48 protein-coding genes (2 of these 48 cut by a window edge) are annotated in these 57,671 nt (G+C 33.5%); 1 reads left to right on the forward strand and 47 read right to left on the reverse strand.

The genetic code is table 11. The features are described from left to right. From QRE67_RS24605 to fabZ, 41 genes are all read right to left on the reverse strand, one after another. Window positions 1-1,616, reverse strand: partial view of an asparagine synthase-related protein gene (locus QRE67_RS24605; RefSeq protein ID WP_286122768.1) — the 5' portion only. The gene continues 319 nt to the left of window position 1, outside the view; the window shows 1,616 of its 1,935 coding nt (coding positions 1-1,616); its start codon is at window positions 1,614-1,616; its stop codon lies off the left edge, out of view. Between the two features lie 505 nt (window positions 1,617-2,121). After that, window positions 2,122-3,291, reverse strand: a complete 1,170-nt coding sequence (locus tag QRE67_RS24610) for an aminotransferase class I/II-fold pyridoxal phosphate-dependent enzyme (protein ID WP_286122769.1) — start codon at window positions 3,289-3,291, stop codon at window positions 2,122-2,124. 13 nt (window positions 3,292-3,304) lie between these two features. After that, window positions 3,305-3,937, reverse strand: coding sequence for an acetyltransferase (locus QRE67_RS24615; RefSeq protein WP_286122770.1), 633 nt, complete (start codon window positions 3,935-3,937; stop codon window positions 3,305-3,307). 13 nt (window positions 3,938-3,950) lie between these two features. Next, window positions 3,951-4,547, reverse strand: a complete 597-nt coding sequence (locus tag QRE67_RS24620) for a sugar transferase (RefSeq protein ID WP_286122771.1) — start codon at window positions 4,545-4,547, stop codon at window positions 3,951-3,953. Between the two features lie 613 nt (window positions 4,548-5,160). Continuing rightward, window positions 5,161-6,708, reverse strand: coding sequence for a lipopolysaccharide biosynthesis protein (locus QRE67_RS24625; RefSeq protein ID WP_286122772.1), 1,548 nt, complete (start codon window positions 6,706-6,708; stop codon window positions 5,161-5,163). 1 nt (window position 6,709) lies between these two features. Continuing rightward, window positions 6,710-7,591: a glycosyltransferase family 2 protein gene (locus QRE67_RS24630; RefSeq protein WP_286122773.1), complete on the reverse strand. Its 882-nt coding sequence runs from the start codon at window positions 7,589-7,591 to the stop codon at window positions 6,710-6,712. A gap of 309 nt (window positions 7,592-7,900) precedes the next feature. Further along, window positions 7,901-8,989 carry an acyltransferase family protein gene (locus QRE67_RS24635; protein ID WP_286122774.1) on the reverse strand — a complete coding sequence of 363 codons (1,089 nt, stop codon included), beginning with the start codon at window positions 8,987-8,989 and terminating at the stop codon, window positions 7,901-7,903. 106 nt (window positions 8,990-9,095) lie between these two features. Continuing rightward, window positions 9,096-10,277, reverse strand: a complete 1,182-nt coding sequence (locus QRE67_RS24640; RefSeq protein ID WP_286122775.1) for a glycoside hydrolase family 88 protein — start codon at window positions 10,275-10,277, stop codon at window positions 9,096-9,098. Between the two features lie 281 nt (window positions 10,278-10,558). Continuing rightward, window positions 10,559-11,773, reverse strand: coding sequence for a glycosyltransferase (locus tag QRE67_RS24645; RefSeq protein WP_286122776.1), 1,215 nt, complete (start codon window positions 11,771-11,773; stop codon window positions 10,559-10,561). 12 nt (window positions 11,774-11,785) lie between these two features. Next, window positions 11,786-12,976, reverse strand: a complete 1,191-nt coding sequence (locus tag QRE67_RS24650) for a glycosyltransferase (protein WP_286122777.1) — start codon at window positions 12,974-12,976, stop codon at window positions 11,786-11,788. A 13-nt stretch (window positions 12,977-12,989) separates the two neighbouring features. Next, complete coding sequence (locus QRE67_RS24655; RefSeq protein ID WP_286122778.1) at window positions 12,990-14,150, reverse strand: polysaccharide pyruvyl transferase family protein; 1,161 nt, start codon at window positions 14,148-14,150, stop codon at window positions 12,990-12,992. 21 nt (window positions 14,151-14,171) lie between these two features. Next, window positions 14,172-15,203 carry a glycosyltransferase gene (locus QRE67_RS24660; RefSeq protein WP_286122779.1) on the reverse strand — a complete coding sequence of 344 codons (1,032 nt, stop codon included), beginning with the start codon at window positions 15,201-15,203 and terminating at the stop codon, window positions 14,172-14,174. 138 nt (window positions 15,204-15,341) lie between these two features. Then, window positions 15,342-16,544 carry a glycosyltransferase gene (locus QRE67_RS24665; protein WP_286122780.1) on the reverse strand — a complete coding sequence of 401 codons (1,203 nt, stop codon included), beginning with the start codon at window positions 16,542-16,544 and terminating at the stop codon, window positions 15,342-15,344. A gap of 85 nt (window positions 16,545-16,629) precedes the next feature. Next, window positions 16,630-17,247: an acyltransferase gene (locus QRE67_RS24670; RefSeq protein WP_286122781.1), complete on the reverse strand. Its 618-nt coding sequence runs from the start codon at window positions 17,245-17,247 to the stop codon at window positions 16,630-16,632. Further along, window positions 17,240-18,028, reverse strand: a complete 789-nt coding sequence (locus QRE67_RS24675) for a glycosyltransferase family 32 protein (protein WP_286125372.1) — start codon at window positions 18,026-18,028, stop codon at window positions 17,240-17,242. The genes QRE67_RS24670 and QRE67_RS24675 overlap by 8 nt, the downstream gene beginning before the upstream one ends. Window positions 18,029-18,067: 39 nt before the next feature. Beyond that, the gene (locus QRE67_RS24680; protein WP_286122782.1) at window positions 18,068-19,135 is read right to left on the reverse strand and encodes an EpsG family protein; all 1,068 of its coding nucleotides are present in this window, start codon (window positions 19,133-19,135) and stop codon (window positions 18,068-18,070) included. Between the two features lie 345 nt (window positions 19,136-19,480). Further along, on the reverse strand, window positions 19,481-20,383 hold the full coding sequence (locus tag QRE67_RS24685) for a glycosyltransferase family 2 protein (protein WP_286122783.1): 903 nt from the start codon (window positions 20,381-20,383) through the stop codon (window positions 19,481-19,483). 27 nt (window positions 20,384-20,410) lie between these two features. After that, window positions 20,411-21,523, reverse strand: coding sequence for a glycosyltransferase family 1 protein (locus tag QRE67_RS24690; protein ID WP_286122784.1), 1,113 nt, complete (start codon window positions 21,521-21,523; stop codon window positions 20,411-20,413). A gap of 11 nt (window positions 21,524-21,534) precedes the next feature. Beyond that, window positions 21,535-22,602, reverse strand: a complete 1,068-nt coding sequence (locus tag QRE67_RS24695; RefSeq protein ID WP_286122785.1) for a glycosyltransferase — start codon at window positions 22,600-22,602, stop codon at window positions 21,535-21,537. Continuing rightward, a complete protein-coding gene (locus QRE67_RS24700; protein WP_286122786.1) occupies window positions 22,565-23,731 on the reverse strand; it encodes a glycosyltransferase family 4 protein in 1,167 nt (388 codons plus the stop codon). The genes QRE67_RS24695 and QRE67_RS24700 overlap by 38 nt, the downstream gene beginning before the upstream one ends. A 111-nt stretch (window positions 23,732-23,842) precedes the next feature. Then, a complete protein-coding gene (locus tag QRE67_RS24705) occupies window positions 23,843-25,657 on the reverse strand; it encodes a polysaccharide biosynthesis protein (protein ID WP_286122787.1) in 1,815 nt (604 codons plus the stop codon). Between the two features lie 635 nt (window positions 25,658-26,292). Continuing rightward, window positions 26,293-26,952, reverse strand: a complete 660-nt coding sequence (locus QRE67_RS24710; protein ID WP_286122788.1) for a CpsD/CapB family tyrosine-protein kinase — start codon at window positions 26,950-26,952, stop codon at window positions 26,293-26,295. Next, window positions 26,942-27,640 carry a YveK family protein gene (locus tag QRE67_RS24715; protein WP_286122789.1) on the reverse strand — a complete coding sequence of 233 codons (699 nt, stop codon included), beginning with the start codon at window positions 27,638-27,640 and terminating at the stop codon, window positions 26,942-26,944. The genes QRE67_RS24710 and QRE67_RS24715 overlap by 11 nt, the downstream gene beginning before the upstream one ends. Before the next feature lie 1,190 nt (window positions 27,641-28,830). Continuing rightward, entirely contained in the window at window positions 28,831-29,412 is a 582-nt protein-coding gene (gene srtD, locus QRE67_RS24720) for a class D sortase, LPxTATN-specific (RefSeq protein ID WP_286122790.1), read from the reverse strand. A 127-nt stretch (window positions 29,413-29,539) separates the two neighbouring features. Then, on the reverse strand, window positions 29,540-29,890 hold the full coding sequence (locus tag QRE67_RS24725) for an LbetaH domain-containing protein (RefSeq protein WP_286122791.1): 351 nt from the start codon (window positions 29,888-29,890) through the stop codon (window positions 29,540-29,542). A gap of 157 nt (window positions 29,891-30,047) precedes the next feature. Beyond that, window positions 30,048-30,803, reverse strand: a complete 756-nt coding sequence (locus QRE67_RS24730; protein WP_286122792.1) for a WecB/TagA/CpsF family glycosyltransferase — start codon at window positions 30,801-30,803, stop codon at window positions 30,048-30,050. Further along, window positions 30,800-32,728 carry an alginate lyase family protein gene (locus QRE67_RS24735; protein WP_286122793.1) on the reverse strand — a complete coding sequence of 643 codons (1,929 nt, stop codon included), beginning with the start codon at window positions 32,726-32,728 and terminating at the stop codon, window positions 30,800-30,802. The genes QRE67_RS24730 and QRE67_RS24735 overlap by 4 nt, the downstream gene beginning before the upstream one ends. After that, window positions 32,725-34,062 (reverse strand): phenylacetate--CoA ligase family protein, encoded by a 1,338-nt coding sequence (locus QRE67_RS24740; RefSeq protein ID WP_286122794.1) that lies wholly within the window; start codon window positions 34,060-34,062, stop codon window positions 32,725-32,727. The genes QRE67_RS24735 and QRE67_RS24740 overlap by 4 nt, the downstream gene beginning before the upstream one ends. 67 nt (window positions 34,063-34,129) lie before the next feature. Then, window positions 34,130-35,677 carry a murein biosynthesis integral membrane protein MurJ gene (gene murJ, locus QRE67_RS24745; protein ID WP_286122795.1) on the reverse strand — a complete coding sequence of 516 codons (1,548 nt, stop codon included), beginning with the start codon at window positions 35,675-35,677 and terminating at the stop codon, window positions 34,130-34,132. 13 nt (window positions 35,678-35,690) lie between these two features. After that, window positions 35,691-36,758, reverse strand: a complete 1,068-nt coding sequence (locus tag QRE67_RS24750) for a glycosyltransferase family 4 protein (protein WP_286122796.1) — start codon at window positions 36,756-36,758, stop codon at window positions 35,691-35,693. A 36-nt stretch (window positions 36,759-36,794) separates the two neighbouring features. After that, entirely contained in the window at window positions 36,795-37,256 is a 462-nt protein-coding gene (locus QRE67_RS24755; RefSeq protein ID WP_286122797.1) for a serine O-acetyltransferase, read from the reverse strand. Window positions 37,257-37,368: 112 nt separating this feature from the next. Next, entirely contained in the window at window positions 37,369-38,844 is a 1,476-nt protein-coding gene (locus QRE67_RS24760; protein ID WP_286122798.1) for an O-antigen ligase family protein, read from the reverse strand. A gap of 161 nt (window positions 38,845-39,005) precedes the next feature. Further along, window positions 39,006-39,686 carry a sugar transferase gene (locus QRE67_RS24765; protein ID WP_286122799.1) on the reverse strand — a complete coding sequence of 227 codons (681 nt, stop codon included), beginning with the start codon at window positions 39,684-39,686 and terminating at the stop codon, window positions 39,006-39,008. Between the two features lie 19 nt (window positions 39,687-39,705). Beyond that, the gene (gene galU, locus QRE67_RS24770; RefSeq protein WP_286122800.1) at window positions 39,706-40,587 is read right to left on the reverse strand and encodes a UTP--glucose-1-phosphate uridylyltransferase GalU; all 882 of its coding nucleotides are present in this window, start codon (window positions 40,585-40,587) and stop codon (window positions 39,706-39,708) included. Between the two features lie 230 nt (window positions 40,588-40,817). Next, entirely contained in the window at window positions 40,818-41,585 is a 768-nt protein-coding gene (locus QRE67_RS24775) for a tyrosine-protein phosphatase (RefSeq protein ID WP_286122801.1), read from the reverse strand. Window positions 41,586-42,034: 449 nt separating this feature from the next. Continuing rightward, entirely contained in the window at window positions 42,035-42,724 is a 690-nt protein-coding gene (locus QRE67_RS24780; protein ID WP_286122802.1) for a CpsD/CapB family tyrosine-protein kinase, read from the reverse strand. Beyond that, the gene (locus QRE67_RS24785; protein WP_286122803.1) at window positions 42,714-43,451 is read right to left on the reverse strand and encodes a YveK family protein; all 738 of its coding nucleotides are present in this window, start codon (window positions 43,449-43,451) and stop codon (window positions 42,714-42,716) included. The genes QRE67_RS24780 and QRE67_RS24785 overlap by 11 nt, the downstream gene beginning before the upstream one ends. 609 nt (window positions 43,452-44,060) lie before the next feature. Beyond that, window positions 44,061-45,053 carry a UDP-glucose 4-epimerase GalE gene (gene galE / locus QRE67_RS24790; RefSeq protein ID WP_286122804.1) on the reverse strand — a complete coding sequence of 331 codons (993 nt, stop codon included), beginning with the start codon at window positions 45,051-45,053 and terminating at the stop codon, window positions 44,061-44,063. 371 nt (window positions 45,054-45,424) lie between these two features. Then, on the reverse strand, window positions 45,425-46,309 hold the full coding sequence (gene galU / locus QRE67_RS24795; protein ID WP_286122805.1) for a UTP--glucose-1-phosphate uridylyltransferase GalU: 885 nt from the start codon (window positions 46,307-46,309) through the stop codon (window positions 45,425-45,427). Window positions 46,310-46,512: 203 nt separating this feature from the next. Continuing rightward, on the reverse strand, window positions 46,513-47,430 hold the full coding sequence (gene tagU, locus QRE67_RS24800; protein ID WP_286122806.1) for a polyisoprenyl-teichoic acid--peptidoglycan teichoic acid transferase TagU: 918 nt from the start codon (window positions 47,428-47,430) through the stop codon (window positions 46,513-46,515). A 227-nt stretch (window positions 47,431-47,657) separates the two neighbouring features. Further along, window positions 47,658-48,092 (reverse strand): 3-hydroxyacyl-ACP dehydratase FabZ, encoded by a 435-nt coding sequence (gene fabZ, locus QRE67_RS24805; RefSeq protein ID WP_286122807.1) that lies wholly within the window; start codon window positions 48,090-48,092, stop codon window positions 47,658-47,660. A 741-nt stretch (window positions 48,093-48,833) separates the two neighbouring features. Between fabZ and QRE67_RS24810 the strand changes: the two genes are divergently transcribed. Continuing rightward, window positions 48,834-49,277 carry an SRPBCC family protein gene (locus QRE67_RS24810; protein WP_286122808.1) on the forward strand — a complete coding sequence of 148 codons (444 nt, stop codon included), beginning with the start codon at window positions 48,834-48,836 and terminating at the stop codon, window positions 49,275-49,277. Between the two features lie 129 nt (window positions 49,278-49,406). Here the strand turns inward: QRE67_RS24810 and tagH are convergent, their stop codons facing one another. From tagH to QRE67_RS24840, 6 genes are all read right to left on the reverse strand, one after another. Continuing rightward, entirely contained in the window at window positions 49,407-51,062 is a 1,656-nt protein-coding gene (tagH, locus tag QRE67_RS24815; protein ID WP_286122809.1) for a teichoic acids export ABC transporter ATP-binding subunit TagH, read from the reverse strand. 15 nt (window positions 51,063-51,077) lie between these two features. After that, on the reverse strand, window positions 51,078-51,884 hold the full coding sequence (locus tag QRE67_RS24820; RefSeq protein ID WP_286122810.1) for an ABC transporter permease: 807 nt from the start codon (window positions 51,882-51,884) through the stop codon (window positions 51,078-51,080). Next, entirely contained in the window at window positions 51,881-53,164 is a 1,284-nt protein-coding gene (locus QRE67_RS24825; protein ID WP_286122812.1) for a nucleotide sugar dehydrogenase, read from the reverse strand. Before QRE67_RS24825 ends, QRE67_RS24820 begins: the two co-directional genes overlap by 4 nt. Window positions 53,165-53,249: 85 nt before the next feature. Then, window positions 53,250-55,946 (reverse strand): heparinase II/III domain-containing protein, encoded by a 2,697-nt coding sequence (locus QRE67_RS24830; RefSeq protein ID WP_286122813.1) that lies wholly within the window; start codon window positions 55,944-55,946, stop codon window positions 53,250-53,252. A gap of 71 nt (window positions 55,947-56,017) precedes the next feature. Then, the gene (locus tag QRE67_RS24835; RefSeq protein WP_286122814.1) at window positions 56,018-57,013 is read right to left on the reverse strand and encodes a glycosyltransferase; all 996 of its coding nucleotides are present in this window, start codon (window positions 57,011-57,013) and stop codon (window positions 56,018-56,020) included. A gap of 12 nt (window positions 57,014-57,025) precedes the next feature. After that, window positions 57,026-57,671 carry the end of a CgeB family protein gene (locus tag QRE67_RS24840; RefSeq protein WP_286122815.1) on the reverse strand. Its footprint extends 2,885 nt past the window's final position, so the window shows 646 of its 3,531 coding nt (coding positions 2,886-3,531); the start codon falls outside the window, past its right edge; its stop codon occupies window positions 57,026-57,028.

Consider the following 57,671-nt stretch of genomic DNA (forward strand, 5'->3'; position numbering starts at 1 on the left):
ACGAATTGATCGAGCGGGACAGATAAACAAAATCGAATTACTCGTAAGTCGTTCGTCGGATCATGCCCCTGCAAACCATAGCGCAAGGACAGTTTTGTTCCACTTGTACCGGTCGTATTCCATAAATTTAACTGTTCAAAATGTTTCTGCCTAATTTCATATATACTAGGTACAGAAGCCCCCGTTTTTTTGATGCCATGTTCTTCAAGTTTGTTAAATACATCTGTACGCTTCGCAAGTTCTGGATTGATCAACATTGGCAGTTCATATTGCTGTTGTGAAGAAATCATACGGTTTATGAACGGAAATGCTTTCTTCCCTACAACTTTCAAAATTCTTGATTTTTCCACACCAACATTTTTACCATATAAATTGATTTCACGATAAAGACGAAGCCAGTCGAGCTTTTTTAATAGAACCGCATAGTAATCTAAAGCTGGTCCCCAAGAAATCGTGAAATTTCCTCTTGCCCCATTTAGGAGTACTCCAATCCCTTGTTGCTGGGCTTTTTCATAAATCCCCTTCACCCAAATAGAGTTTTCAAAAAATTTATACGGCATTTCCATAATATCAAGCCAATCATCAATTTCTGAAAATGAATTTTTCCCTGGGAAATTCAAGTAATGATCTGTAATATTTCCTACATGTTGTACTGTAGATTGGATAAACGGCTTCTCATCAGCAACTGTATGGCTACGAGTCCAATCAACAAAGCCTTCTGCAGGTACAGAGCTGTATGTATATAATTTTTTATTCTCTTTTTGCAGAGCTCTGGCAGCAAAACTAGCAACTGCACCCGAATCTAATCCTCCACTTAAATGGGAACCGACATTGCGATGAGTACGTAGTCTTGATGTGACTGCACTTTCAAATACATCTCGAAACGCCTCTTCATATTCTTGATTAGATTTAAGCTGTAATCGTTTCCCTACAAACAATGTATCATATTTCGAAAGAATTACCCTTCCATTGATTACAGAGATCGTATGAGAAGGCGGCACTTGCTCTATATTTTTATGGACTGTTGAAAATGCATCTATTGTATCAAGCATATTAGGTATCGCTAAATATTCAGCTAACCATTGCTCATTTAAATCCTTCCCGACGTACGGTAAAGAAAACAATGGTTGTATGCTGGTGCAAAAAGCAAATTGATTTTGATTACGATAAAAGTACAAAGTCCGACTTCCTGAAAAATCACGTGCACCAAAGAGTAATTGTTTTTTCTCATCCCAAATCATAAAGGCAAAATCACCAATGAGATACTTTGGTACATCTTCTCCCCACTTTTGATACGCTAGTAAAATCAACTTACTGTCAGGCATCTCTCTTCTGTATGCCTGTTCTACTTGTAATCTATCGAATAATTCATTGCGATTATCAATAATAGCATCAGCAGTTATAGCCAACTGTGTTTCATAATCATAGTAAGGTAATTGTTCATTAATAGATTCGGATGTTATCCATTGTGCATGGGAGCCCAAAAAAATATTTCCCTTGTGCCATATATCGGTATTGTCAGCTGGATAACGAGATAAAGCTTTCATGATTCCCACGCTATGTTCAAACGGTATAGGTTCCCCATTTAAATGATATATTCCGGTTATTGCACTCATTTCTTTCCTCCCACTACGAGACAAGTAAGGGAAAACCCGATGGATAAGACGATTACCAGATATATCAAAAAATGTTATTAATATACCAATAAAACCTTTTCTCAAACTACCGTGTTTCCGCATAACAGATTTTAAAACCCGATTTTACAACCTTACATCCATTTATAGTTGAAACATTCAAACGTTCAGGCTATCTATCCTATTGTAAACCCTTGCATTTTGATTTTTATATTCTAAAAAAAGGACAAAGGTGCGATTTTCTTACTTTGAATAAAACATATTGCTATCTAACTTTTTATATGAAAAACTAGTAAATTTAATATATCAATAAAATGTTTATCTTCTTTATACAGAATACAAACTCAGATTATCATTTCACCTTTATGTTGTCAAGTATCTATATACTCAAAAAAACGAATGTTTATGCATCTTTTTAAGTAACTGTAAGAACAAATGATAAAGTGAAACTTTAATCAGTGGAGTTTTCTGCATCCCCCACCTATCTTTACATGCCAACACTTATTTTCAGTACATTTTTGATACATGCAATAACCCTTGTCTGATCTTTCTCTGTCATACTTGATCCAGATGGAAGACATAAGCCTGTTTCAAACAATTTGCTAGCAACATCTTCGCAATCACTATGAGGATAATAAGTTACCCCCTCAAATAGCGGTTGCATATGAAGAGGTTTCCAAACAGGACGCGCCTCAATATTTTCATTTTCCAATTGTTTCAGTAATTCCTGAATCGATACCCCTGCTTTTTCTTCATCTACAGTAAGAGCTGTAAGCCATCGGTTTGAATAAGTATTCTCTAACTCAGGCATGAATTTTATACCTGGAATATGAGATAATTCTTGGGAGTATCTATCAAATATTCGTCTTCTTGCCTGTACTCTGTCTTGTAAGACTTGTAGCTGCGCTCTGCCTACTCCCGCCAAAATATTACTCATACGGTAATTATATCCCAATTCACTGTGTTGGTAGTGCGGAGCCGGGTCTCTTGCCTGAGTAGCTAAAAATCTTGCTTTTCTCAATGCTTCGACTTCATTTGAAACAAGCATGCCTCCACCTGAAGTTGTAATGATTTTATTGCCATTAAACGAATAAACACCAAACTTCCCGAATGTTCCGCTTGCTTTACCTTTGTAGAAAGAACCGAGCGATTCCGCTGCATCCTCTATCACTGGAACATCGTACTTATTGCATAGCGAAAGAATTTCATCCATTTTAGCGCTTTGTCCATATAGATTCACAACAATTACTGCTTTCGGAAGTATTCCCTTCTCGTTTGCATCACGCAATGCACGTTCTAAAGCTTGTGGTGACATATTCCATGTTTCAGGTTCTGAATCAATGAATACTGGTGTAGCCCCTAAATATACAATTGGATTTGCACTCGCTACAAAAGTAAGACTCGAACAAAACACTGTATCCCCATCTTTTACATCCAGCAAGCGAAGTGCCAAATGAATAGCAGCGGTTCCTGAACTAACTGCAGCCGCATCACGAACTCCCACATGGGATGAAAGTTCACTTTCAAACGCATCTACATTCGGACCAAGTGGAGCAATCCAATTCATATCAAATGCTTCCCCTATATATTTTTGTTCATTACCGCTCATATGTGGAGCGGAGAGATAGATTCTTGTTTTTTCCTGTGAATATACCACTTTAAACACTCTCCTATAATTCTTTTTTTGTTACTCTAGCTGGAATGCCCACTGCTGTACAATTCGCTACAATATCGCAGATTACCGTTGCTCCCGCACCGATAACAGCCCAATCCCCAATTGTAATATTTGGAATTACATTAACTCCTGCCCCTACATGTACTCCTGTCCCTAAGGTAACAGATCCAGTAAGAACAGCATTAGGAGAAATATGTACAAAGTCTTTTACCTTATTATCATGTTCAACAATAGCTCCTGTATTGACAATAACGTGATTCCCAATTTCAACATCTGCATTAACGATTGCACCTGGCATAACAACTGTGCCAACTCCAATCTTTGCACTTAAACTAACAATAGCCTGCTTATGTATAAGCGTCACATAACGATGATTAGGAATCTCTAACTGCTCCATAATTAATTTTCTAGTTCTGTTATTTCCTATAGCTATAACGAACTTCGTATCTGCATGTTCATTCATTAACTTTACAGCTGCAGAAATAGGGCCAAAATAAATGCCGTCCTCAACCTTTAATTGTTCATACACATCATCTAGGTGTCCAATGACTTCACAATTTCCATTTGATAGGATAATATCGCGGATGACCTTACTATGACCACCTGTCCCAATCATGATTATTCGCATTCATCTCACCTCCTCAAAAGTTCTTTGTACCAGTAAATTTCTCAATGGTCACATGCCCAGCTTGATTAATTCCTTCCGACTTAAATACTTTCTTTGCCGTTAACAACAAAATTTTCATATCAAGCCAAAAAGTCCGATTTTTGACATACCACACATCAAAATCAAATTTTTCTTCCCATGAAATTGCGTTTCTTCCATTCACTTGAGCCCAGCCTGTAATTCCTGGTCTTACATTATGCCGCTTGGCTTGTTCTTCTGTATATAGCCCCAAATATTCCATTAATAATGGTCTCGGGCCTACCAAACTTAAATCCCCTTTTATAACATTGAACAACTGTGGCAACTCATCCAAACTACATTTTCTAAGTAATTCCCCAAACTTAGTAAGCCTTACATCATCGGACAGCATATTCCCCTCGCTGTCTTTCTCATCAGTCATAGACCTAAACTTGTAAAGAAAAAAAGGCGTACCATGTAATCCCGGACGTTGCTGCTTAAATATGATGGGGGAACCCAACTTAACTCTAACTAAAATAGCTACTATAATAATAGGAAGTAAAAGTAACACTAATAATGATAAAGAAACGAACAAATCAAAAAGCCTTTTCATAAGTAATTATACTCCAATCGAAAATTTTTTGAGGCACTTCCCACAGAATGGAATTATAACCTTCCAACCACCTTTAGGGAATTTTCCCAATTCAACCTTACTCTTGCATAAAGTGAAACTTTAATCAGTGGGGGTTTTCTTCATCCCCCACTGATTATTAGTTGAACCAATCGGGCTTTTACGGGCAGTTTATCCCCCACCTAACTTCTTTGCTTTCTGCAGAAATTTGAGGTGGGGGTATTACTGCCCGTTAATGCGGGATAAAATTTAAGCAATTCGTAGCTTACATTCTTCTATGAATTTCGTTCATTCAGTATGTTATAAATACATTCCCTCGTGTCCTGAAAAGTCCTAGGCGCCTAAATTCAATAATAAAACCGCTATATTTTTATAAAAATATAGCGGTTTTTTCTTTCTATATAAATCCATTTTGATTTTTCGACATATAAGCCCCGGCTATGGATAACAAAAGGTGACCTGCACTCGTTTTCTCTTTTTGTTTTCACTTGGCATTGGGCAGGAAAAGGATCTGACCGCTTCTATGCATGGCCGGATGCTCTCTCCCACCTAAAAAAAGAGTTTTATGTCAGTCTTTTAAATACCTTAATCAAAATTAATAAGAAGTTCTCTTGTTTAACTTGAATTTTTTTAATAACTTTTGTGAAATTCCCTTAATAATCCCAAATAAGTATTTAAATTCAACTGTTTTGTGAAAAATGGATATATAAATTATATTCGGGACTACGATGCAAATGATTCCCTTTAACAATAACTCCAAGAAGTTATTTGATAACGTGAAGTTGCTCGCGAAGTTTGTAATAAAATATGTCCCTATACCTATAGCTGCATAGTAAGAGTATTTTAAGAAATAATCCATTACAGGCTTATTAAATACATTTCTGTATACTAAATAAGGAGTAATCCAGAAAGGAACAGCGAGCACACTTACAAAGGTACCAAGAAAGACACCGACTATCCCCATATATTTAACTAACACAATAGAAACAACTAAATTGACAGCAGCTTGAACTAAAGGCGCATATCTATCCTCATGAAAAACACCCGCTGTAGTTTTTATAGTCGTTATGGAGTTCCTCATACCCCTTTCATAAAAAATAATTATTAATACAAGCAACACACTTTTACTCATAAGATACTCTGGACCAATCCATAAAGTGATAAAAGGTTCTATTATAATACATAAGAGTATGGAGAAGAATGAGTATAACCAAAAATTCAAAAGCATATAGACTTTATACACACTATAAACCTTCTCTATGCTTTCCTCTGCTACTAAATTCCCTACACTATGATATGTATTATTAAAGATTTGATAAGTAAAGTTTCTACAAATATCTATTAACATATTGTAGTTAGAATATAATCCGACTGCCGCCACGCTGATAAATGAAGATATAATAATGTTATCAGTACCCAATACTAAGTAATTTCCTATGTTTTGCAATATAATTGCTTTCACATTCTTAACAATTTTCTCTTTAGTTTCAGCATCTAATACGCCCGAAACTTTCTCTTTTAAAAATGGGTACATCCTGTTGACTATAATTGCCAAAATAATGCTAGTAGTGACTGTTATTACACTATCGATAACTAAGTATAGAATATAATTTTTTGTAAAATGAAGTATTCCAATCTTGAGACAAGTAGATGCAATTGAAGAGATAGAATATATTCCTGTTACAATATAGCCCTTCTGCGAAACACTTAAAAATGAATTCTTATGCATGTACAAATAGGGTGCAACCGTATTGAATAGAAAAATAAGATAAATCCAATGGATATTTTCGACATTCGAATCTTTAATGAAATATCCAAGAAATGGCATAAAGGACAATCCGAGTAACAAGACAATCAAGGCGATTACCATATATGCTTTCCGATACAATCTCATAAGTATGTTGATCTTTTCTTGATCATTTTCTGCGACCGGCTTATAAAGACTGTACATTATACTAGCGCCTATCCCTGCCTCAGCTAAAGTAAGCATGGATAATATATTAGTAAGAAATCCATTTATACCTAGATATTCAATACCTAGAGTATTGATAAATACAGTTCGTGAAATAAAGCTTAAAGCTGTGACAATGATTTGATTTCCGATCCCAGCAGACATATTAATTATGGAATTTTTTACCCTCATATTAAGACCTTCTTGATATAATTTTTTTACATTTAGTCAACAGGATAGCTGACATTAAAGTAACTGGTTGAATGCCCAAGTATTCTGCAGCTTTCTTTACATTTAGATTAGACTTAACAAAATCATAATATAAGTTATAATATGATAATCTACCTTTCGGACCACACTTATAAAATTCAATTTGCTGCTTTATGTAATATGCTGTACCTTTCGGACTTCCGGCGAATATCCTTTTCATATTTTGGGTTAAACCATCCTCTAGATAATTACATATATATGTTGTTTTATTAAACCATCTTATTTTATAACCATCATAGGCCATTTTATTCCATACTGTAGCCTCTGTCATAAATTTTTCCCCTTCAAACTCATGAAACTTGTATTTCCTTAGTATATCGGTATAAAAAGCTTCAGCCTTATCTCCCGTTATATTGTATGTATTACGTTCAAGTGAAGTTGCATCAATATATTCACCTTCAAACGTTGTTCCTAAGAACTCCTTAACACTCCCTCCTCTATTACCAGAAACACCACAAAATAGTTTTTTATCTTCTAAACCATTTTCCCACCTTACTATATTTTCTAAAGCATCTTCCGTAAGATGATCATCAGAATCTACTATAAAGAACATTTCTCCTTCAGCTAAATCAACAGCCTTATTAATTGCTCTATGTTTCCCACCGTTTTCGACTTTATAATACCGTATGGAAAATGAATTCTTTTCTAATTTCCACATCTTGAATAATTCTTCTGTATTATCACTTGATCCATCATCAATGACTAGCCATTCAAAATCCTTATATGTTTGCTCTCGTAATGATCTGTATAGTTTCTCTATAATATAGCCCCTGTTATACGTTGGGGTGAATACTGTTATTTTCATTTAATCCCCTCATTTTTACCCTAACTTTTTCTTTTCATCTATTCACGTTAATCATTTCAGTTAATTGTTTGCCTATTTCAAGACTTAACTTCTACAAATGAAAATATATCTTTTATATAAATCCATTTTGATTTTTCGACATATAGCCGCGGCTATGGATAACAAAAGGTGACCTGCACTCGTTTACTTACTAAATCTATTAAACTTTATTCTATTTGTTATCTTTAGATATCAATTTTTTCAAGCTATGAAGAAGAAAATGTTTGTTTTCTAGGACTACATTTAGCAATAATCCTTTACAAAAATCCCTTATTTAAGGAATTCTTTTGGTGAAGACACTTGTATCTTCTGACGTTTTTTTTGAAAACCAAAACGAATTTTCTTACGTAACGGCTCTTCGTAAAATTGATAAATTACTGAACTTAACAATAAAGAAACTATTAAACAAACCACAAAACTATACGTATTTTCTAACTTCAAAAAATCCAAGTATCGTATCACTATTTGGTGAATCATATAAAATGAGAAACTAATTTCACCTAAGTAAACAAATAGCCTTTGTGATAATAATTTTGAAAATATACCACATTGAAATGCAAAGGTGAAAATTAACAAACACCATAGTGGAACAAAATAAACACCGCGAACAATTCCTACATCTAATTTTATCGAATACGATAATAAGGCAATGGATAAAAGTAAACATAGTAGTTCTAAAACAGTAAATATGTTTTTGTTAAAGTTTGCTTTATCGGATTTTTCAACATAAATCAATCCCAAAAGCATACCTGTTGAAAATTCGAACAATCTAGTAACCGGAAAAATATGTAATATCCAAATAAAAAATGGATTATCTCCATCCAAGTTTTTATTCAATAGAAATAAAACTATCCATACTACCAAAAATATCAATACTGATTTAATGATGTTCTTGTTAACCTTAAGTTTCATAAATACCCATAGCAGGAAAGGAAACATAAAATAAAAGAAAACTTCAACTGATAACGTCCACGAAACGCCGTTAAAATTGAAATAAGTACCCTGACTAGGAACAAAGCTTTGTACCAATAGCAAATTAATGATTGACATAAAAGCAAGTTTTATAAAATATAAACTATTAGGATGAAAGTATAAAATAACTAATGGTGCAGAAAGAAAAAAGGTTAATACATGAACTGGATATACTTTGGAAAATCTTGCTTTATAGAATTTTTTGATACTGTGTTTATTTAGTTCTGTAAATTTAGAATGATAGTTATAAGCTAAAATAAAACCAGATAAAACAAAAAAGAATTGAACACCCGCTGAACCTAATTGATACTGGCTAAACACACCCATATGGAATAAGAAAACCATTAGCGCAGCAATAAACCTAAATGACGTTAAAGAGTTTAACATATGATTCCTGCCTTTCTCATTTCTCCAAATATAAATGATTTGAATTTTCAAATCATTTATATTCTTTATCAATACTCATACAAATATGAGTATTGAGGATGAAGGTTCAGTTCCTACTTAAATATGAATTGATTAATCTAATGCAGAACCCTTGAGTAAACGGCAGGATATTAAATAACACGGAATATACTCCTATATCCTTTGTATCCCCTTGAGAAAAGTCAACTGCTCCGTCTTTTCTTGTAACTTTCATTAAATAATTCATAGCCCTATCTACACTATCTATGCATTCACTTGAAATTCCATTTATCTTTGAAGCATTTAACATAAACCATCCTAGCGTAGCTGTAGCGGAAGAGTCAGATCTACTCTCACTTCTAGTTACAGTCCAATTCCAACTACCATTATCTTGTTGAAAGCTCATTGCAGCTTCCGCAAATCTTTTAACACTTTCTTCGAGCGCAAATTTATATTTACTATCTTGCGGCAATTCATTCCAAGCATCTATAAGGCCTATAGCAAACCAACCAAGCCCTCTCCCCCATCCGTATAATCCAAGGGGAACCTTATTCTCTATCTTGTAAACGTGACATGGTAGCGAATGTTTATCTAACATTCCATATTGCTCATACTCTTTAATTTGTTTCACTGCTAAATCTATACAATCCTCTTTGTTATATCTAGTACCGTAACAAACTAAAAAAGGGCATATAAACCCTATAGTATCTACATATCTGTAGCTTTTCATAAACTTTCTATATTCTGCTGTGCCGTCCTCACCTATATGATCTTTAATCATTTCCCATGTATAATCTAATGCCTTTTTATATTGATTTACATCAATATGATCCAACTTCATGATAGCGTAAGCAAGTATAGCTCCGTCTATATGCTTAGGTTTTTCTAACCATTGGCCACTACTATCAAATTTTGAATTCAAAAATTTTGCAATCTCACATTTTATTTCCTTATCATCATTATGTTTTAAGTGCTCTGATAAACCCAATATTAATGATGCTTCTTGCCAATGCTGTATCGTACTTTTAGTATAATTTCCTTTCAACATGTCTATTACAACTAATCTTGTATTGTCTGTTACTTTTATTTTTGGTGTGTTCAGTAACCACTTAGACCCTTTTTTAGTTATAGTCTTATTCCATAGGGACTTATCCTCATATCTCCCCATGTGAATTCTCAGTACCCAATCTTTCATTACAGGTACTAAATCTATGATAATAGTCATTAAAATAATAAAAATTAAAATGCAGCCCAAAATTTGAAATATCATCTTTATATTTCCCTTTCAACGTAAAAATAATTTAAATACTCATTTAACATATCCAACCGTACTACCTAATTCTTCTAACGTTTTAGTACACATATCTAGTGTAATATTCTCACCTATTGTCCAGCTTCTATCATAACTATGTGCTGTCTTTAGATTTAATTTGTGCTTATTAATATAATCTTTTGTTTTCACTTGGCATGGGGCAGGAAAAGGGTTTGACCGCTTCTATGCATGGCCGGATGCTCTCTCCTACCTAACAAGAAGGGTTTTATATCGGTTTTTTAATTTGTATTTATATATTTTTCACTATTTATTAAATTATACAAATGATCGACTTCATCCTCTGTCCCCAATTCCTCTTTCTTGAGGTTATCAATAAACTTACTTCTTAATTTTTCGTCTTCTATTAATAGCTCAAGATGATCCGCCACTGACTTGGGAGTCATCTCTGCAATTACTCCATTGATATTATGCCTTATATGATTATTAGCTGTTTCAAAATTAGTAATTAATATTGGTTTTGCCAGTATTTTTGCCTCATCTATAGAAATAGATTTACCTTCATATCTGGATGTTTGTATATATATGTCTGCCTGCTTTATGTATGGATATGGATTTTCTTTTATGCCTAATAATTTTACTCTTTTTTCTAGTTTTTCTTCCTTTATACTTCTTTCAAGTTCTTCTCTTACGTTGCCTTCTCCAATCAAATACCATTTCAGATCGTACCCTTTTTTTACAAGTATATTGAATGCTTCTAAGGAAATATCTAATCCCTTTTCTTTAGCCAATCTTCCTACAGAAATTAATGATATACTTCTATCGTTCTCTTCTTTAAAGTCAACTTTCTCTAATGACATTTTCTTTATCATTCTTGAAGAAACTATATTGTGTATACATCCAATTTTCTTTCCATGTTCCGGGAAATTCTCCTTTAAAATATTAACTAACTCTTCTGATACAGTAACTATATGATCTAATTTCCCAAAATAAAATTTTTCTTTACTATAATCAATCCCTAATTTATTGTAATCCGTGTGTATCCATCCAATCTTTTTTTTCGCTTTTACCTTATCTACACAGAAATATATCGGATTTTTTTCTTGAAATCCGATAGCTACGTCATATAACTTATTGATTTCGTTTATCGAATTTGACATGTATTTCCATATTTTTTGTTCAATTATAGCTCCATTCGTTTCTGTTTTAGCCAGATACCCTAATATTCCTCTAGAAAATACCGTTTTAAAATCTCCTTTTTTCATTAATTCCGTTAAAGACCTTTTTATAGGCATATCAAAATATTTGTATTTTATCGGTTCCGGTAATACAGTAACTTCTTTTGGTAACTTATTTATAAATATTCCTTCATGCTTAAATAAAAATAAATCCACTTTGTATTTAGAATAATCTAGAACTTCCAATAAAGAAATTAGGGCTTTTTCAGCCCCACCACAATTTAGATTATTCATTATAAATAATATACTTTTTTTCATGAACTTCACCCATTATAGAATGTCATATAACTTATATATTTCTTCTTCCGTTCCTAATTTCTCTTTCGAAAGGTTACTTACTAATTTCCCCTTTAATTCTGTATCTTTTATAAGTCTCTCAATTCCTTCTGCAATAGCCTCTGGTTTCATATCTACAATTAATCCATTTATTTCATTGTCGATTTGATCTTTCGCAGTACTAAAATCAGTAACAAGTATAGGCTTATTCAATATTTTCGCCTCATCAATTGCTATAGATTTCCCTTCAAATTTAGATGTTTGTGCATAAATATCTGCTTGTTTTATATACGGGTAAGGATTAGATTTTAATCCTAACAATTTGAAATTGTTTTCTAATTTATTTGCTTTTATCAAATTGGTCAGTTGTTCTCTTTCTTCTCCCTCACCTATAATATTCCACTTTATTTTGTACCCTTTATCTATTAGTTTCTTACAGGATTCTATAGCCATTTCAAAGCCTTTTTGATAGTGCAGCCTACCTACTGAAAGTATAATAATTTCATTATCTTTCTTAACATAAACATCCTTATTTTCCTGGTTAGCCATTTTATGTATCATTGTCGGTGATACGATATTATAAATAACACTTACCTCATCTTTTTGATTAGGAAATCTGTTTTTTAGGATATTAGCACACTCTTCCGATACTGTAACTATGTTGTTTAGCTTTCTGAAGTACAAAGCATCAAAGTTCGAATCCATCCCTAATTTATTATAGTCAATGTGTACCCATCCTATTTTTTTATGTGCTTTCACTTTATCTACGCAAAAATATGTAGCGGTTTTTTCTAAGAATCCTATAGTAGCATCATACTGTTTCCCTATTTCATTTAAAGACTTAGCAATATATTTCCAGTTGTATTGTTCCCTTATCGATGTATTTGTCATTTTTCTATTCTTCATAGTGAACATACACCTATTATAGGCTAGCGATATTTCTCCCTTTAATAAAAATTCTTTGACCGATTTAAACAAAGGTAAGGTAAACGTCTTATATGTTTCTGGTATAGGTAGAATTTGTACCTCTTTTGGCACAAATTCCATAAATATACCTTCATGGTTAAACAAAAATAAATCTACGTTATATAACTGATAATCTATTTGAGATAGTAAGTTTACTAGACTCTTTTCTCCACCACCAGCAGACAGACTAGGCATAACAAATAATAAATTTTTTTTCATAATATACCCCGATTTACTTAGCTAATTCCTGTAGATATTCTACCGATTTATATGACATTCTTTTTGTATTAGGTATGGATTGCTCTAGTTTTCTTCTCAACTGATCCTCTTCCCTTACCATCTCATCGAATTTAGCTTTTAATTTATTACTATTAGATATTTCTTCTATATTTAAAACTAATTTCTCTTCTCCAAATAGGTCTTTAGCTATTCCCTTCGACTTTATACTGTATCCCAATACCATAGTTGGAACACAATTTGAATAAGCCGCTATCGTTGCATGTGTTCTAGCCCCTATAAAGAATCGCATCCTAGCTATATACCCCTTATATTGCGTTGCATTTAAATTGTTTGGTAATATAATTACTCTACCTGTATTTTTGAATTCTTCGTAATACTTATACAGAACTTCATAATCGTCATTTCCATCCTGTATAACATGAGGTGTGAGAGCAATTGTTGAATCGGTAGTATCTAATATATGGTGAATTAAATCCTTTACTGCAACTTGGGAATCTTTATTTTTATTCCATACAAGTGGACTAAAGTTAAGACCTACTGTATTCCCTTGTTGCCACCCTTTAGGTAATTCCAATTCTTCTTTTTCCATAGTAAATGCAGGATCCGCGCATAATTTAACATTATTAAGTCCCTTATTTTTCAACATACTATAGGTAAGGGTTTCACGAGCTAATATTAAATCAAATTGTTTTAAGTCCTCTAACTTTCTCTCTGACATGTCCTCTTCACCTATAGAACATCCCCATAACACTAACTTCTTTCCTTGTGCTTTTACTCTTTTATTTATTTCATACAATGCGGGCTGCTCTCCGTAACAATAATTATCTCCACCTATAGATAAGCATACATCCATATTCTTTATGTGTTTAATTATATTATCTTCCATTTTAGCTATTGCATATGATTCATCATTAAACAGTTTTACTTTAAGTAAAGCCATCCACCAATCATATGAGTACTTCGCTATACTACTGTTAGAACCATCATATATTCCATCTAACTGTGTTATAATCTTATCTGTTTCCGGCTTACTTGATGCCAAATATATCTTTGCTTCATCTACCTTTTCTTTTATGATATTAGTAGAAGAACGAACAATGGCCTCACATCCCCTATTAAGACTGCCACCGTGGGCAAACATCATAATTTTCATACTAAATAAACTCCCTCACTATTATTTATTTCTGAATCTACTATAAGCAGTAGCGCAATACAGTCCAACAGTTGATTTTCTCTTTATCGAATCTATTATAAACTGCTCATATCTTCCTAGCTTGCTGTAAATTGCACTATAGTATATAGGCAATGCTTCTCTAACATATTTATTTCGTATCATATTTTTCACATATCTATAACGCCTACTGAAACTTACATCTTTAGATGGTGTAAAATAAATATGGATATAGGACATTACACTATTAATAAACTTTATTGACTTTAATTCACATATTCTTACTCTATCAATCTTATCAGTATATATTTGGGGTAATTCCATAGTATATATTTCTACAGCTCTCTGAAAATAATCTTTTTCCGATATGTTTCTAGTAGCACTACCAGCTACCTCCCGATAATGGTAACCTACATAATCTATATATTTCATACGAGTTGCAATACTAAAGAATTCAACGTTAAACATTCCATCTTCCCCCAATGCAATCCCGCTTGGGAATTTAACGTTATTTTCTTTGATTAAATTATTTGTATAGATCTTATTCACAACAGTATTTAAATTATCTGCCTTAAGGAAATAAGGTAATATCTCTTGCTCTATATAATCTTTTTCAAGAACAATATCTATAGGGAATGGATATTTTGTAATTACCTTATGCCCTTCTGTCTCGCCCTTAAAATTTGATATAACTACATCACAATTACTTTGTTTTACTGAGTTATATAGCGTTTCATACATATCCCTTTCTATACAATCATCAGCATCAACAAATCCGACATATTCTCCAGCAGCTAAATGTAAGCCCATATTTCTTGCAATACTTACACCTTGATTTTCTTGATTTATAAGTGTTATCCTATCATCTACTTGTTTATATCCATCAATGATTTCTCTGCTATTGTCTGTCGAACCATCATTAATAAATATAAACTCACACTCTTGGAGTGTCTGATTTAAAAGCGACTCTATGCACTGAGTGATATATTTTCCTGCATTATAAACTGGTATTATTACACTTACTTTTTGGTTCATGCCTAAATCACACCTTTACGAGCAATCTCTTACGCTATAATCATAAATACACCTTTATTGTTGTCTCCTGTACTTGATGTATTTATTGTTTAGGCGCCTATAAAGTGAAACTTTAATCAGTGGGAGTCTTACTGCCCGTTAATGCGGGATAATTTTATATAGCTTATTCAACTCAGCGTTATTGCTGTAATCTCTATCTCGCAAATTATTGATTAATGTTTTCCTTAGCTCATCGTCTCTATATAAGTTTTCTATACCTTCGACTAACCCCTCTACACTTGAATCACATATAACGCCCTCAATTCCATCATCTAATTGGCTGGCTGCAGTAGGATAATTAGTTATCAATATAGGCTTTTCAAGGATTTTAGCTTCCGTAACCGTAACTGCCTTTCCCTCATATCTGGACGACTGAACGTATAAATCACATAACTTCATATACGGATATGGGTTAGTTTGTTTGCCTAATAGTATAAAACTGTCTTCTAACTGTTGTTCCGTTATCAGTTCCTTAAGGATAGATTCATCTGATCCGTATCCTATCACATACCATTTTATATTATTTAACCCTTTATTATGTAATGCTTTAAGAGCTTTTATAGCAACATCAAACCCTTTAGCATATGACAACCTTCCAACCGATAAAATATTAAAAGTGCCGTTACCTTTTTTATTAAAACTTACATTATCTTCAGCCATCTTCCGAATAAATTTGGGCGAAGTAATGTTTTCTATTTGTAAAATTTTATCTTTTAGCGATGGATATACAGTCAAGAATGCCCTTGTGCATTCATCTGATATAGATGCTATGTAATCAAACTTATTCCACATAGCAAAATCAATTTTATTATCAATTTCTAGTGTGCTATAGTCCGTATGAATCCAAGCTATCTTCTTATCAGCACTTACATTATCAGCTAAAGCATCGTGTGGCCATGCGTAACTAATTGCAAAGTCATACTTCTTTTTCTGTTTGGGCAAAAAATATGCTGCATACTTTGACACAAACTGCATCTGAATATATCCCGAACCTTCTTTTAAACGTCTCTTTTTTGATATTCTCCCTGCCATATACTTACTTATTATTCTTGTGATTACTGCCCCAAAATATCCTTCACGTATGCATTGCATAATTGACTTCCTAAAGACGGTATATCCACCTATCTGTGGCAATACGTTAACTTTATTAGGTACTAGATTTATGAAATCTCCGGTATGATTAAATATCAATAAATCTACGTTGTATGTATCATAGTCGAAACTTTCCAGCATATTAATTAAACTTCTTTCTATTCCACCAATTTCCATATCGTAGATAGAGATTAAAACATTTTTTTTCATACGATTCCTCACGTCCATGTTTTGTTTTAATGTAAGTAAATGAAAACAATCGCAGTATGTGAATTCATATGGAATAAACTTTTCATTAGCTGCTTAAACTAGTGCGATCGATACACATATTCTCTCTTTTATTCACAAACAGCGTATTAGAAGGAATACGCCCTTTTACAACGCTTCCGGCGGCTATTACGGTATTATCGCCTATAACAGTATCCTTCAATATAACTACATTAGAACCAATCCAAACATTCTTCCCTATCTTTACCTCACCTTTTACCAGATGGCTATCTGTAGGGTTTTTATAATTATGGTCGTGGTCATTAATACTCACATTTGGTCCTATCTTTGTACTTCTTCCAATCGCTATTCTATTTACACAGTTGATATTACAGTTATCATTAATAAATACTTTTTCTTCTATATCTAATACTCCGTCAAAGTCCATTCTAATGCTAGCATTCTTTCTTACAAATACAAACTTTCCAATATTGACTTTTGAACGCTTATTGAAGATCTCAATCTTGCTATTTGCTTGAAGAGAAAAGACTGAGCACTTTATATTACGAAAGTATATTAACTTATAGAAAGTGCCTCTTAATACAGCTATTAAGTGTGAGATATTCATTAGTATAGTAAAGTACAGTCCTCTATTACGGCTTTCTGCAACTATCGTTTGAACTATTTTCTTGAATACCTTAATCATGTGTATTCTCCTTAAGACCTTTTTTTCCTATCACATATTTTCTTAGCCTAGCAATGTTATTTCCGCCTATAATTTTCGCTAAGATTAATTTTATATTACCCTTGATTCTTACTTGAGGAGGCAACCAGCTTTTGTAAAAGTGATGCATTGCATACGTATTTTCAGTTATAAACTTTCTACAATTGATATAATCATATGGAGAAAAATAAGTTTGTGGATAAAAGGCTCCCATTCCACTTATCTCTTGATATTCTCCACTTAATTCCAATCCTTCATTTTTTAGTATATTAGTTACAATAGCCACATTGGTTAAATCATCATGGTTTCCGTCCTCTTTGATGAACCCTTTTCCTTCATACGAATCCAAAAATATTTTAATTAACTTATTTCCTTTAATCGATCCTATCGTACTTGTCGCTATGTAATTTTCTTGTTCAAATCCCCAAAATGAATCATGATGGAGCATGTCATCAAAAGATTTGAATACTTCTACATCGGTATCTAAATAAATACCTCCAAACTTATAAAGAACATATACTCTTACATAATCACTTACAAATGCAAATTTTTTCGAATCATAAGCTTCTTTGACATATAAGTTACATTCTATGTCAAAATTATTCTCATTCCACTCAATAATTTCATATTCTGAGAGGTTCTTCTTCCAGCTATCTATGCATTTTTGTACTATCTCGGGTTTCTCTCCACCACCAAACCAACAATAGTGTATGATTGATGGAATTTTCCTCACGTGCTCCAATTGATACACCCTCTCCGATATGTTTGAGTTTATACTTAAAAGTAGGGGTTACTGAAAAATCTATAAAGATATATATTTACTTGTATACATGATTCCTAAGCTTATTACATTCTCGTAAAAATAATAAATAAGATAACATAATAAAAGTCCATAATATACGAACTTCCTATCCTTTTTACAAAATAATACAACAATCCATGAAATTAAAATTAATTGATATAAACTGAAATAAATGCTGAATCTTGCAAATATCCAATTTTGTGTTGAAATAATCATGAACACTAAACCAATTAAAGACATGTTTACAATGTAATCACTTTTCGGAAAAACTTCTCTTAATTTTTCTCTTCCAAAATATGCAATAATTATTGGCACAGCACTAACTGCAACACGTAATACATTTGCTCCTCCCTCTGCAAAGTCCTTGTAGTGTCCATACTGAGTTGATTCTAATGCCGCGAACAAACTTTCTGAGAATTGGTTAAATCCAATTACTATAATGACTGAGAAGAAAAGCAATATATACGTACCCCAAGCCCAAGCCTCTCTCCTAACCAAAAAGTAAATCGGGATTAAGACAAGCGCTGACTTATGAATTGTAGCTGCTAAAAGTACAATTAAAATATATTTTTTCCAATTTCCATTGAAAATAAATTTTGTAGCTGTAAAGATAACAGCTGCTGCTAAAAATTGCCTGATTCCGTTCATGGATACCAAATACATTCCACCTGTAATATAGACAAACAAAGCTACTTCAAACATCCGAGAGTATTTATAAAGAGTTATTACAATTAATACATTTGTCACTAACGCAACAATAAACACCATTATTTGTGGATCTTTTGAGAAGTTTTGAAGAACCATCTGTAAAAGATCGAATCCAAAATCCCCTGTAAAATCGATAGTTTTCCAATCGAATTCATTGTGAGAATAGGAATACATGTAAAAATAAGTATCACCAATATTATTTCTAAGTCCCGATACAATAACAAGAGATGCCATTGCCAAGAAACTAAATATTTTATTTGGTTGAACTGGAACGATCCCATTGTTCATGCTCTTTGCAGAATATCTTGCAAAAAAAGATAAAATATAAACTACAGAAAGATTTATCCATAATACAGTCATTCCATAACTCCTTCCACACGGCACACAAGCAAGTAACTTAGAAAAGCAAAAGCATTGGAAAAACAGATATATTTATATAAATACAAATTAAAAAACCGACATAAAACCCTTCTTTTTAGGTGGGAGAGAGCATCCGGCCATGCATAGAAGCGGTCAGATCCTTTTCCTGCCCAGACATAGTGAAAACAAAGAGAGAAAACGAGTGCAGGTCACCTTTTGTTATTCATAACCGCGGCTTATATGTCGAAAAATCAAAATGAATTTATATACACATAAATATATTAAACGATTAATTGACCAATTATTGCAATCTTAAAAAGCAATTACCGGTATATCGTCACCTTCCTAATGGTGCTTCGAAACAGTTCTATTACTCGTATTATTTATATAAAGATAAAGCAAAATTCCAAAAGGTATTGCCAAGAAAGTAGTACCCTTACATGGTGATTCTTTAAGAAAAACATAATTTCTGATCATTAGATTACTCGATACATAATGTATGGATTCCCGAAATCTCTCCTTAAAAGAAGGAGCATACTTCATAGCAACCTTTCTGAAGAATAAAAAACCACGCGGATTTTTCTTATATTGTTTAATCATGTTCATACTTGAACCATCATCCAAATATTCCACATGGCATAAGACTTCGTTCATAATGAGTAAAGGGCATTGTTGATCAATTAAAATATACTTATAACTGAGCGGGCAGTATTTTTCTCCTGAAAATATAGGATATGGCAAAGAGTTTCTTGTCAATTCCGAACGATAAACAAGTTTCTTGTCTCCTCTAACTCCGTGAAGACCATACAAACCTGATAGTGTGGAAGCTTGAATATTAGATGGCATTTTAGTTCCAATGATCTCTCCATTTGGTTTTGCATCTAATCCGACTATTCCAGCAAACTTCTTACTTCCATGTGTCTTCCAAAATGAAGCAATCTTTTCAACAGCATCTTCTGCCATATAATCATCCGAGTCTATACAAACATTTAACTCTGTATCAATTAATTCATAAGCGGTATTGTGCGCTCCGTGCATACCTTGATTTTCTTGGTAATGATAACGGATGGGAACTACATCTTCTGCAATCCAAGTATCGACAAGTTCCTTTGTGTTATCAGCAGATCCATCATCAATGATTAACCAAATAAAATCTTTACATTTTTGTCTCTTTAAACTTTCGTAACATAAATGAAGAGTATATGCACGATTATATGTAGGCGTAAAAACGGTTAAGAGTGGCGTCATTACAAACCCTCCTGCATCAAGTTTTTATTATTTATAGGCATGTGCATAATAGTAATCTGTCAGCCAGCTTGCCATAGTAGCCGTATCATAGCCAATATTTTGCATTACATTTGTTGTATCCTCATGCTCTACTGATGAGGAAAGAATATGATCTGCCCATAATTCCGTTGAACTCTTTAAGCTCATAAATTTCATTCGGCCAGTCAAGTTAGATTCACTAGTGATTGCATCAGACACCACACAATTTAAACCAGCAGCCTGTGCTTCAACTAGTACAACTGGCAAGCCCTCAAAAAGTGAAGGGAAAAGAAAAATATCAAATCCTTGCATCAATTTCGGGATATCAGTTCTAGTTCCTAGAAATCTGACTTTAGAAGACAATCCTAAATCAGCTACCTTTTTTTCAATGCTTGGGCGTAGGGAACCTTCTCCTATGAGAACCAGTATGGATTCTGGGTTCTTTTTATGTACAGCATGGAAAATATCTATTAAGAATTCATGATTTTTTTGCTTATTGAACCTTCCTACATGCCCTAGAACTAAAGTATCATTATTTGCTCCAATTTCTTCTCTTACTTTATTTCTGTTACTTTCATTATATTTAAATTCTTCAGCATTCACTGCGTTATTTAGAACTTTCACTTCGTTAGAATTCGCCCTGTTCTTTCCAAACAACCATTCCCCTGCTTTTTTTGAACATGCAAAATAGGCAGTCGGATTGTCTTTCATTGCAAATCTTGCATATAGTCGAAAAGGAAGTTTTATATCGATACCTAAATCACTTAAATGGCTGTGCGTAATACGGCATGGAACACCTGCATTTTTTGCTGCTCTTAATACAAAACTACTGTTCTCATTGATATGGGAATGTACTACTTTATATTCAGGATTAGTAGCAAAGAACTCATTGAGTAATTTAAAGTAACGGCGATAATTTCCAGGGCGTATCTGTGGCATTCGATAAATTTTTCCACCAAGCCCCTCAATTTCATCATCATAATGTCCCTTATCTGTTCTATGTACCATAAAATCAAATTGAATCTTGCTACGATCCATTCTTCGGTAGTAATTCATCAACATAGTTTCAAGCCCGCCGCGATTCATGACGGTAACTACTTGAAGTATACGAATAGGTTTCAAGAGTACCACTCCTATCTAATCATCTTTCTGAGTGAATCTATTGCCACTAACATAAAATAATACCCTGCGGTAAACCTATATTTTACGCAAAAGTAAAACGCCTTCCAAACAATAGGGAAGTGATCCATCTCTAATTGTTTAAAAGAACGCCTTATACGATTATCATTCAGTATTCTACTTAATCTATTAAATTTCTTGAATGGAGATATGCGATTACTTTTACTCATCATATTTAGGCCAAGCCCGAGCGTATTAAGACAAATACGATTATTTAATGCTAATCGAAAGTTTCCTGATAGCTGCTTATCTTCTAAAAATTGCTCAATTATATCATAAAGGTTAAACCATTGGTTCATCAATTCCGGTTTGTAATTAGACGTGACCGAAGCTGCATTTGTCTTCCAGTAATGATAAAGGGATTTATTTAAAAAAACAAATTTATCGATATGATAAAATGTATGTATATTAAATAATGAATCCTCATTTGTACCAATAAAACTTAAATCCACAAACTGAACTGCGTTTTCTTTAATAATATCAGAACGATAAAGCTTTGACCAAACAGTCCCCCAAGCATCTAAGAATTCTGGATTTCCTATCTCTTCTTTTATAGGGCCGATTAAACGTCTCATTACATTTACTTTAATTTCTTCGCCTTCATAACAAACCTTTTCAGGAAGATCAAATTTCTTCTCTTTTGAATGACTTCCAAATTCACGAGTATATGTACACATAACAATGTCTGCTTCACCTTGAACTGCTTCCTTATACAAGGTTTCATACATTTCCGTATTTATCCAATCATCCGGATCAACAAACCCAATATATTCCCCGCTTGCGGTTTGTATACCTTTATTTCTTGCTGAAGAAACACCACCGTTTTCTTTTTCAATCACTATAATTCTTTCATCTTTCTTTGCGTACTCATTAAGTATATCTGCACTCTTATCTGTTGAACCATCGTTTACCATGATGATTTCAATATCTTCAAGTGTTTGTGACGTTAGGCTGTTTAAACATCTTTCTAATAAAGTTTCAACATTATAGACAGGAACTATTATACTGACTTTCGGTCTCATCTGTTTCCTCCAGAATGTATTTCCTATAAATAGAACTCAATTCAGATTCAACTTGAATAATCGAATATTTATGCATTTTTCGTTTGCTTTCAATACCCATTTTTACAAGTAAGTCTTTTGATTTGTTCATCTCTACTACTCTTAAACCAAACATTTGAGCATCTTGATTGGAAATGATATAGCCATTTACTTTATCTTCTACAAGCTCCAAATGTCCCCTGTTCTCGCTGGCTATAACAGGCAATCCGCAAGCCATCGCTTCCATAATATTCACTGGTAACCCCTCACGGAGACTCGATGCAACCGCAATGTCGCAGATGGATAAAATCTTTGCGATATCATTCCGATAACCGAGAAAGTCCACCATTTCAAATACACCCATTTGTTTAGCCAATTCTTTGCAATCCTCTAGCAGGGGACCGTTTCCAGCCAATAGAAGCCTCGCATTAGGAACATTATCTTTTATTAAAGCCAATGATCGAATTAAAAGCTGTTGATTTTTATTTTTATTAAACTCAGCCGCATAAAACATCAAGAAATCATCGGGCTTATACCCCATCTCATTCCTTAGACAAAGCTTTTGAATCTCATCAACCGGTTTAAAGTATTCTGTGTCCACTCCCACTCCATGAACTTGTTCAATGTTAGTTGCTTTGAAACGCCGATGAACAGCCAGATCATAGTCCTCTTGATTTATCGTGATAAGGCAGTCTGTGTAATTTGCCATTACTTTTTCAATGGGATAATATAATAGCCAATTTATAAGCGGGGCACCTTTACAAAAGTGGAATCCATGAGCAGTATATAAAACCTTTGTTCCATGCTTTCTAGATTTTCTTGCTGCCAAACGTGCAATGGCTCCTCCCATCGGTGTATGACAATGAATGATTTTATATTCGTTTTTATCAATGATTGCTTTCAACTCTTTATAAGCCTTAATATTCTTAAGTTGCAAAGGCGATCTTTGAATAGAAAGTTCATACTTCTTATCCACATATGGAAGTTCCATGTTGCCAGCAGCAGCAACATGAACTTCCCATCCCTGTTCTTTAAACCATTTCATATATGGCAAGTGAAATGCTTTAAAATGAAAGTCTACCGTTGCACAGAATAATACTTTATTTTTCACATATATCACCCTACACTTGTTATAGTCTGTCTAACCAACCTGTGACCTGTACATACTTCATTTCTCCAAATAGTAAGACACGCGTCTAAGCATATGTATTCAAATCGACATTCACACTATATTTTGCGAAACTATACGGCTATTTGCCAATTCCAATACCTGTTCTCTCAATTTTGATTTCTCAAGATCAGGATATGTTTGAATAATTTCTTCGATTTCTTTCATATAAAGATTGGATGTTTTACCTATGTAAATTTTAGGATGAATTTGTTGCTCATGTAATTCTTCTTTTTTCAACAATTCTTCAAAAAGCTTCTCTCCAGGTCTCATTCCAGTGAACTTTATTTGTATCTCATCTAATGAGTTTCCTGATAATGTGATTAAGTTTTTCGCAAGGTCTACTATTTTCACAGGCTCTCCCATATCTAAAATGAATATCTCTCCACCTTTAGCTAATGCTCCAGCCTGTATTACAAGTTTAGACGCTTCTGGAATTGTCATAAAGTAACGAATCATTTTTGGATCAGTGACCGTCACTGGACCACCTTGCTTAATTTGCTTTTTGAACAGTGGTATAACACTACCACGGCTTCCCAATACATTCCCAAAACGGACGGCCACAAACTTCGTATTACTTGTTTTATCCAAGTTTTGGATTACCATTTCAGCAAGCCTTTTTGTCGCACCCATTACACTTGTCGGATTCACAGCTTTATCTGTAGAAATCATTACAAACGTCTCAACTCCGTGCCAACTTGCTGCTTTTGCCACATTTGTTGTCCCGATCAAATTATTTTTTATAGCTTCTTCAGGGTTGCGTTCCATCAGCGGTACATGCTTATGTGCAGCAGCATGATAAACAACTTGAGGCTGATATTGACTCATGACTGACATCATTTTCAGATCATCCTGTACATCAGCAATTTCTGTAGTAAAAACAATACTTGTGTCACCGTATAGCTCTCTCAATTCCATTTCAATGGAATAAATACTATTTTCACCGTGCCCCAATAAAACCAATTGTTTCGGGTTAAATTTTGCAATTTGACGACAAATTTCAGATCCAATTGAGCCACCAGCGCCAGTTACTAAAATGACTTTATCAGTTATAAAGTCTGAAATACTTTCAATATCCAATTCAACCGGCTCACGCCCTAATAAATCTTCTACCTGGACATCACGAAATTCATTCACTGAAACTTTCCCAGTCACTAAATCCTCCAACATTGGAAGGATCTGAGTTTTTGCTTTTGTCTTAGAGCATTCTTGAAAAATCGTATTTAATGCTTTCTTACTAAGTGAAGGAATTGCTATGATGATGCTATCGATTTCGAATTGCTGAACAACAAATTCAATACGGTCAATTCCTCCGATTACCGGAATTCCAAGAATATCTAATCCGTGTTTTTTTGTATTGTCATCAATGAACGCCACGGGCATTAATTCAGTGTCATTATTATTCAAAAGTTGTCTTACGACCATTGTACCCGCAGAACCTGCACCGATAATCAACGTTCTTTTTTTGTCGTCCCCTTTTTTGATATAAGTATCTCTGAACATTCGCCATATAAAACGTGATCCTCCAATCAGTAAACCATGGATCATCCACGTTACAACAAGAAGACGGAAGTAAATGTCTTGAAGCAATATTTGTTGTACTACTGCTGTTGTGACAATAGAAAGTGTGATTGCTTTCAAAATAATTAGCAATTCTCCTATACTTGCATACTCCCATGCTTTTTTATAAAGCTTATAAATAAAAGAAAAAATATGATGGCTAAGCAGCAGGGTCACTGCACTTACTATGATGGGAAGTGTTATGACATTGAAATCAGCACTTACTAAGAAGCGACTAAAGAAAATCGTGGTTAATACGATTAAGGAATCCATTAAAATTAATAAGGATACTCTTTGACGATACGTCATAATAGGCCCCCTCTCTCTCAATTTTTTTATAACAAAAGAAAATCCTTATAATTATTATCTTAGGATTAACAGATTTATATATTGCATATGTCCAGCTGAATATATACATAAACACAAATTAAAAACCCGACATAAAATCCTTCTCTTTAGGTGGGGGAGAGCATCCGGCCATGCATAGAAGCGGTCAGATCCTTTTCCTGCCCAGACATAGTGAAAACAAAGAGAGAAAACGAGTACAGGTCACCTTTTGTTATCCATAGCCGCGGCTATATGTCGAAAAATCAAAATGGATTTATATAGACAAGGAAAGTAATCCATAACCAACTAATGCAAAGTTCCTATCTACAAAATCCTTTAAAAAGACTTTCTAGACAAGAACTTCAAATAAATTTGGGCATTCAACCCTCCCTCACACCATACTCTTGACGACTAACGTCTAAGGTCTTTTATAACCCACAGCATGGCCGAGTGTCTCCATTGATAGCGGTAAGGAGACATCACCGTACCCTATAAATTTTTTATAGGTGGTCTTTCATTCTCTACCAAGAAATGTATGAAAAGCTTTTCATATTTACGTCTCAGGTTAAGAAAGCGCTGTATCAGCATTTGCTGTATACCTTATTCTAATAAATCTCTTATACCTTTTTATTCAGAATAGCCCCCACAAGCTTTCCTTTTGTTAACTCTAACGCCCTATCTGCTTCGACTGCTGCTTCACTAGCAGTTTGATAGCAACTTAACACCAACAATACTCCATCACACTGACTAGCTAATATATTTGTGTCTGCCACCTCCAGAAGGGGCGGAGAGTCAAATAAAATAATGTCATATTGCTCTATTGCTTTGCTAATTAAATTTTGCATAGATGGTAAGCTAAGCATCTCAGCTGGATTATTAACTTCAGGACCACTTGTCAATATATGTACATTTTTAACTTCTGTCTGACTTACCACTTTTTCTAACGTTGCTTTTCCCTCTAGAATATTTGTTAATCCAGATTTATTTTTCACTCCAAAAATCGCATGTAGTTCCGGGGTTCGCAAATCCGCATCAACGACTAAGACCTTGTCATCTTGCTGAGCCATAGACACCGCCAAATTTGCCACAGTAGTGGTTTTCCCTTCCCCATATCCAGGAGAAGTAACAATTATAGTTCGTTTTTTATCAGTTTCAGATGCAAACTGAAGATTAGTACGAATTGTTCGATATTCCTCAGCGACCTTCGATTTCGGAGCTATATGAGCAATTAAATGACTATTATCAAGAATACGGTTTTGTTTTTTATTACGAATCAAATGTTCTCCCCCCTACTGTTACACTTTCTCTCTTACTTTTTTTATCTACTATATTATTTTTCTTCATTTGAGAAACACTTCCTAAAACGGGAACCCGTAATAGCTTTTCAATGTTACGTTCCGATTTAATCGTTTCATCAAGAGAATCCAATAAGAAGACCACTCCGATACTCAATATAAGACCGGCAGCTATAGCCATCTCTATCGCTTTTGCATGATTTAGATTTATTGGTGAAGGATTCCCTTGTGCATTTGCTTCAGTTAAGATACGCACACTTCCAAAATTCATGATAGCACTTACTTCTTCTTTATAAACATTTGCTGTAGCATTAACAATTTTGGCAGCCTGAGCCGGATTAGCATCCATAGCTGTTATAACGACAACCTGGGACTCCTCCACTTTTCCAACACTTATCTGTCCACTTAATGCACTTGCTGATTTTTGCAACTTTAGTTGCTGAACTACTTTTTCTAAAACAACGGGTTCTTTTATCATTACTTTAAGTGTACTCATAGCTTCAGCATTAGCTGGAATGAGCATTCTTGCGGAGGACGCATATAAAGGCGTTTTCATGAAAAAGCTGTATATACCACCAACAAATGCAGCTAATATCGTGATCACTGCAATAATCCAAAATTTCCTTTTTATAACATTAAACAAGTTTTTTAAGTTTATTTCTTTCTCCATATTTCCCCTCCACTACTGCTCATTTAATTAGTTAACAAGTCTTCAGATACAAATTGAAGATAAATCAAACGGTATTGCCAAAATCAAATTTGATCGCATGTAACATCTATATAAATACAAATTAAAAAAACGACATAAAACCCTTCTTTTTAGGTGGGAAAGAGCATCCGTTCATGCATAGAAGCGGTCAGATCCTTTTCCTGCCCCATGCCAAGCGAGTACACTCACCTTTTGTTACCCATAGCCGCGGCTTATATGTCGAAAAATCAAAATGGATTTATATAAACAGTAATAATTTTATCAGGCATATCTTCTATTCTAAAAATATATAGCTTATTTTATTAAGCACAATATTACTAGCGTTGCATTAATATAATGTGATATAATTATTCCCAATGTTTTTAATGTTACAACTTATTAACAAATCCATAAAAAAAACCCTTATAATGGTAAGTACAGATAATTTCCTGTCCAAACCCAAAACAAAGGACCAACTCATGGACAAGAATACACTATTTTCTTCATTTGGTAAATGGGTATCACCCATTAATTTAATAAAATTTCTTGTATAAAAATACTAAATGAATAGAGAATACCTTTCGAGCACTTGTTCTCTTTTTTTATTTCGCAGCACATAATAACACTTTGAATAATTAAATAAATATATATAAATACAAATTAAAAAAACGACATAAAACCCCTCTTTTTAGGTGGGAGAGAGCATCCGACCATGCATAGAAGCGGTCAGATCCTTTTCCTGCCCCATGCCAAGTGAAAACAAAGAGAGAAAACGAGTGCGGGTCACCTTTTGTTATCCATAGCCGCGGCTTATATGTCGAAAAATCAAAATGGATTTATATAGTTTGTTAGTTGTATGCAACGCTAGTTTATTTCAATATAAAAAATACATTATATATGCATTTTCATATATTTTTTTGGCTCAAAACTATTATACGATATATTTTTTATTTATGATATATAAACACAATGTTTAGTGCAAAATGAAAGTGGGTTTTACTGCCTGTTAATGCGGGGTAAATATGAATGATAAATAAGATTTCTAATAAACACTCTGTATTCCATGCAACACAAAGAAAGCCCAATTGCACAAATAGCAATTGGGCTTCTTACTTCATCTATGATTGTTTCTCTAAATTCGGCTTAGACACAAGCTTCGTATATACAATAAATCAATCCGGAGCATCACCAATATACTCAAACGGATAACATGTCGTTAACGTCAGCGTCTCATAATCAGTCGGAACAATGATCGTATTATCATTCGCACCTGTAATTTTGAGATCTGTTATTTCATACACAAACTCACCATATGGCGTTGAGAATTTGATTGAATCGCCCTTCTTTACACCCTCAAGCTTGTGAAAGCTCGTATTACGGTGCCCGTTTAGCACAACATTTCCACCTTGACCAGGTAATAAGCTTCCGGCAAAATGTCCAACTCCTGACTTGAGCTCCTTCGGCTGCGTCCCTTGCACGACAGGAACGTCATAATCAAGAGACGGAAATTTCAGCTCCCCAATCTTATCTCCTGGATCAGGACGCTTGGACCAAAGTTGCTTGAATTCTTTTTCCGGTTCAGCAGGCTTATACGGCGTAACAACTGTATGAGCTAACAATGCAGTTTGCTTCGTTAATTCCCAACCGAAAAAGGCGACAATCCCCAGTCCAATTAAAATAGTGGAAACGGGAATCCCAATGATTACCCATCTCCATTTTGATTTACGCTTACGTACTTTCTTTCTCTTTTCCATAAGACGCTCTTACGCTTGTTCTACTTTACGAGCTAATCGTACCGCTGGAACTAACGCAGCTGCACCAAGCAGTACAATTAAACCACCAATTAACATATACATTTGTTTACTAATGAATTAATGTTCACTATTTAAAAATTTTAAGTTTACGAGCTGGGATCCCCCCCCAAATCTCGTTATCTCCAGTACTTTTTAATAAGACTGAATTAGCTCCAATAACTGTGTTTTCCCCAACTGTCAAAGTACCTTCTTTACATAAAATTTTACTTCCAGCACATAATATGGCACCTTTTTTTATTAATATCCCATTCATTTTACTCTCTTCAAATGAATTAAATATATCAGCTCTCCCAAGCGTTACTCCTTGATATATTTTAACATTATCCTCAATTTCAGTATTAGGATGTAATACCGTTCCGTAAGCCCAATGTACGAACGTAACATCCTTACCTAATTTGACTGTTTTAGGAATTTCCACCCCTAAAAACTTTAATAATACGTAACTTATATTTTTGAGACCAAATATTCCTCTGGTAAATAATAATATTTTAAATATAACAATGTCCCTCCTACAAGCGAGTAACTATTAATATCTTTTGACTGGTATAAATCCATTATTGTATAAAAATATTTCTTCACCCTACTTTACGCGAATTATTAATTCTTTTTTTCTCTTTAAATACCTCATATATAAATTTGCTATTCCCTACTAAATATCTCTTCCACATTCTTTTTGGTTCTTGTAAAAACCTATAAAACCATTCTAATCCTGCCTTTTGCATCCATACTGGGGCTCTTTTTGTTACTTCTGCGACCACATCAAAGCTCCCACCCACTCCCATGCTAAAAGGTACCCCTAATCCATTTAAATTATCAGCTAGCCAATATTCTTTCTTAGGTGAGCTAAATGCAACCAATAAAATATCTGCTTTAGAATTTCTTATATCTTCTACAATTTTTTCATTTTCATGCTCTTTAAAATAACCATTGCGATAACCAGCTACTTTTAAATTAGGATACATTCCCTGGTAATACTTTACTACCTTTTCGACAACCTCATTTTTAGCACCAAAAAAATATATACTGCGTCCTTTTTCTGAAGCAAGCTTTATTAACTCCTCCATTAAATCAATTCCAGTAACCCTTTCTGGTAAAGAAGTTCCAAGTATATTAGATGCCCAAACAATAGATTGTCCATCAGCATTTATAATTTTACAATCTTGTATTATTTCTTTTAGTTTTCTATCTTGCTCCATTAAAACTACTTTTCCTGCGTTAATCACAACATGTTGTGTAGGTACCTTGGCTTCTATTATTTTATCTATTTCCATTACAGTCTCACCAAGGGTTAATGCCGCTACTTCACAATCAAACATATTTACAGTTTTCAATTTTTAACACTCCGTACATTTTTATAATTTTCATAAATATACCTTTTACCTTTGTGAATAAATTCATTGTTCTTCAATATAATTGGTTCTGATGAAATAATAGTAAATGCAGTAGACTGAATTGAAAAATCATGAATAATTTGTAAACCTAATCCTTTTTCTTTTCTTAAAAACCCTTTAGATATCCACTTATCTACAATTTTATATGGTTGTGAAAAACTCATATATAAATTTTTATTTTCTAAGGTTATAGTAGTATCATTAATTTTATCTATATTAACATCAAGTTCAAACGTAAAATTAACCTCTCCTATACCTTGATACTTATCTGCAATAATAACTATTCCTTGCTCTTTCATATACGTTATAGCTCGTTTATGAGTATTAGGTGAATAACCATCATGTTCACCACTCATATATATAATTTCCTCTGTCTCTCCTGAATCAATTAATTTTGCATGCGTCTTTTTAGACCATAAAAAAGGACCATTCATCACTGATTGGTCATTATTATTATCTGATAAGGTATTATGGGAGGAAGTCTTTCTAAAATAATCCCTCCAATTTGATTCAATATTATATATATATGTTCCAGGATCAACGAGAATTGGTTTTTTGTTAAAATGGTAAACTAATGATAAAGCATCAGCATGTCCATGTGCAGCAATTGCACCAAAACCTAAACTCCCAACATCAAAAATAAGATAGTGATTATTGTGATTTAAAAATTCATATCCACCATGTTTAAACTCATAAAAGGAATCATATTCATGCTGTTTTAAATTATCAAAGTTACCTGTATTAAATAGTGCAACTTCCGGATATAAAGAACTAAACTCTATAAATTGCTCTCCATAATAAATTGATGCTAACTGTAAAATATACAGATAATAATTTTTATCTTCTCCATTAACATCTATTATTTTAGCATCATCACTATCACCTATTTCTGTGACACTTCCTCCTTGTTGTAAATACCCCAAGAATTTTACCATTTCGTATATATGCTTTTCGTATAGAGGCGGTTTACTAATTGCCCGAAGGAATAAATTATATTGTAATATACTATCTAATACAAATGCATGGTAATGTACTGCTTGTTCTTTATTAACCCCATCTTCATATACTTGTAATGGAATTTGCTCTTTTAAGATTTTTTGTCCTATTTCAAACCAGGATTGCTTGTAAATCGGTTTTAAAAAATAGCCAATCATTGAACCGATGGCCACTTCGAGTATAAGATGATTATTTGCAGATGAATGTAAAGAAAGATTTTTAAAAACATATTGAGTTGAATTTGTTATTCCTTTTAATAAATCTTTTAAAAATTTTTCATCTTCAATTTCACTTAAAATACAATAAGTAATCATCCATTGGTATGCACGAATTGCTATTTCCATTGATGATGCCCAATTAACCCCTTTTAAAAACGGATTCTCTCTAACCCATGCATAAAAATGTTCCTTTAAAATATTAAGTGCTTCTGGATTGTTACCTGTTTTATACTGTAAAGCCAAGTTAACAAAGAACAAATGGCGGTTAGTTTCCCAAGTAAATCTTATATCTCCAATTTGATCTTGATCTCTAAAAGGAATTTCAAAACTACTCTTGTCCTTAGGCCAATTGCCAGACATACCTTTATTCCAATGTATAGGACTCTCTATATTATATTTTTGATTAAATACCTTAATATCACTAGAATAATTTACTCCTTCCAACGAATTAAAATTCAAAAACTCCCCTAACCGACTGTTTAAGCTTCTCATATTAGAAAAATCTAAGTTGTTTTCAATTTCAAGAATAGATATATCCTTTGAATATTTATATTTATATTGTTTTTTATTGATTTTTTGCTGAACTCTATAGCCTATTTCTTTAAATGACATAGCACGCAATCGATGATAATACCAATTTATCGTTTTCATTTATTGATTACACCACCACTAACATGTGAGATTACCCATCTATACTTTCCATTTTTTGTGCGTGGAATATCCTCAACAATTTTAATATTAATATTAGATTCATTACCAAATCTTTCTTTCAAACCATTCAATAGTATACCTATTTCTTCAGAATTAAACTCTGCTTCAGGAACAAGTAAAATTTCATATTCATCAAAATCATGCTGTATAACTTGAGATTTTAATAAATGATTTAAAGGCTTAAATGCGTGAGTAATTATGGACGGACTTATCCATCTACCATCCCTAGTAATAATCATGTCTTCTTGCTTCGTTTCAATAGGCTCAATTAACGTATGATTTCTACCACACTTACAACCATCTTTATTAACTTTTCCGTAATCATTTGTTACATATCTAATTAAGGGCATGCCAAAATTATGAAGAGCTGTTCCAGCCATAATTCCTTCATCGGTCGCTAAGCATCCATCACTGATGAATTCCGTAATACCATACTCTTCATTTAAATGTAGCCCATTATGAATTTGACATTCCGAAGCACTAATGACTCTCTCTGCCATACCATAAAAGTCCCAAATTTCACAGCAAAAAACCTCTTCTATTAATTCTCTTTGATAAGAATATATTGGCTCAGAAGAAGTAAATATTGCTTTTAAATGTAATTTTTTATTCATTTTTTGTAATGCTTTAGCAAGGGTATAAGCTGTAGATGGATAGGCCTGCAAGGCATCCGGTTCATATTCTTCCAACTTTTCAATATAATGTACTAAATTTTCTTCAGTCATATGGAAAGATGACAAATATAATTGATTTTGCATTTTATTATGAAGCCAAAATGGTGGTGTATTTCTATCTTCATTAATAATCTGATTACCTCTACATATAGCTAACCTTGAACCCTTTTGAAAGTCAGCCCACATCCATTGTCTCCACACAATTGCATTCTCAAAATTAATTGAATGTAGATCACGATAAAAATGTGCGGGTGTTCCTGTAGTACCACTAGTATGACCAATATTCATCAAAAACTTAGGCTTATTTTTAGCTTTTAATTCTTGAAAGTTTTTCTTTACATCAGTTTTTGTTAGTAAAGGGATTTTCCATAAATCTTCTTTAGTTTTAACATCTACAGGTTTTAACTTTTTTTCATTAAATACTCTATTATAGTACGGAACATTTTCATAAGCATGTTCTACTATTCTTCTTAACTTTTTATTTTGATAATTCTCAAGTTCACCTTTTGAGTAAAATTGACTCTCATTTAAAAAACTAAGTATTTTTCTAAATTGAATACCTTCTCTTAAAATTTTATTTTTAAGACTTGAAACAAGCACTTGATCGCCTCCTATTAACCAACTTATATAATTCTTTTAATAAAACTACGCAAAGTATAATTAAATTCTATTTAGCCTTATTAATATATCCACTAAAATTATTAACTTTTATAACTTTCAATAGAATTGCTAAAATAAAAAATAGAATTCCTCCAATAAAAATAGTAACTCCTAAAGATATCGTTTCTGTTATAAAACCCCATTTTGTAATAAAGCTACTTATCCAAGAATAAACAGGTCCTATTATTACATATATTGGAACGCTAATAGTTAATACTTTTAAGAACTGACTATTAACCCCTGTGAGCTTTATCCCTTTATTTTTTAAATATTTCATTTGTAGTATTGTGACAAGCATTACACTCAAAGATGTAGCTAAGGCTATTCCACCCAATGACAAATAGTTTATTAAAAGAAATTTAAATATAATATTAACGGCGACTCCTAATATCGAAATAAGCATAGGAGTCCTTGTATCTGACAATGAATAAAAAGATCTATTAAAAATTTCTCTAAATGTAATAAATATCATAGCTGGACTATAATATAATAATACTTCAGCTGTTTCTAAGGTTGCTTGATGAGTAAATTTTCCTCTTTCAAATAATAAAGCGATAATAGGTTCCTTCAAAGCCATTATTAATACTGTTATAGGGATGATAATTATACTAGTCATCTTAATAGCATTACGTAATGTATCAGTAAACTCTAATTTAGCTCCTTTTGCCGCTAATTCTGATAAAGTAGGAAAAACAACTGTCGCAATTGCTAGTCCAATAACATGAGTAACCAAAACATTGAGTTTTGATGCATAGTTTAAAATTGATAAAGCACCTGAAGCAATTACACTAGCCAATATACTATCAATTATTAAATTAATTTGTAGTACTGAAGAACCGACAAATACTGGTATTACTCTCTTAAACATATCTTTTATTTTTGAATCTCTAAAAGAGATAAAAGCTGTATATGCATATCCTACTTTCTTTATAAACGGCAATAATGAAACAATAGATATTATATAGCCTATTGTTATTGCGTAAACAATACCGTAGTCTCCTAATTTATCATGCCAGAAAAATAAAAATAAGATTAAAACGAAATTTGTATAAATACTTACACTTGCAGCTGCTCTAAAACTTTTATAACAATTTAACACACCTACTAATACACTTTGAATACCTATTAAAATTAAAGTAAATGCCATTATCTTAACTGAATTAATAGCTATATTCAGCTCAGCACTTGAGTAATTAGTGATAAATCCAGGTGCTAACAATTCAATAATTTGTCTTGCAAATACAAAACATATAAGACTTATACATATTAAAAATAGTAAGCATATATTTAGTGTATTACTTATAAATCTATTTTGTTCCCTACTAGATCCTTTTACTATTAATTCCGATAGTATAGGGCTAAACGTAGTACTTACTGCCCCTCCTACTGAAATGAATATAAGAGTCACTATAGATACAAGAAATACATATAAATCACTATAAAAGGACGGACCATACTTATAAGCAAATAAAGTATCTACTCCAAATCCAGAAATTTTACTTAGTAAGGTAAAAACTACCACAATAAATGTACTTTTAAAAAATGCACTTTTCATAAAATCCTCTTTCTTAGGAATCTGAAATCAATATGGAATACATATTTAATATTTCATCACCTATTACAGGTAAGCTAAATGATTCATTAACTTTATACTTAGCATTTTCTCCAAAATTCTTTCTTGCATTTTTATCTTTTAATAAGAAATTAATATGTTCTAACAATGCTTCTTTATCACCAGGCTTAATAATAAATCCATTATATGCATTGTCTATTTGTTCTGGAATCCCACCAATATTAGTAGAAATAACAGGTAAGCCCGCAGCCATAGCTTCTAAAATAGACACAGGTAAGCCTTCATTATAAGATGGTAAAGTAAAGATTGAAGATTGTTCTAACAATTGAACTTTTTGATTATGATTAATCCAGCCATGAATACAAATAGAGCTGTTTATATTTAACTCTTCTATTCTTCTTTTTAAGGTCTGCAAGTCACCATCACCAGCAATATGAAGTTTTACATTAGGAAAATCTTCTATGATTTGAGGTATTATATCTACTAAATCATATATTCCTTTTCGCGTACCGATTCTACCCATAAACAAAATGTTCTGTTCATCTAAATTTGATAAATTAAACTTCTTGCTATCAATAGCATTGTATATAACTTTAACATTCCTATTATCAGTAATACTTTCTATGTCTACTTTCCATTTTTTAGACAATGTTATTATTACATCTACTTGATCCAATATTTCTCGAATCTGTTTTTTAACAGTATCATTGCTTTCCTGATAAAACATCATAAATTCTGCACCATGTATATGCAAAATAATTTTTTTCCCAAACCATTTACCTAGTTTAACAAATATTCTCTTACGAAAAAAACTCCCTCTAGAAGCGGTATGAATATGAAGGATTTCTACCTGCCTATTAAAAATTAATATGAACAAACATTGAACTATCCCTTTTAAGAACGCTAAAATCTTCTTTAATTTATTCCCATCACTGTAGGAGGATACCAAAAACGTCCTATTATAAATAGGCTCTAATTCTAGTAAAGATTGAATTACAGAAGAAATCCCTCCCCTATTAAATGGGGAAGGACCAATCATAATGATATCTTTTTTATTACTCATTAATATAAAATCTCCTCTACTATTAAAAGGTTTTTTTTATACATCCATTTTTTTAAGATTGCAATATTTAAATATATCTACATCTTTTTTAATAATGGTAGCAGGGTTACCTGCCACGATTGTATTATCTGGAATGGATTTGACTACAACTGAATTAGCTCCGACTATAACATTATTTCCAATCTTAACATCTCCTAAAATTTTAGAACCTGTACCTAAGTAAACATTATTACCAATAACAGGTAGGTTCGGGTTGTTAGATTTTCCACCTATAGTTACTTGTGGTCCGATTAAAACATTTTTTCCAATTATAGCTTTTGGATGAACAACTACCCCTATCCCTCCATATCCTAACTTTGAATACTCTCCTATTTGAGTTTCACTAGGAATTATGGAGTTGTACAGAAGAAAAACTAAACCCTTTATAATTTTAGGTACTAAAGGGACTTTCTTTTTATAACAATAATGACCTATTCTATATAAATTCACAGCATTCATCTTCTATATCTTCACCTCTATACTCAGAAAGATCCTTCCTGTTAACATTTCTAAAATTTCTCAAATAGTGGTCTAAAACTTCGACACACTTTACAAACTAACATATAAATACTCACTTTTTTTTACATATAAGTTCCTTATTATACAAAACTAATAAGAAACCTGTTAGTAACCAAAAGTAAAAAGATTGATATCTATCATTTAAATTAGAACTAAAAAAACTTTCAAATAATATGACCCCAATATTTGCAGCATAACCTAAAGCAAACCATTTTATAAACTTATTAGAAGTTAATTTAAATAATTTAACACTTTTAGTAAAACAAAGAATGTAAATAAGCACCCATAATAGAATCCCCAACATACCTACTTGCCCAAGTATTGAAACCCAGAAGACATCCATTGAATATTGAATAGGTATATTATAATAAATATAAATAGAAGGATCTAAGCTAACAGCTGGTTCTGTTCCATACATCCCCATACCTACACCTAATAATGGAGCTTCATGTAAAAATAATTTCCCAACTACAAATATGAAATATAATCTCCCATAATTGTTGATATCAAATAAAAAGTTCTCGTATGTTAGTGCACCAAAAAATCGATTAGTAAGCCCTTGTGAAATATCATTTGCAACAAAACCCTGTGTGGTTTGTAAAAATGATAAAAAACTTATAGATACTAAAGCAAGGCAAATAATTACCGCCAGTTTGAGTTTTTTGTTAGTATGTAGAATTGCCATAATTACAATCCCTACAATTACCCCTAATACCGCTTGCCTAGCATAAGTCAATACCAACATAAATCCTGTACATAATAACAATAAAATATTTTTCTTAGTTAAGATACAATTTGCAAAAATAAAAACAAAGAATGTACTTAAGAAAAGCGCAAATGCACTATATCGTCCAAATGTAGAGTATACTGCATATTGAGACATACCTTGATCTAGTTCTTGAGTAATTTTATCAGTTATTTCTAGTACCCCCGGTTTTAAAAATTGCGAGACTGTTTCCCCACCCAATAATTGTAAAAAACCTATAGCATTTTCTACCAAGATAATTCCAAAGATAATTAGGAAAAACTTCCTAATCTCTTCAACACGCCAATCTAGTAAAGTAACAATTAACAGTATAGGTATATATCTTAAAAACCATCTTGCTCCTAATAAAAAAACATTAAAACTTACATCATTCAAAATAGACGATACTATACTTACCATTAAAAATAAGACTAAAAGAATACCCACGCTACCTACAATTTTAAAATTTAAATTTTTAGTAATGCATTTTTTACAAATAATAAACAATAAAAGTAATATAGAGATAGGCTCTATAGAATATTTTAAGATTATAGCTACTTGATTTGGGAGATTTTTTACTATGATTGTCTCCAATGGAAAATAGATAATTAAATAATATAGCCATAATTTATTATATTTAAAAATGAAAAAAAGCATTACTGGAGCTAACAAAGAGAACATGTATAGTACGTTGGTATAAATACTAACTATAATACCCGTCAGTAACATTAATGTGCTGACCAGAATTATGATGCCTTCCCTTTGTTTCAATGAATAATCCATAAAAAACTCCTTTAATATGTTTACATTTCTATAAATACAAGATCCATTTTAAAAATAAATTGCTCCTGTAACTGTTATTATATTGCATATTCTTCATCCATGAAAATTACACAAATCTTTTTATCCATCGTTTGTTCAGTCTCTTTTTTGAAATTTGACTACTAAGATGCTCCATTAGACTTAATCATAATTTGAATCGTTTTAAGGATAATTTTCAAATCATAGATTAATCCTCGTTTATTTATATACTCTAAATCTAGCTCAACCATTTCTTGAAAACCAACACTATTTCTCTCCGTCACTTGCCAAAGCCCCGTACATCCTGGTGTCACAAGTAATCTCTGTTTATCATAGGAAGTATATTCTTTCACTTCTCTTGGCAGTGGTGGTCTTGGACCGACTAAACTCATATCACCTTTTAATACATTTAATAATTGCGGTAGTTCATCAATGCTTGTTTTACGAATAAACCTGCCAATCTTCGTCACACGAGGATCTTCTTTCATTTTAAACATGGCACCTGATACTTCATTATGTTGTAATAAGTCCTCTAATTTCTCTTCCGCATCGGTTACCATCGAGCGAAATTTATACATTCCAAATTCCTTTTCATCTTTTCCAACACGAATTTGTTTGAATAAGATTGGACCTTTTGGATCTTCCCGCTTAATGTAAATAGCAACAATGATAAAAATAGGTGATAAAAGAATAAGACCACATAGTGCACCCGCTATATCTATTAAGCGCTTCATGAATAAATACAACCACTTTTGATTTACCTCTTCAGCAGCAAGTAATCCTTGTTTCCTTACAGCTTCACTTGATACTTTCATTAAGGCCAACGCTCTTCCACCTCACCTTTTATACATGTACATTTTCTTTTTTCATCAGTTCACTCATATACTTCATAAGCTCATCTTTCAATTCCTCATGTTGCAACGCCATTTCAATCGTCGTTTGAATAAATCCTAACTTCTCTCCAACGTCATAGCGCTTTCCTTCGAAGTCATATGCAAAGACACGTTGAATTTCATTTAAACGTTGAATCGCATCTGTAAGCTGAATTTCTCCGCCAGCTCCTGTTTGTTGGTCTTCTAAGAACATAAAGATTTCTGGCGTTAAGACGTAGCGTCCCATAATCGCTAAGTTCGATGGCGCTGTTCCTTGCGCTGGTTTTTCCACAAATCTGCTCACCTGATAACTGCGATCCTTCTGTTCCAACGGATCAATAATGCCGTAGCGATGTGTTTCGTTTTCTGGAACTGTTTGCACACCGATTACCGATGATTTTGTTGCTTCATATTGATTCATTAATTGACGTAGACAAGGCGTGTCTGCTTGAACAATATCATCACCAAGTAATACAGCAAACGGTTCGTTGCCAATAAACTTGCGCGCACACCATACTGCATGTCCTAAACCTTTTGGTTCTTTTTGTCGTATGTAGTGAATGTTAATTTTGGAAGACGCTTGTACTTTTTCAAGCATTTCATACTTCCCTTTTTCTAATAAGTTTTGTTCGAGTTCAAAGGAATGATCGAAGTGATCTTCAATGGCACGCTTTCCTTTGCCTGTTACGATAATAATATCTTCAATACCAGAAGCAATTGCTTCTTCGACAATGTACTGAATCGTTGGTTTATCAACGATTGGTAACATTTCTTTCGGCATTGCTTTCGTAGCTGGTAAAAAACGTGTCCCCATTCCAGCAGCTGGAATGATTGCTTTTCTTACTTGTTTCAACTGTAAAGCCCCCCACATTTATATAATAAAAATCCTAGCCATATCTTCTGAAGCTTAAAAAGATATAGCTAGAACTTCTAAAAAATTTATAAAATAACGGGCATCTAACCCGACCTCACACCATGCTTTTGACGACAGGCGTCTAAGGTAAGAGATCATCTCATACCCACAGCATAGCCGAGTACCTCCATTGATAGCGGTTAGGAGGCATCACCCATATATTTGCTTCTTTAAAAGAGACCCAATATTTTTTTGCGTCGTATTCGCTCTGGCTCTTCTCGATAAATTGTTTTTCCGCTTATTAATAAATATGTATTTTCTTTTAAGTTATATAGTGTAGAAATCCCAAATGTCTTTTCTACCGTTTCATACGCGGCTTGTAAGTGAAAAGAGCGCGTTGTTGTGTTATGAGCATCTGATGCAATGACATGCGTCAAATGATGTTCAATGAGCTGTAATGTAAATTTTTTAATTTTCTTTCCGAACCTTCCCGTTACACTTCCTGCGGTAATTTGCGTCAGTGCTCCTTGATTGACGAGCTTGTACAATACATCTGGGCGTTCGATGATTTCTGTATTTCGCTCTGGATGCACAATGATCGGTGTGATTCCTTTCGTGCGCAATTTATATAACATTTGCTCTGCATACCGAGGCACATGATTGGCTGGGAATTCAATGAATACGTATTTATCCATTTGATTTAATGTAACAATATGACCCGATTCGTAGTCTTCTAATAATTCTCCGTATAACCTGACTTCTTGACCAGGTAAAATGGTTAAATTGATTTCTTGTTCTTTCAAAGCTTCATTTAACTGCTTTACCTGATGAAGAATACTTTCTACTGGATTAATATAGACGCCGTTTTGATGATGCGGGGTCGCAACGATTGTATGAATGCCTTCTTTACATGCCGCCTTTGCCATTGCAATACTATCTTCTATTGTTTGTGCCCCATCATCAATACTAGGCAAAATATGACAATGCAAATCAATCATTCTCTTACATCCCTTCTCCATCTATTCTTTATAAATCCATTTTGATTTTTCGACATATAGCCGCGACTATGGATCACAAAAGGTGACCTGCACTCGTTTTCTCTCTTTGTTTTCACTTGGCATGGATCTGACCGCTTCTATGCATGACCGGATGCTCTCTCCCACCTAAAAAGAAGGGCTTTATGTCGGTTTTTAAATTTGTATTTATACAAACGGAAGAAGAAAAGATGAATCCTCACCTTTTCTTCTTATCTATATAAATCCATTTTGATTTTCGACATATAGCCGCGACTATGGATCACAAAAGGTGACCTGCACTTGTTTTCTCTCTTTGTTTTCACTTGGCATGGGGCAGGAAAAGGATCTAACCGCGGCTATGCATGGCCGGATGCTCTCTCCCACCTAAAAAGAAGGGGTTTATGTCGGTTTTTAAATTTGTATTTATATATTTAGTTCGAACCGTAATAGTAATACTCTGATCCGGTTTGTTCTTTATCATTTAGAATGACGCCAAGTAATTTACCCTTTGCACCACCTAATACTTGTTTTGCTTTCAACCCTGTATCTTTTTCTGTTTCACCGCTACGTACAACAAGTACAGAAGCATCGCATTGATTCGCCATAATTTGCGCATCCGTAACCGGTAAGATTGGTGGTGTATCAAAAATAATGAGATCATACATGCCATATGCTTCTGAAAGCAACTCTTTCATTGAGCTTGCGCCAAGTAATTCCGCTGGGTTTGGTGGGATTGGCCCACATGGTAAAAAGTCTAAGCTACCAATTTGTGTCTTTTTCACACATGTTTCAAGTGTTTTGCTACGCGTTAATACATTTGTTAGGCCGAAAAGATTATCCATTTGCAGCATTTGATGTAATGTTGGCTTACGCAAATCCGCATCGACAAGTAATACTTTTTTACCTTGCTGCGCAAAGACAATCGCAATATTAGCAACTGTTGTTGTCTTTCCTTCACTAGGATTTGCGGATGTAATAATAAGAGAACGAATCTTCTTATCAACAGATGCAAATTCAATATTTGTTCGTATATTTCGGTACTGCTCCGAAACAGAAGATTTCGGTTGTTCGTATGCAATAAGCTGACGATGCCCACGAAATGTTTTCTTCTTAAGAACCAATTGTCTGCCCCCCTACTTTCTTTGCTCCTGATAGACTACCACTTTTTGCACCGTCTTCTTCCATATGAGAAACGACACCAAGAACTGGTACACCAAGTAGCTTTTCAATATCTTCTTCTTTTTTGAGTGTGTTATCTAAGTATTCTAGTAAGAATGCAAGTCCGACAGAAGCCATTAATCCAACAACAAATGCAATTGCTACGTTTAACATTTTATTAGGTTTAATTGGAGACTGCCCTTCTGTTACTTCTGCTTTTGATAAAACAGTTACGTTATCTACACTCATAATTTTCGCAATTTCACTTTTAAATACTTTCGCTGTTGTGTTCGCAATATCACGAGCCCGTTTTGCATCTTTATCTTGAACTGTCACGGCAATCACTTGTGAGTCTTTCTCATTTGCTACGTTAATTTTTTTATTTAATTCCTGCGTTGACATATTAAGCTTTAACTTCTCTTTTACTTGATCTAAAATGACAGGGCTTTTCACAATTACTTTATATGTATTTGTTAATTGAAGACTCGTCTGTACTTCACCAGGTTGGAAAACACCTTCTTGCTTCTTCTGATTAACAAGAATCTGCGTCGAAGATTGATAAATCGGTGTCATAAAGTAGAAACTTACAATCGCACTTACAAGGGCTGCACCAATCGAAATCGAGAGGATCATAACTAGTCGTTTTTTCAAAATAGTAAATAGCTCTTTCAAACTTATTGTTTCTTCCATACCTTCCTCCAGCTTTCAATAATTTGTCATAAAAAACACCTATAAATAAATAAAATGTCAGATTTATAACTGACATTACGAATCTACTACTTAGCACGAGTAATGTTTAGCAATCGCTAACTATTTATTATATTACCTAACTTATATTTGTATAGCAACAAAGGTTGAAAAAAATGTTCCTAGAATTGACAAATAGAATACTACTAAATTCGACATCATTTGTCGTAAATAGGTTTTCATTTACCATATAATAGAGACACATTGCTATTATGACTTATATTGGATAATCGAATCATAAATTTCCGACATTTTTATAATATCCTTTTTATAAAAATAATGCTAGAAAGGATTCTTATTTTATACTTTCCTATTTTTTCCATATATTTTTTTCTTTGTTTTGTTGAGAAATAAAAAACTGATTCAAAGAGGATCCTAACTCTCGAATCAGTTTTTATCTATAGTATTCATTTACGGCTTCTATTTTCCTTAACATCATTTCCACTTAGATATTTTTGAATGCCGACAAAAGATAACATGCATTACACGATGTTTTCATAAAGTGAAACTTTGAGGTGGAGATATTACCGCCCGCAAATAGCGGGATAAATCTTACTTCTCATATCCCTCTGGATGATTTTGATGCCAGTTCCATGCATGTTCAATCACTTTTTTAATATCCGTATACTGCGGATTCCATCCTAATCTTTCTTTTGCTTTTTGAGAAGATGCGACTAAACGTGCTGGATCCCCCGCTCTTCTTGGCGCAACTTCTGCTGGAATTGGATGATTCGTCACTTCACGAACCGCTTCGACAATTTCTTTTACACTAAACCCATTCCCATTTCCTAAATTGTAGAAATCGCTATCTCCACCATTTTGTAAATCTTTTAATCCTAGGAAATGTGCCGCAACTAAATCATCAACATGAATATAGTCACGAATACATGTACCATCTGGCGTATTATAATCATCACCAAACATCATGATTTTTTCCCGCTGCCCTAAAGCCACTTGTAGAATCACTGGAATTAAATGCGTCTCTGGACGGTGGTCTTCACCAATAATGCCACTCGGCGCGGCTCCGGCTACATTAAAATATCTAAAAATCTTATATTTCAAATTGGAAGCTTGGCTATACCAATGCAGCATCTTTTCAATTGCTAATTTTGTTTCTCCATATGTATTCGTCGGATTTGTTACTGTTTCTTCCGTAATTAAATCGACATCCACATCACCATATGTTGCAGCTGTAGAGGAGAAGATAAATTTATCAATTTGGAATTCATCCATCACTTCAAGTAAACATAACGCACCGTATACGTTGTTATTATAATATTGAAGCGGCTTTTCCATGCTGACTCCAACTAAGGAATCCGCTGCAAAGTGCATAACAGCATCAATTTCTTCTTGTTTAAAAACATCTCTTAAGAAACCTTTATCACGAAGGTCTCCTTTATAAAACTTCACACCATCTGTAATTGCATCTTCATGACCCGTTTGTAAATTATCAATAACGATTACAGATAGTCCCTCATCTACTAACTTTTTTACAGCGTGGGAGCCAATATAACCAGCCCCGCCGCAGACTAAAATAGAATGCATATCGTATCGCTCACCTTTTCATTGATTATTTTTCAATAGTAGTTTTTGAGTTTATTTCTAAATCCTAAAACAAAGAAGCCCTTACTATAAGTAAAGTTTTTGATATATATCCTACGTTTAAATAAAGTCTACCACAATTACTATTTTCTCAACTTTATCCATATATAGCAAGAACCTTTTGTGTGAATACCTTGTCTTAGAAATGCCATCTTGTATATTTTTTCTGTTTCTATATTCCAATAAATCCCCTCAAAAATAGCTACACGATATCAAGAATCACTTTTCAAACAAACACTTGATAAAAAGAGAATCTATCTTAATTGATAGATTCTCTTTAAATACATGAGTTGTTAAATCTACTTCATGCCCTGCTATTTATTAAGGATAAGCTCGTTTTGTAAAAGATTATTCATATGGTCTAAAAGATCTTGTTTTAACTCTTCATGTTGCATCGCCACTTCAATTGTTGTCTGAATAAATCCTAGCTTTTCTCCAACATCATAACGCTTTCCTTCAAAATCATATGCAAATACACGTTGCATTTGATTTAAACTTTCAATTGCATCTGTTAGCTGAATCTCGCCACCAGCACCTGTTTGTTGTTTTTCTAAGAACATAAAGATTTCTGGAGTTAATACATAACGCCCCATAATAGCTAGATTAGATGGGGCAGTTCCTGCTGCTGGTTTTTCAACAAATGTACGTACTTGGTAAGAACGGTCATTTTGTTCAATTGGATCAATAATACCATAGCGATGCGTTTCCTTCTCTGGCACTGTTTGAACCCCAATAACAGAAGCTTGCTTGTTCTCATATTCATTCATTAATTGACGTAAACAAGGTGTTTCCGCTTGAACAATATCATCACCAAGTAAAACAGCGAACGGTTCATTACCAATAAATTTACGCGCACACCAAACTGCATGACCTAGACCTTTTGGTTCTTTTTGACGAATATAATGTATATTAATTTTTGAAGATTCCTGTACCTTCGCAAGAAGATCGTATTTCCCTTTTGATAATAAGTTTTCTTCTAATTCAAAGGAATGATCGAAGTGATCTTCAATTGCACGCTTCCCTTTTCCTGTAACAATAATAAGATCTTCAATCCCAGATTCGATTGCTTCTTCTATAATATATTGAATTGTTGGCTTATCAACAATCGGTAACATTTCTTTTGGCATGGCCTTTGTTGCAGGTAAAAACCGTGTACCAAGACCTGCTGCTGGAATAATTGCTTTTCTTACTTTTTTCAAAAATAATCACCCTAACTCATAAGATATAAGATTCGCTTCTAATTATACAACCTATCCTAATTTTATTATTATAACAATATAATCGTAAAATTCATATTGATTAATTTATAAATAAGATCCAACCTCTATCCATTTACCACTTTTCATTATTATCCTAAAGAAAACCCAAATGCTTTATAGGCAATTGGGTTCTTGTTAAAAGATTACTTTCCTGTTAATTCAAGATGTGCTCTTAATTTATTCGATAGATCTTGACGATCTGTCTCAGGCACATAGTAGTACCAAATACCATTTTCCGCTTTATGTCCATCACCTTTAATTTGAATTTCTTCTTTGTTCTGTATTGCAACTTTGTAGTTCTTTTGCATATCATACATTTGACCTGGTGTTAAGTTTGTTTTTATGTTTTTCTCAACTGCTTTTAGTACATCACCGTAGTTTGCAAGAGAAGAGACGTTTGCTCCTTTACTAATAACAGCTTGCAGTACTTGACGCTGACGCATTTGACGACCGAAGTCACCGCGTGCATCTTTCTTTCTCATACGTGTGTATTTTAGTGCATCTTCACCTGTTAAATGAATATCACCTTTAGCAAAATGCGTGCCATCTTGTGTGAAGTCTAAATCATTGTTCACGTCTACACCGCCAACCGCATCAACAATATCTTTAAAACCTTCCATGTTCACTTCAATATAATAGTCAATTGGTGTATCCAAGAAGTTTTCCACTGTATTAACAGACATATCAATACCGCCAAATGCGTATGCATGATTGATCTTATCTTTCTTACCTTTACCGACAATCTCTGTATACGTATCACGAGGAATACTTAACAGCTTCATAGATTTTTGTTTTGGATTTAAAGTAATTACCATTAATGAATCTGAACGACCTTGGTCGCCAGCACGTTCATCCGCACCCATCAGTAAAATGGATACTGGTTTTGAATCCTCTACTTTTACTTCTTCCGTACGTTTCTTCGAATGATCACGATCTAATGGTTTATGCACTTTATCTAACGTACTTGAAACGGAGGAATAAACGCTATATGCATAAACCCCTGTACCAATTATAAGTATACCTACAATCCCTAAAATCCAAAGTAAGATTTTCTTCTTCATCACTTCAACCTTCTTTCTATTTATATACGAGCTACTTGTACTTTAAAAATAAATCCTCTATGTATTCCGCTATCTTTTATTGGTCCAAAACTATTATACGATATATTTTGTTTTTTAACAGGTATCCCTCGATGTTTTATTTCATGAAAATAGGAGTTGAATAACAAGGGCTAGAAACAACCCTTGTCATTCAACTCCCAAGGTAAACTATTTTGCTTACATAATACCTATTCTTTCTTATCACCAAGTGCAAATGTAACTTCTGCTTCACATGCAATTTCACCATTTACAGTTGCGACTGCTTTTCCTTTTCCGATCGGTCCGCGCACACGCGTCATTTCCACTTCTAAACGAAGTTGGTCGCCTGGGCGTACTTGGCGTTTGAAACGACAGTTATCAATGCCGGCAAAAAATGCAAGGCGGCCACGGTTTTCTTCTTTCTTTAATACCGCGACAGCACCCACTTGTGCTAACGCCTCGATGATCAGGACACCTGGCATTACAGGATAATCAGGAAAATGTCCGTTAAAGTATTCTTCATTTGCTGTTACATTTTTAATTCCAACTGCACGCTTTCCCTCTTCTACTTCTAGAATTTGATCGACAAGTAGAAATGGATAGCGGTGAGGAATGATTTCTTTAATTTGCTCTATATCTAGCATATCGTTCGCTCCTTACATACCAAATTGGCCATACCACTAAAGGTCATATTTTTATTATCCCATTTTGTTTATCATTTGTCATTATGAAAAAGACGAACCAGGCTCTCCTGCTTCGTAACGCTTAAAAAAATGTATACACTCTTTTCAGTATAATAGAATTTTATTATTGCTGACACGGAGGTCGAAAAGAGTGTATACCCAAGTTAGGGAAAGGCAATTTGCATAAAGCATTATTTGCCTTAAATGTCGTATTCACAATTCATTATAAGGGACAGAAATAAGAAAGAAAAACTTAATATTTTACGTTTTTTCTCGTTATTTATGAAAATTACTACTGATTCCTCTTTTTATCTTATATTATCTTAAATGTTATATTTAGAAATTAAAATTTTCATAAAAACAAGCTATATTCCAGTCATAGATATATAAATCCATTTTGATTTTTCGACATATAAGCCGCGGCTATGGATAACAAAAGGTGACCTGCACTCTTTGTTTTCACTTGGCATGGGGACAGGCGCTTCTATGCATGGCCGGATGCTCTCTCCCACCTAAAAAGAAGGGTTTTATGTCGATTTTTTAATTTGTATTTACATAGTCCGAAAGAATGATTTATTCAAGTTACAAACATTTCGTTGTTGAGTTTATGCATATCATGATAGAATTTGGATAACATTGGATCATTCTTTTAGTAACCTTAAAAATCTAAATAACTACTATCATTTAGAGAGGAAGTAACGGATGGCAAAAGGAACGCACACAATGGATCTATATGTACCACTAGATCATACGTGGAACTTCGTTAGTGATATGAACAATTGGGCACCGCTCATTACTGGTTACGTCGCACATAAAATTATTGATGATCGCCATTCAACTTGGCGTTTACATGGCGATTTAGGCGTAGTGAAACGTCATATTAACTTGAACGTCGAAATTACCGAGTGGCAGGAACATGACAAGGTAAGCTTTACGATCGCTTCTCCGACAAAAAAATTGATTGGTAGCGGCTTCTTTCGTGCTGAGGCAATTACTCCTTCAAAAACACGAATAACGAGTGAGTTGGAAGTGAAAGCAACTGGGAAAGGTGCCTTGATTTTTAATGGAGCAATGAAACCATTCGTACCAAAAATGACAAAAAAACTTTCAAAAGCCATTGCTAGCAAGTTAGTGGAGCAAGAATAATTAACATATTAACACAAGATGATTTCGAATTATCCCACTTACTTAGTAGATATAAAAAGTAGAAAATCAATCAAAAAAGAGATTTACCTTTAATAAAAAAGATAAATCTCAAAAAGTATACACACACTATTATTTCTTCACAATCGATAAAGATTGAACTTCGCTATGTGTCTGTTCTGAACGAGCAGCGATATAATAATTTTTTGTTTCATAGAAGTAGTTCTTTTCTGAATCATTACTTATGCTTTCCTTACCAAGTAATTCTTGCAACTTTGTAATAGACAGTGAAATATCTTGGAACACGACTTCTACTACTTTGTCTTGCGAAATACCAAATTGAATATTTCCATCTTTGACAACTGTTCTACCTGCTACATTTTGTGATGGAATTAATGTATTAGGATATGTCGTTTTTAGTTCATTTAATGTCTTTCCAAAATAAGTAGGAGCATTCATAACTTGTGCCCCATATGCACGACTTAACAAAGAGGTTACGTCATCTAATTTTGTATCCTCCATCACACTATTACTCGGTGTAAATGGTACAATATACTGTGCATTCACCCACCCGGTTTCACCACTTGGTAATGCAACTTGTAGCCATTCGGCACCAGTTGCTGTATCCTTTTTACGATCAGATATAGTAAATAAATCTCCAAAGTTGGTTACCGCTAAACGTTCACTACTTGTACTTGCTTCTTTACGAACACTAATATCATTACTATTTACTATATATTTCTCATCCTTAGCCTGCTTACCTTCAGCAGCACTCTTACTTTGAGCTGATTTTTCTGTATGCTGCTTATCTTTTTTCAACGGAAGTAAATCTTTATAATAGAAGCCTGTTGTAATGATACCAGCCATAAGTGCTAAACAAATTCCCATTATCACACCTTTTTTCTTTTTAAACTTACGACGGTGTGTTTTGAACTTACGGCGGTGTGCTTTGAACTTACGACGGCCTGCCTTAACCTCTGTTGAGTACTCTTGCAATAAGCCATGCTGAAAGGTTTCCAATTGCTCCTCTTGTAGCTTCTTTCGCTCTTCTGGTGTCATTTTATTATATTGTTTTAAGAAAGAGTGATAATTCGTAGCAACCTCATTCACATCTCCATATTCTCTTACTTGTCCATAATATAACCAGATTGCTTTGGTACAAAAACTTTTAACCTGTTCTAAAGAATGACTAATAAAGAAGATTGTTTTTCCTCTTTCTTTAAATTCATTCATCTTTTTTAAACACTTATTCGTAAATGTTTGATCACCAACAGATAAAGCTTCATCAATCACTAAAACATCCGGATCAATATTTACAGAAATTGCAAAACCTAACCGGGCCTTCATACCACTAGAATATGTTTTAACAGGTTGATTTATAAATTTACCTATATCAGCAAATTCAATAACCTTTGGGGTAATCTCCTTAATTTTTTCTTTCGTTAGCCCCATCATTAAACCTTTTAAGTTAATATTTTCAATCCCGGTTAATTGACCATTTAGTCCTGAGGAAATTGCAATTAATGCAGCTGATCCTTTTATATCAATTTTCCCTTTATTAGGAATTGTTACACCGGCAATTAAGTTTGATAAGGTACTTTTCCCTGATCCATTCAAACCTATGATTCCGACGATTTCTCCCTTAGGCACTTCAAAAGAAACGTCGCTTAAAGCATAGTGAAATTCTCCATCTTCCTGCTTTCGAAACAAATCTTTCAGCTTATCAGATGGCTTGTTGTACATTTTATATTTTTTGGTAACGTTTTGAAACTTTACTGTATAATTCATTGAATCATTCACCTTTTATAAGTAGTCAACAAACTGCTTACGGAATTTAATGTGAAGCATAGAACCAATGACAAAGAGAACAATTACCATTCCCCAGAAATATAGCGTATAACCTGAGAAAATAATAGAACTTTGACCATAAGCCACCGCACTTCTATATATTTCTAGTATATAATAAAATGGATTTAGCTTAACAAGAAATACAAACGCTTCTGGCATATTTTCCTTTGGCTCCCAAAATATCGGTGTCAAAAAGAATAGCATACGTGTAACAGATTGAATCAGTAACTGAATATCCCGTAACATTGTCGATAATGTGGATGTAATAAACCCTAATGCAACTAAAAACATTGTAACAGAAAACATTCCATACAATAAGGTGAAGATATTAATTACATGCCATCCTTGACTAATCAGGGAAATAACTAACATTAATATAACGAGCATAAAATGTGTATACAATTGTGATGTTATAACATATGTTGGAATAATACTTAATGGAAAATTCATTTTTGAAACTGTATTTAAACGACTATAAATGGAATTAGATCCTTGTGAAATTGATGCGCTAATAAAAAACCATGGTACCAACCCACAAACAAGAAAGACAAAGTAAGGAACGCCATGTACTGGCGCTCCTCCTCGAATTCCTAATCCAAATACTAACCAATATACACCAATTTGTGTAAATGGATTTAAAAACACCCATAGCATACCTAATAAATTACCTGCATATGCTTGCTTTAATTCATAAAGAGATAATCTACGAATTAAATAAAAACTTTCAAAGTGTTCTTTAATGATAGTTTTTAGGGCATTCATACCGTAACCACTTTTTCACCTAGCGCTTCATATAAAGTTCCAAAGTTAACAATTTTCATTTCATCAGTTGAAACTGCTTGTACACAATTACGTGTATCAAGAACAACAGCATTTGCCATGTGCGGTGCTAAAGCTTCATAATTCATTGTTTTAAATTCATCATGATCTGTTAAAACAAGAATTAAGTTTGCATCTTTTACAGCTTCTTCTGCAGAATGTAATTCAAAGAAATCGGACTCTACATGCGGATCATGTGCCGTAACTGTAATTCCTTCGTTACGAATTAAGTCGATTACATCCATCGCTGGACTCTCACGCATATCATCTACGTTTCCTTTATATGTGACACCAAATGCTGCTACTTTTGGATTTTCAACACCTGCAAGTAATTCTTTTACCTTTTCAGTTACATAATGTGGCATAGAAACATTTGTTTCACGAGAAAGTTTAATAATATTCGCCAACTCAGGTGCTTTCGCAACGATAAAGTATGGATCAACCGCTAAGCAATGTCCGCCTACACCTGGACCTGGATAGTGTAAGTTTACACGTGGATGTTTGTTAGCCATTTCAATTACATCTAATACATTAATTTCTAGAGAGTTACAAACTTTTGTTAACTCATTCGCAAGTGCAATATTCACATCACGGAATGTATTTTCCATCAGCTTAGACATTTCCGCTGTTTTTGCATTTGTTTTAATAATCTCACCTTGTACGAATACACCGTATACGCGAGCTCCAGCTTCTGCACATGCAGGAGTAACGCCACCAACGATACGATTGTTATATACTAACTCATGTAAAATTTGTCCTGGGAGAACACGTTCTGGACAATGAACAAGATAAATATCTTCCCCAACTGTAAATCCTGCTTCTTCTACTAATGGTTTTATATAGTCATCCATACTACGTGGAGCAATTGTAGACTCAACGATAATCACATTTCCCTTCTTCACAAATGGAAGAGCCTGTTTCGTCGCTGTTAATACATATGTTAAATCACAAGATTTATGTTCATCATCATGGTTTGGTGTTGGAACAGAAATAATAAACGTATCCGCTTCTTCTGGTGTTAAAGATGCACGGAATAGTCCTTTCTCAACTACTTCTTTTACAACTTCGCCAAGACCTGGTTCTTCAATATGAATTTCACCACGATTTAGCTTGTCCACCACTTGTGGATGAATATCTACACCAACTACCTCTGTTCCATATTTCGCAAACATTGCTGATGTTGGTAATCCGATATAACCTAAACCCATAGTACAAATTTTCATTTTAAAATTCTCTCCTATCTTATAATTAAAGTAATAATGCCTGTAAAGTTAAATAGATTCTATGAATCTATTTAACTTTACATATCTATAATTTTATAGTGTTTGTGCTTTTAGAGACTATTTGTTTATAGCTATCTCTCACAAATACTTTAAACATATATTGACCTGAAGCTGTTACTTTATAATCTAGCTGAGGGGTTGATTTATACATGATTTTTTCAACTATTTGTTTATCCTTATAAACATAATAAGCATATTGTACACCAATACCAACCGCATTACATGTTACAACAATATTTTCCATCCCTATTTTTTCAACTTTAACCTCTTGGATAACAGGCTCTTTCAAAATAGGGGAAGAAAATATTTTTCCATTTAAAATATTTTCTACTTTCTTTTGCAAATAAATAGGAAAATGCATTTTCAAATCCTCATGTGTCAACCCATTTTCCACATCGAGACTTACATTATACCCTTGATGTAACAGCATATTATGCAAAGGCATTACATGGTTCGCATAATGATGATCTCTCGTCCCTATCATGATATGAATGTTTGGTGATACTTCATTCGGTTGATTTAGCAACTGAAATAGAAGTTGATCAAGATAATAGCAATCTCCCTCTTCAGCACTACCTGCGATATAACCCGCGATATTTTGTCCTGGTGTTTGCTTAATTAGATAACTACCAATTTTACTTTGCGGAGCTCCCGATATAATATTACCAAAATAATATTTAAGACCAAAATAAAGAGCTGCATAGCCTCCTTTAGAAGATCCTATGGTCGTTACATTTTCATGAGAAACCTTATGTTTAGCCATTGTATATTGAATAAGAGACGTTACTGCTGTTTCAATAGAATGGTCTCGCTGATTCCCTATATAATAAGAACCTTGGTCGCCAAAATCATCTAGAATAAATAATTTATTAACCGGGGCCTCTTGTAATGATTTCATATAATTAAAAACAAAATTATATTTTGGTGACATTGCAGAAAAAACAACAAACAATTTATCCTTATATTGCTCTTCTTTCGCTTCCTCAAAATAGTACCTTAGGCTACGCGTGCTTTCAAAAACCTTTTCAAATTGGAATGGAAGTATCCCTTCTTTTCCTACTTTAAAAGAATCTAATCGGAATTCTGTTTTACATTCTACGTTAGAACCACTTAAGTCAACTTCAATCGTAGTAGATGGTTCCTTTTCTTCCATTTTCGGAAATACCCATCCTTGCATTTGCGGTTTTATTTGTTCTTTCACTGTACTTATTCGAACTGGGGCCTCCGTAAAGACCTCTATCTCCATCACCTTTTTGGTATCCCTAAATAACTCGACAATACGATCGCGCACGTGAACAGTAATGTCTGGTGCAACATGCCATAATAGCTTATACTCATGACGCTTGTCTGAAAGGATAGAATCATGTATAACTACTCGTTTTTCTCGTTTTGGATATTTTACATTTCTTGTATGTTTTACACCTTCATAGCGTAAGTTTACTCCGGTAGCCTCTGCTTCATCTTTAGAAATACAATAATCCGATACATACACCTTATCATACTGTTTGTCTGTTCTTGGTAACCCTTTCCCATCAATAATGAGAGTATTATGAGCAAAAGATGAGTACGCGTACTTTGTAAATGAATCTTGATAATTGTACCCGTTCGGCCCTGCTTCTGTAATGATTTCTCCATCTGAATAAATATATACATTTAAGTCATCACTATGTTTATGATAATCTGCATTATATGCAGCCGTAAACAGAACGTACGTTGCTTTTTCTTTTTTTTCCCAATCATCTCGGAAAATTGCATATCCTGACTTTGGGAATACTTTATCATTTTCTTTCGGGGGTTCACCTTGTTCCCCCTTCGTAACAGCGTAAAGATATTCTTTACTATTATACAATTGACCGTAACCGCTATTCCCCACTAATTTTGCTTCCGTATCGCATATAGGGGGGAAATAACCGTCTGGACGAATAATATGAATCGAGTAGTCCTCCATCCTCTGATACATTTCGATAAACACTCGACTTAGCGCTTCATCAGTTACCTCTAACCAATCCACTAACTTTTTCAAATAAGAGACTACCAGCATATGATAAGATGGGGACTGTTCTTTATGAACTCCATCTTCTGTACAAATACCCTCGAAATATTCTTTTAGCCGTAATATCGTTAATTGCTTATATTGTTCGCATATGGTAGCATCTGCACCCTCAAAATAAGAAGCAAATACAAGCAAGGAAATATCTTGAAACATTCCGTGGGTTGTATTAGTTGCATGAAAAGAATCTTGTGCTAATAATGCTGCCGTATCAGACATTGCCTTCTCTAGCAATAGACAATCTGATTCGGATAACTCTTGTTTTGCTAAGATATAAAATCTCAACCAATATTGCATCCGAAGGGCAGTTGTCTCATTATGATACGCCACCTTATCTTGGCTCGTCTCGAATGGATAGCTATAGATCCAATTACGAATTAGGTCTATTCCTTTTACAATATATCTAGGATCTCCCTTTTCGCAATATGCATCTATTAAACACCCTAAAAATGTATGCCCATGTATTAATCGTAAATAACTATGAGATCGATTATCTTCCCATTTAATAAGTGCAGAATACGAAACAATACCAAAAGGAGGCAATGTATAAGTATTTCTTTTAATCATCAGATCTGCTGCTTTTATATAATCTTTATTACGACTCCTTGGTAATGCTTTAAGAATACCCTGTACTTTCTCGCCTGTTAGATGAGAAGGAATATACAGTTTCATTCTAAACTTCCCCTCCATTCTGTATAAAGCAGAGAGACATCTCTATGTTCTTATCTTCTGAATAGGAAGGATTAGTTTTTTATTAACTCTTCCATTATATGATCCCAATGCGCTCCAACCTTCTTAATATCAAAACGAGATTGGACATATTGTTTCGCATCTCGACGAAGTGATTCACTAGAATCCATACTATTAATTTCAATAATGCGACTTACACATGAATCGATGTCGTCCTGTAAATAAGAAGGAGGATAAATCGTGTCACTACCATCCCACTTCAAAATAATAGGATATGAGCCAGAAGCCATTCCTTCACTTGGTGCTAAATGAAAGCTTTCAAAATCACTCGTTGATAAAACAAATCCAATTTTTTGAAACCATTCATCAACCGGTCCAAATCCATCAAAAATAATAGCATCTTTCCAAGGAGCAGCTTCAATACGCTGAAACAGCTCCTCATAATATTCACGTTCTTCTTCCTTTTTCCATAACCATGGATACTCCTGAGGCATTTTTCCTTTTACGAATAATTTGTAACGTGAATCTTGTTGCCACAGTTTTTCTAACATATCTACAGCAAGATCAAGACGTTTCATTTTTGGACACATTCCAATAATACCCAAGTTATATGAAACTTCTTCTTTCGGCCTATCTAACTGTTCTGCATGTAGAGTATTATAGATCATCTTCATTTTTTCACGCGGTAACTTAAATGTTCTATAAAACTCTTCATAAACATAAGGTGAAATCGCAATAATTGTATCAATATTTTCAAGCACAAACTGTTTTGGATAAATTGTATCCAATTCTTGTCGATGCATACGAACTATGAGCTTTTGATGAGGAAGCTTATTTTCAGAATACCAAACTGCATTTCCAAGTCCCCATTCACAAACGATGATATCTGCCCATTGTAAACATTCTTGACTATGTTCCTCATTATGCGTATTATGTCCAGTCCATTGATCTATCTTAATCTCGTATTTTCCCAAACCTTTTAGATAATCCATAATTAACTTTGCAAACTTCAGATCATGTCCAGCAAAAATTACATTTTTCTTTTTCATAGATATCTATCCTTATAATTCGATTTTTTTTACTATATTCTTCAATTGTTTGCGATTCGTATGTTTGTAAGCATCAGATAAATAATTATATTTATCATTACTATACAATGTTTTTCCGTATTTAAAGTACGCATTAAAGTCTACTTCAGCTTCTAAATTGTTCAGCACATCTGTTAATGCTTCTTTCATAAATACATCTGTTTTTGCTACTGCACGTGCTGGAGATAAGGAACCTACAAATTCGTATTCTGATTGATTGTTATGTTCAATAATCTCTCTATTATTTTCCACACCAAAATACGCATGTTTTCCAATAAAATCACTATCAGTAAATGTTGTACTTAACATCAAATCTGATAAGTAATAGCGACCATAATAATCATTCTGTGAAAGGTATGCAATATATGGTGTATCAATCCACTCTAAAATATTTTGATAATTATGCATATAACTTCGAACAAATGTCTTTACAGTTTTTGTATTGTACTCAGCAAACACGTCTAAATATCCCTCAAATGTATCAACAAGAACATTCAATTCTTTATTTGCATACTTTTGTCGCTCGAATTGCTCTAAAACATGAGCGAATTCTTCTTTAGAACGAGCAAATGCAAGAACCGTTACTTTCGGAAGATCTTGCGTAACACGCAATCCGATT

The organism is Bacillus sp. DX3.1 (genome assembly GCF_030292155.1).
GTDB lineage: Bacteria > Bacillota > Bacilli > Bacillales > Bacillaceae_G > Bacillus_A.

Excerpts from the sequence above, each read along its gene's own strand:
- QRE67_RS24615 (WP_286122770.1), bottom strand. The coding sequence starts at position 3,937 with ATGCGAATAATCATGATTGGGACAGGTGGTCATAGTAAGGTCATCCGC.
- QRE67_RS24620 (WP_286122771.1), bottom strand. The coding sequence starts at position 4,547 with ATGAAAAGGCTTTTTGATTTGTTCGTTTCTTTATCATTATTAGTGTTA.
- QRE67_RS24625 (WP_286122772.1), bottom strand. The coding sequence starts at position 6,708 with ATGAGGGTAAAAAATTCCATAATTAATATGTCTGCTGGGATCGGAAAT.
- QRE67_RS24630 (WP_286122773.1), bottom strand. The coding sequence starts at position 7,591 with ATGAAAATAACAGTATTCACCCCAACGTATAACAGGGGCTATATTATA.
- QRE67_RS24635 (WP_286122774.1), bottom strand. The coding sequence starts at position 8,989 with ATGTTAAACTCTTTAACGTCATTTAGGTTTATTGCTGCGCTAATGGTT.
- QRE67_RS24640 (WP_286122775.1), bottom strand. The coding sequence starts at position 10,277 with ATGATATTTCAAATTTTGGGCTGCATTTTAATTTTTATTATTTTAATG.
- QRE67_RS24645 (WP_286122776.1), bottom strand. The coding sequence starts at position 11,773 with ATGAAAAAAAGTATATTATTTATAATGAATAATCTAAATTGTGGTGGG.
- QRE67_RS24650 (WP_286122777.1), bottom strand. The coding sequence starts at position 12,976 with ATGAAAAAAAATTTATTATTTGTTATGCCTAGTCTGTCTGCTGGTGGT.
- QRE67_RS24655 (WP_286122778.1), bottom strand. The coding sequence starts at position 14,150 with ATGAAAATTATGATGTTTGCCCACGGTGGCAGTCTTAATAGGGGATGT.
- QRE67_RS24660 (WP_286122779.1), bottom strand. The coding sequence starts at position 15,203 with ATGAACCAAAAAGTAAGTGTAATAATACCAGTTTATAATGCAGGAAAA.
- QRE67_RS24665 (WP_286122780.1), bottom strand. The coding sequence starts at position 16,544 with ATGAAAAAAAATGTTTTAATCTCTATCTACGATATGGAAATTGGTGGA.
- QRE67_RS24670 (WP_286122781.1), bottom strand. The coding sequence starts at position 17,247 with ATGATTAAGGTATTCAAGAAAATAGTTCAAACGATAGTTGCAGAAAGC.
- QRE67_RS24680 (WP_286122782.1), bottom strand. The coding sequence starts at position 19,135 with ATGACTGTATTATGGATAAATCTTTCTGTAGTTTATATTTTATCTTTT.
- QRE67_RS24685 (WP_286122783.1), bottom strand. The coding sequence starts at position 20,383 with ATGACGCCACTCTTAACCGTTTTTACGCCTACATATAATCGTGCATAT.
- QRE67_RS24695 (WP_286122785.1), bottom strand. The coding sequence starts at position 22,602 with ATGAGACCGAAAGTCAGTATAATAGTTCCTGTCTATAATGTTGAAACT.
- QRE67_RS24705 (WP_286122787.1), bottom strand. The coding sequence starts at position 25,657 with ATGACGTATCGTCAAAGAGTATCCTTATTAATTTTAATGGATTCCTTA.
- QRE67_RS24715 (WP_286122789.1), bottom strand. The coding sequence starts at position 27,640 with ATGGAGAAAGAAATAAACTTAAAAAACTTGTTTAATGTTATAAAAAGG.
- srtD (WP_286122790.1), bottom strand. The coding sequence starts at position 29,412 with ATGGAAAAGAGAAAGAAAGTACGTAAGCGTAAATCAAAATGGAGATGG.
- QRE67_RS24735 (WP_286122793.1), bottom strand. The coding sequence starts at position 32,728 with ATGAAAACGATAAATTGGTATTATCATCGATTGCGTGCTATGTCATTT.
- murJ (WP_286122795.1), bottom strand. The coding sequence starts at position 35,677 with ATGAAAAGTGCATTTTTTAAAAGTACATTTATTGTGGTAGTTTTTACC.
- QRE67_RS24750 (WP_286122796.1), bottom strand. The coding sequence starts at position 36,758 with ATGAGTAATAAAAAAGATATCATTATGATTGGTCCTTCCCCATTTAAT.
- QRE67_RS24755 (WP_286122797.1), bottom strand. The coding sequence starts at position 37,256 with ATGAATGCTGTGAATTTATATAGAATAGGTCATTATTGTTATAAAAAG.
- QRE67_RS24760 (WP_286122798.1), bottom strand. The coding sequence starts at position 38,844 with ATGGATTATTCATTGAAACAAAGGGAAGGCATCATAATTCTGGTCAGC.
- QRE67_RS24775 (WP_286122801.1), bottom strand. The coding sequence starts at position 41,585 with ATGATTGATTTGCATTGTCATATTTTGCCTAGTATTGATGATGGGGCA.
- QRE67_RS24785 (WP_286122803.1), bottom strand. The coding sequence starts at position 43,451 with ATGGAAGAAACAATAAGTTTGAAAGAGCTATTTACTATTTTGAAAAAA.
- galE (WP_286122804.1), bottom strand. The coding sequence starts at position 45,053 with ATGCATTCTATTTTAGTCTGCGGCGGGGCTGGTTATATTGGCTCCCAC.
- tagU (WP_286122806.1), bottom strand. The coding sequence starts at position 47,430 with ATGAAGAAGAAAATCTTACTTTGGATTTTAGGGATTGTAGGTATACTT.
- fabZ (WP_286122807.1), bottom strand. The coding sequence starts at position 48,092 with ATGCTAGATATAGAGCAAATTAAAGAAATCATTCCTCACCGCTATCCA.
- QRE67_RS24810 (WP_286122808.1), top strand. The coding sequence starts at position 48,834 with ATGGCAAAAGGAACGCACACAATGGATCTATATGTACCACTAGATCAT.
- tagH (WP_286122809.1), bottom strand. The coding sequence starts at position 51,062 with ATGAATTATACAGTAAAGTTTCAAAACGTTACCAAAAAATATAAAATG.
- QRE67_RS24820 (WP_286122810.1), bottom strand. The coding sequence starts at position 51,884 with ATGAATGCCCTAAAAACTATCATTAAAGAACACTTTGAAAGTTTTTAT.
- QRE67_RS24825 (WP_286122812.1), bottom strand. The coding sequence starts at position 53,164 with ATGAAAATTTGTACTATGGGTTTAGGTTATATCGGATTACCAACATCA.
- QRE67_RS24830 (WP_286122813.1), bottom strand. The coding sequence starts at position 55,946 with ATGAAACTGTATATTCCTTCTCATCTAACAGGCGAGAAAGTACAGGGT.
- QRE67_RS24835 (WP_286122814.1), bottom strand. The coding sequence starts at position 57,013 with ATGAAAAAGAAAAATGTAATTTTTGCTGGACATGATCTGAAGTTTGCA.